Genomic DNA, 56,934 nt, shown 5'->3' on the forward strand with positions numbered 1-56,934 from the left:
TACGCCCCATATCTGATGATTTATGTCAATTCAGAAACCATTCTGAATAATGACCGTTTTTTCTCTCCTTATATGAGGAGAGTTATCCACATCATAGAAAAAAATCATTTAACAATTACCTACTCTTTATTATACATGAATTCTTTGAGAATAAGGTGTCAACTTTATTTATACAACATCAGTTGCCTGGCTGCCGGCAGATATTACATTGATTGATAAAATTAGACAGTATATGAACTAAAATGGAGAAATGAAATGGATCGTTAAAGTGGCGAAATAAGAGTATTCAGATTGACTGATCTATACCGGTATTACCCGGGCCAAGAAGATTCTGGTGATGGTCGGTACGAAGAAGGCTCTTTCTTATGCAGTGAGAAATGTGACAGTCAACAAGAGAAATAACCTTCTGAAGGAGCGACTGGCCGGTGTTATCATCGATCGCTTTGGACATGATGTCTGGTTGATCCCGCAGGGAGAGGATCACTTTAAAACCATAGTTCTGGTATCAGTAAGTCCGAAGTTCTTTGGTTGGGTAACTGGTATCGGATCCGGGATGAAGATTACTGGTCCGGATAATGTGAAGGCTGAATATAAGGCATATTTGCAGGATGTGCTTGAGAATTATTGATTGGTTATAGGTGAGATTATGGTTGAAGTATCAAAACGTGATTGGAAATTGTTCCGTGAGAAACTTCCTGGTTGGCAGGAAAGTTATATGGAACGTTTATGCAAGGAATATGTAGAGCTGCTGACCTGTGATAAGAAGGGTTCTGAACGATTCTGGGCACTGGAAGAACGTATCAAAAAAGATCGCAAAGCTCCTGGCGTTATTTTATCTGCCAGCAAATCCGATATGCTGATCGATCTCGTTCGGTTGGTTCAGGATGAGGTGATTGGTCTTGAGGATCTGTCTGATTTTAGTGAGGACGTGCAGGAGAGAGTGAAATTCATGGTGCAGCGCTGGTAATGTGAATGTGGTAAAATATGCATTTTCGGGTCTTCATATAACCTGGAAATGCATTTCTTCAATTACTAAAAGGTAAGGTTGACACGTTGAATGCTCGGTCGTATACTGATATCATAAGAAAAAGGTAGGCCATCTAAGATACATGAAGGAGGTCCTGATATATGGATGAGTTATATCAGCAGATTATTGATAGTTATAAAGAGACGGGTTCCGTAAAGAAGACAGCGGAGGAGCTTGGTACATATCCGATCAAAGTACGAAGAGTACTGATTACGGAGGGATTGTGGCACAGTAAAACCAGTGAACAGGTAGCAGATTTGCTTGCAAAGGGTAAAAGTGTAGCTGAGATAGCAGAGGAGCTTGTTATATCAGAGAAGAGTGTTCAGTCTTATATGCCTTATTCCCGTGGGCAGTATGGCGGGGAAGACAGAAGCAACGAAGCGATTCGAAGTGAGGAATATAGAGGACGGATGCAGCAGGCAGCAAAAAATCAGGTTACCAATACAGAAGCACGTTCAAAAAAGCAAGAGGATGATATTCAGGAGCAGCGGCGCCTTCTTGAAGAATTAAGAGCTGAAAAAGAGCGATTACTGAAAGAGAAAAAGGAATTCTGGGACATGATCGAAGCAGAGATGAAGCGGATCCCTATGGCGATGCAGCTTCATCTGGAACTGGATCTGAAATATATCGCAGATGAACATAAGGAAGTTCTTAGAAGATACGGAAGAATGAAGGATGGAATTACCAGAGACTTTATTGTTCCGGGTAATATGACACTGCATGGTCTTCATTATGCAATCATGAAAGCCTTTGGATGGCAAAACAGCCACCTTCATAGCTATGTTCCATATGAGGATGAATTCAAAAAAATGACAGATGGGGGATTGGTAAAAGAGTGGACCCGTCAGGTTGGTATGTATTTCCGTTTTCCAAGTGAAGATTATGAAGATATATATTGGGACGATGATTATGAGGAAGGTGAAAGTATTAAGACCTGGCTGAAATTCAAGTATTGTGGTCCATACTCCTACGAAGGCGTGGGAGAGCATTACATCCCGGCACAGATTGAAGTAGACCGCTTCCGAAAGAACTGGCCTGCGATTCAGAAGAAAACGACAGATCAGAGAACGTGGAATCTCTACATGGAAGGTCAGTGTGAGGAAATGCTGGAACGCCTGATGCTTTGGACTGTACTAAAAACACCGGCTGAACAGGGAGATTGGGATTCATGGAAACAGAAGAAAGAGGCCGCCCTGAAACAAGTTGAGAAAAAACGTAAGGGCATTATCAAAAAATACAGACAACTGACAGCCCGTATGGATCAGATCGTTGAAGAGGCAGAAACGCATTTTGACGAAGAAGGAAATCCGACGATCGACATGGTTCCATATTTCCGGGAGATAGAGGAACTGGACCGTGAATTGGAAATGCTGTGTATTGATTATAATCCTGAACCAATTCCGGCATTATCTGCATTGTGTTATCGATATGACTATGGCGATGGGTGGGAGATTAAAATCACCTGCACCAATGCCTGGTACGACAAAACAGTTTATGCCAGGGATGAAGAAGGCGATATGCTTCATGATAAAAATGGATTCGTTCCTGAGAAAGCTTTGTTTGTAGATGCCTTTGGTCAGCAAATAGACGGAGAGTTTCTGGACAAGTTGAGAGAGATTCAGCGTAAGGAAAAACCAATCTGCATTGCCTGGGATGGAATGAGCCTTGTGGATGATGTTGGTGGTGTTGGAGGTTTTTGCGAATTCCTTGAGACGATTAACGGTGATGATCCGGAAGAGAAGAAAAGCTATAAAACATGGGCAAGGAGTCTGGGATGGACCGGACGCATGCCAAAACCGGAAAACATGCTGTAGCTGTCGGGATGATTGCACATTGCTTTATGCTACTGAAATAACTTCGTACCAAGGAGGGACTGACACAGAATCAGCTGGCTTTGCTGGCGGAAACCAGTACGGACACGATTGGAAGAATAATTGTGAAAAGAGTGTGTGAATTATTGACTAGAGCCTCTCCTGATGGTATATTTAGATTACCCAACGGGTAATTTGAAAAGGAGGGCAAACGTGCAGCTACTATACAATAACAGCAAAGTTCAGAAACAATGTACCGATTTAAAAACTGCAAAAAAGTTGTTTGGCGGGAATGCTGCATTAGCAACCAGCTTATTTGCCCGAATAAATGCTATGCATCAGGCGAGTGTAATTAAGGATATAGTAATGATGCCGACGTTTCATTTTCATAAGTTGAGTGGCAATATGGATGGATTTTTTGCTATAGATGTAAAAACGAGAAGAGATCCATGGCGTATTATTATTCAGCCATTAGATGAGAATGAAGAACCTTATGATCCTTGTAATATTGATGAAATTGCTGGTGTGGTTAGAATTGTTGAAGTAAAGGAGGTAAGTAACCATTATGAGTAATTATATTGAATATAATGATAAGATTGCTTTTCATCCTGGATACTATATCAAAGAAATCATTGAAGAAAGTGGACTTTCTCAGAAAGATTTTGCAAAACGATTAGATACCACGCCAAAGAATTTAAGTATTCTGGTACGTGGGGAGCAAAGCTTATCAATCGATATAGCCATGAAATTATCTCGAATGTTAGGGACTAGTGTTGAATACTGGCTGAATCTTCAGAAGAGCTATGACGCTTTGATCGCTGAGTTTGAATCATCCAAGGAATTAGAACAGGAAAGAAGAATTTTCAAGTACTTTCAGTACACATATTTCAGAGAGAATTTTGGACTGCCTGATCTTCCGAGAAAAACAAATGAACAGATTAAGTGCCTACGTGAATTTTTAAATGTTGCATCATTATCTGTTTTCACAAAGCAAAATATGGCAGTTAGTTTCCGAAGTGCATCTGAGGATATGAAAGAGGCTAATATTGCCAGAGCAAATGCAATGGTTCAGATCGCAATTAATCAGGCACTGAAGATAGAAGCACCTAAGTTTGACAAAAAGAAGTTTGAAAAAGCTGTTGATTATGCATTGACATTAACAACACAGCATGGTGATTTTTATCCACTGATCAGGCAGGCTTTTGAAGATGCGGGAGTAATATTCGTAATACTTCCAAATCTTCCGGGTTCAGGAATAAATGGTGCAACCAAGAAGATTGGACAGAATGTAATGCTGATGGTGAATGACAGACGTTTCTATTCAGATACATTTTGGTTTACTCTGTTTCATGAGATTGGCCATATTATTAATGGTGATTATGGAATTACATTTGAAAATGAGCACGCTGGACAGGAGGATGCAGCAGATAAATATGCGGAAGACAAATTGATTCCTCCGGGAGAATATGAGGCTTTCGTTAAAATGAATGAGTTTAGCGAAAATGCTATCCGCAGATTTGCTGAAAGAATTGACAGAGATCCGGGTATTGTCCTTGGTCGCTTGCAAAATGATCAGATTGTTCCATTTACAAATGTTGCACTGTCAAAAGCATTAAAACACACATACAAAGTAATAACATCATAAAGAGGTATATAACGTGAGGTCGTCTACCGTTATCCACGATAGATGGCCTTATTTTTTTATCCATTTGGGGAGAAAGTGCGGATTCGCATTCTACGATTGCCATTTTATCCTGAGATGTGAATAAGACAGGTTAATTCTTTAATATTTATATTTTTTAGAATGTGATAGTCTGGTATTATAATATTTATAAAGAACCTATTATGATGAAGTGAAGAAAGTGGTGAGGTTATGAAACTGTTATTCAAACAGAGATTGTTTTCCTGGTTTGACAGCTATGATATTTATGATGAGTCTGGTAATACCGTTTATGTGGTAAAAGGTCAGTTGTCCTGGGGGCACAAGCTTGTAATCTATGATGCTTATGGAAATGAAGTGGGAATGGTTGTTCAGCAGGTGCTTACTTTCCTTCCAAAGTTCGAGATTTATAAAAACGGCAGTTATATCGGATGCTTAAGCAAAGAATTTTCGTTCCTGACACCGCATTATAATATCGATTACAACGGATGGCATATTGATGGAACGATCATGGAATGGGAATATAGTATTCTTGATCGAAGCAGCAATCAGATTGCAAGTATCAGTAAAGAGTTGTTTCATATGACGGATACTTACGTTATTGATATAAGGAATCCGGAAAATGCATTGGATGCGTTAATGTTTGTGTTGGCAATCGATGCAGAAAAATGTTCTAGAAATTAGAAGGTATTTCATCTTTCTATGGATCGTTAAGGTGGTGAAGTAAGATGACGCAGATTGATATGAAAAAGTTGGAAGTTGCCATGAAATATATTGAACGTATCGCTGATGGCAAGAATCCTGTGAATAACAAACCTGTGGAAGAGGATTCCGTATTAAACAATCCGAATGTGATTCGGTGTATGTATTTTGTAAAAGAGGTTCTTACTGCAGTTAAGGAAAATGATGGTATGGTTGGCGGACGGGCATCTAAACCATCAAAGTCCCCATTTCCGTTTGAATGCCTTTCTGAGTTTGAATATGTAGATGATACTTCGATTGCCTATTTTATGAACAGGCTGAAAGGATTGGCGCTTGATCCGAATGTGCGGGGAATCGGTACAAAACCAGTAACAGACTGGCTGAAACGGAAAGGATATTTAATCGATGTTCAGGACAAGTATACAGGAAAGCTCCATCCAGAAGCAACGGAGTTGGGAATAGACTTTGGGCTTTACATGCAGGAACGAATATCGACAAATGGACAATCATATCAAATTGTTATGTATTCTCAGAAAGCGCAGGAATTCATCGCGGCGCATTTGGAACAGATTGTGAATAACAGTATATAACATATGTATATACTATTATTAGTTGATTTTTTTCGGCTAAAATATATTTGATTTACAGATTAGCCGAAAACAACTTGATTCCGGCTGTGATTTCGGCTATTATATAATTAAACTACAAATCAGCCGAGGAGGTGTTTTCGTGAATTATATTGCAAGAAATTTGGAGAAGGTCGTCCTGCAAGTTTCCGATGAGTATCCGGTTGTTTTAGTTACTGGGCCCAGGCAGGTCGGCAAAACCACAATGCTTCAAAAGTTGATGGAGGGGACGGGACGAAAATATGTTTCTCTTGATGATTTGAACGAGAGAAATATAGCAAAAACGGATCCTGAGCTTTTTCTGCAGCTGCATAAACCACCAGTGCTGATCGACGAAGTTCAGTATGCTCCTGAGCTGTTCACTTATATTAAGATTCATGTGGATAAAACACACAATCCCGGCGATTTCTGGCTTACCGGGTCGCAGGTTTTTAAGCTTATGCGCGGTGTACAGGAGTCTCTTGCAGGCCGCGTTGCTGTGCTTTCATTGACCTCCTTATCCCAGGCAGAGATGTGCGGAGGACAGATGGAACCATTCCTTGTTGATCTGAAAGCTTTATCTGAAAGAAGTGAGCAAAGAATACCTGCTGATGCAGAAAGTATTTTTGAGAGAATCTTCAAAGGCTCCATGCCTGCGCTTATCAGTGGTCAGAATAGCAACAGTCAGATTTTTTACAGCAGCTATCTATCCACCTATATCGAAAGAGATATCAGAGAATTATCCGACTCAATAGATTCGCTGAAGTTCTTGAAGTTTATTACTGCGGTGGCAGCCAGAAGCGGACAGATGCTGAATATGGCCGACATCGCCAGAGATGCGGATATCAACCAGAAACAGGTTAAAGATTGGCTGGGAATCCTGGAAACATTGGGTATCATTTTCTACCTCCATCCATACTCCAACAATATGCTGAAAAGACTGGTGAAGACACCGAAGCTGTATTTCTATGATACTGGTCTGGTCTGCTATTTGACGAAATGGAGCAGTCCGGAAACGTTGGAAAGCGGTGCAATGAACGGGGCAATTCTTGAGAACTATGTCGTTGCCGAAATCAGAAAAACCTATCTGAACTGCGGAAAAGAGCCTTTCATGTATTATTATCGGGATAAGGATGCCAAGGAAATCGATATCGTCTTAGAGCATGATGGTGTACTTAATCCGATTGAAATTAAAAAGTCATCAAATCCCGGATCAGAGCTTACCGGTGTATTTCATCTTCTGGATAACGCCTCAATTCCAAGGTCAAAGGGTGCAATCCTGTGCATGAAGCCGGAGTTGTCTGCCATCGACCGGGAAAACTATATTGTACCAATTTGGATGATATAAAAGATACATACCGACATTCACTTCCATTCGAGAAATGAGTGCCGGTATGTTTTTCGTTTATAAGTGGCAACAGAATGAGAGTAAAATATTTAACAGTTACCCATTTAATCCTGTTATTATCGAATCAATTCCTTCGGAATCTGGTCATAATCAAACATGACCTCAGAATGATTGTCACGAATCAGCTGCTTATCGGTCACCTTTCCGGTTGCCCTGTCAATGACATTTCTATAGATTTTGGATATCCTGTAATACTTATCTCCTTCTTTATGGAAATGATGATCTTCTTCAAAAATCTCATAATACTGCGGGAATTGTCTTTCGCTTCTTAATTCTGCCCAAAGCTTGCCGTCGCTGCACCAGACAAGCAGCTGAACATCCTGATCCGTATTGTTTTTAAACCGGTAATCTATGTAATTATAGCTGACGGAGGTTCCTGAGCTAAACGGCACTCTTTTACCATGATCGGGCGCCAGGCGTCAGAATGGCTGTGAAACTCAACAACCTCGAGAGGACTGTGCAGAATAAGCAGATGGATGATCATTCCATTGATTTTTGACGATGCCAGCTTGATATTAATTGCTTTATTGAACTGAAGCGTCGGATCGATGCCTTTCCCTTTTTTATAAGTACTGAATCATAACTTGAAACAACATTGGGAAGTCTTTTTTTGGTTATTGTTTTTGCAAACTTTTCTTTACTGAGAAAATCCTGTATGTGGCGTTTACACGTTTCCTTCGCCTGGGAAATGGCATATGTCGCAGGACATAGTTCGCAAAAAAGGTTGACCAGAGGCTGTTGAAAACTCCGGTTATTCGTATATAATGTATTTAGTTAAGATTTGGTTTTCACGGAGGTGAACGTTATGCCAAAACCGAAATCGAACCTGAATACCATATATATATCAGAACGGCTGCAGGAGAGTTTGCGGCCTGTCTCCCACAGCACCATGACTGCCATTGTTGCACCCATGGGGTATGGAAAAACAACGGCGGTGAACTGGTATCTGGCCGAGCGTGCCAAAGCAGAAGCGTTACATATCATCCGCATCAGCGTATATTCCGATAACCTTGCAATCTTCTGGAAAAGTACACAGGATGCCTTTGTGCGCACCGGTTATGATTTTCTGCGGGACTATATCTGCCCCACAGACGCATCCGGCGGCGGACTGCTGGTGGATGATCTCTGCCATGAACTGGCGGGAGAAACTCCCTGCTATATCTTCGTGGACGATTTTCATCTCCTGACGGATCAGCGCGTCTCCACGTTCCTTTGTATGCTGGCAAACCGGCTGCCTGCGAATGTGCATCTGATTGTCGCCAGCCGGGATCGTTTTCTGCCGGCCGCGGAGGCGGTACGTCTGGGGAACAGGGTATATCAGATCGGCACGGATCAGCTCCGCCTCAACCACACGGAGCTTAATATTTACGCCCATCGCTGCGGAGCCGACCTTTCCGACGCGCAGGTTGAAGCCCTGCTCTATTCCAGTGAGGGCTGGTTTTCTGCTGTCTATCTGAATCTGCGGACGCTCTCCGAGCGTGGTGCGCTGCCCGACCGCAACTCCGACATCTATTCCACGTTCACTGCTGCCATGATCGATCCACTGTCGGAAAAGCAACAGGAGTTTCTGGCGGTCATGGGGCTTGCCGATGAGTTTACCGTGGAAATGGCGCGCTTTGTCACAGAGGACGCAGATGCAGAAAAGCTGCTTGCCGTATTGACTGAGCAAAATGCATTTGTCAAATGCCTGCCGGACGGTGTGACTTTCCGCTTCCACCACATGATGAAGGAATGCGCCGAGCGCAGATTCCGGATGATGGAAAAGGAAAAACAGTTGTTCTATCTGGAACGCTTCGGATTGTGGTATGAAAACCACAGCCAGTATCTGCACGCCATAGCATCTTACCGGCGGAGCGGAAATTACGATGCCCTGCTGCGCGTCATACAAAAAGACGCGAGTATTCTGCTCTCCTCGCTTGATCCACAGGTTGTACTCTCCGATATGGAAGCGTGCCCTGCTGCCGTGCTGAAAGAGCATCCTCTGTCGATTCTGGTACTGATGCGCAGTATGTTCAACTGGCGAAATATCCCCAAAATGCTGGAATTGAAGGAACTCCTGCTGACCGCCATCCGGGAGAATCCGAATCTGTCCCAGCAGGAGCGGGGTAACCTGCTGGGCGAGTGCGACCTTATCATGAGCTTCCTCTGCTACAACGACATCAGCGCCATGAGCCGTCTGCATCGCAGTGCCAGCAGCCAGATGTCCCGCCTTGCCATCAGCATCCAGAAAAGCGGCGGCTGGACCTTCGGCTCGCCGTCCGTCCTGATGATGTTCTATCGTGCACCCGGCGAGCTGCAAAGCGAGCTTCATGAGATGAACGAATGTATGCCTCATTACTATAAAATCACGGATGGTCACGGACAGGGTGCGGAAACCATCATGCGGGCGGAGGCTGCGTTCATGCAGGGATGTTTCACGGACGCGCATATTGAGCTGGAAAGCGCCTATGCCCAGATCGAGGGGAACGGTCAGATTAACATGGCGCTTTGCTGTGACTTCCTCGCATGGAGGCTTTCCCTGTGTATGGATATAGAGCAACGATATTCTTTTGAGGAGCGCCGTGTGGAGTTGCTGCGTCATCACAATGCCACGTGGATCAATATATGGACCGCCACCAGCGCCTACTACCACGCCCTGCTTGGCGAGACAGAACGAATTCCTGCCGTTTTTGCCGAGCATCAGCTTTCCTCGATCAATTTCCTTGCACCAGGAAAGCCAATGATGGAGATGATTGAAAATCAGGTGTATCTTGCTCAGGGCGCTTATGCCAAAGTAATCGGGCGAAGCACGGGGCAACTGGCCGTGTGCGAGGCAATGCATTATGCGCTGGTCGCGCTGCATATCCGCATTCAGACCGCGGTGTCCTATGAGATGCTTGGGAAATTCGAGGAAGCGCACGCATGGATCTCAAGGGCGCTTTCCGATGCTGCGCCAGACGGCTTCGTCATGCCCTTCGTGGAAAACTATGACCGCTTGCAGCCGATTCTGGAACGGGAAAAAAAGAGTGACCTGATCGTGAAGATTATCGAGCTGGGCGAAGCGGCAAAAGCGCGAAAAGCGGCAAACACCCGCCCGGGCGCGTTCGACGCGCTGACACAGCGGGAATATGAGATCGTGCTTCTGATGGCGGAGCGCCTGACGAACCGCGAGATTGCAGAAAGGCTGTTCCTCTCCGAGGGCAGCGTCAAGCAGTATGTGAGTCAGATCTATTCCAAACTTCATATTGAAGGAGACACCCGAACCAAGAGAAAGCGGCTTGCCGAGCTGTTCACGCAAAAGACCTAACCTTTGGTTAATGTTTATTTTTTAAAATCCACCGTACAATGATTGTACGGTGGATTTGTTGTTTCGAAAGGAGGATTTATGTGAAACGAAGATATATTTCAGCGGTCAAACCGATGGACGGGTTTATCCTGCAAGTTGATTTTGTGTCCGGCAGCCGTTTGTTGCTGGACATGAAGCCGTATCTTGACAAAATGCGTTTCCGGCCGCTTACTGACCCACAGGTGTGGAACAGTGCTGTGACCAACGGTATTTTTGTCCGCTTCGGCAATGTGGAACTGAGCCACGATGAAATATTGTCCATGGCGGAGCAGGAGCAGTGAGTTACAACGTATGAAGAAGGGGGATAACAAATATGAAAAAACGAAGTATTTTTTTAACATTGGCTATACTCATTTGCCTGCTTTCAGCCTGTGGGAGAGCATCTTCTTCCGGAGATTCCGCTTCATCGAAGCAGGCGAAACCGTTGCAGAGCGAAGAAGAGAGTACACAGACGGATATCCTCTATGCCGTTTTCAGTGCGGAAGATGTCAAAGAATACCCCATTGAATACACCGGCAATAAGAAAACCGCTGAGGAGCTGGCTGGGGAGCTGACCGGTCTGACCGGACTGGACTTTTTCATCACCGCCAGCAAGACCGATGACGGCTGGATCGTTGACTGGGCTGCAGATTCTACGCTGATTGCGGGACTTGATGATCGTGAGCAAAAAGAGGAGTTCCATTTCTTCGACCATGATTCGCTGTGCTGGTTCATGATGGACAGCCTTTGGCGCACCCTGACCGAGAATCTGAACGCCGAGAATATCTATTATACCATGGATGGCGGCAGGGAATTGTTCTTTGAGGAACTGTATTCTGTCAACGTGTTCCCCTCTGATATTCCCTATATGGGATCGGAATTCTACTTCGCCCATGCCGATGTGCGGGGTGATGATGAACAGGATGAACAGGTCTGCCAGCCGGACGCTCAGTCGGCATATCAGGGGTTCTGGGAGTACCCAGATGGAACCATTCTTGAGATCAGTAACGCAGGATGGTGGAATACCTATATGGCGGATGAATTTACCCCGTTTGCAGGGGGACCGGTGGAATATGATGAGGAAGCTGTCTATTTGATGAACGACGACGGATCTTCCGGCGGTGGCAGGGCTTATTTTGATGAGAACGGCAACCTGATTGAATCCGGCTATGTCCTGACCTACCTCGGGCTGTATCGGTGATGTTCCGAAGGGCTGATCGACATTCTGCAAAAAAATGGATATTCAAAGGATAAGTGAGGGTATAGTGAAATATGTGTGGTATATGTGGTTTTATTGGAAAAAAAGAGAATAGAGCAGCTGTTTTGGCGGATATGATGGATGCAATTCGACATAGGGGACCGGATTCTGACGGGATTTATCAGAAAGATAATGTTTCTCTGGGATTCTGCAGACTTTCTATTATCGATTTAGAAGGCGGAAATCAGCCGATCTTTAATGAAGATGGTACTATTTGTCTGGTCTTTAACGGTGAGATATATAACTATCGTGAATTAAGAGAGGAACTGAAACAGAAGGGGCATGTTTTTTCGACAGTATCTGATTCGGAAACATTGATACATGGATATGAAGAGTATGGTGAAGGAATACTTCAGAGACTACGGGGAATGTTTGCGTTTTCAATATGGGATTCCAAAAAGAAAAGGTTATTTGCAGCCAGAGATTTTTTTGGCATAAAACCATTTTATTATGCAGAGATTGAAGGATGTTTTGTATTTGCATCTGAGATTAAAAGTATTCTTCGCTTTCCGGGATATCAAAAAAAAGTAAATGAAAAGGCATTGGAACAATATCTGGCTTTTCAATATTCCGCATTGAATGAATCATTCTTTGAAGGAATTTACAGACTCGATCCCGGACATTTTCTTGTCTACGAAAATGCGAATCTGAAGATTCAAAGATATTTCACACCGGATCTGGCACCACAGGATGTGGATATGGATGAGAATGAGATGGTGGAAGAATTGGAGAATGTTCTGGAGCATTCTTTGAAGCGGCATATGATCAGTGATGTGGAAGTCGGGACGTTTCTTTCCGGTGGTATTGACTCAAATTATCTGGCAGCCGGACTGGGAAAGGTAAAGTCATTTACAGTAGGATTTGGAGGGGAAGATAATCGATACAGTGAAATCAAATACGCCGGAGAGCTTAAAGAAATATATCCTTTGGAAAGTTATTCTAAAATAATTACAAAGGAGGAATTCTGGACGGCACTTCCGAAAGTCATGTATCATATGGATGAGCCAAGTGGAGATGCTTCTGCAGTTGCATTGTATTTTGTGGCGAAAGAGGCAGCAAAACAAGTTAAGGTAGTTTTATCAGGTGAGGGCTCAGATGAATTTTTTGGTGGTTATAATATCTATCTTGAGCCGAAGGCTTTAAAGTGGATGAACTGGATTCCGAAAAAGATCAGGCGCAAAGTTGCCCGTGCAGCAGAAAAATTGCCGGATATGAAAGGACGGAATTATTTAATCCGTGCAGGGATACCGATTGAGGAACGTTACATAGGAAATGCACATATTTTCAGTACTCATGAGATACAACAACTTCTGAAACAGGATACAGACGTGACGTCAAGCGAACAGTTTTTAAAAAATCAATATGAAGACACCCTGGAACTGGACACGATGAGCAGGATGCAGCAGATTGATATTAATAACTGGTTACCGGGAGATATCCTGCAAAAAGCTGACAGGATGAGTATGGCTAATTCATTGGAAGTCAGGGTTCCGTACCTGGATTACGATGTTTTTGAACTGGCAAGAAAGTTACCGGAAAATGCAAAAACAAGAAAACATCAGACGAAATATCTGTTCAGACAAGTAGCTGCAAAAAAATTACCTTCCCAGATTGTGAATCGGAAAAAGTTGGGCTTTCCGGTTCCTATCCGGGTGTGGATCAAGGAAGAACCATGGAGAAGTGAGATTGAAAAAGCATTTACCAGTGAGACATCCCGCTATTTCTTCCATGTAAAGAACTTACTTGAGTTACTGGAGAAACATGTAAAGGGGGAACAGGATAATAGCAGAAAAATATGGACCGTGTATATGTTTCTTGTATGGCATCAGGTATATTTTTCTTAAACTGTGCAGTGCAGTATGAATCAGGTCTGATTTGTTTTGGAAGAATGGAAAATATGTAGAAAGGAAGAACGTGTTATGAATCCGAGAATTGTTATTCTGATTGTAGTTTTGGCCATCGTTTATTGGTGTATCAAAACGGTCAATGACATCAAGAAAAAAGAAATTCGTGTGCAGGAGGGACTTTCCGGTGTAGAGGTAGCGTTAACCAAGCGCTACAATGTGCTTACCAAAATGTTGGATACCGCCAGGGGCTATATGACGCATGAAAGCGAGCTGTTCACAAAGGTCATCGAGCTTCGTCGCGGTATGACCATTGCGGAGATGAACGACGCCCAACAGCAGATGGATACCCTGAGCGGAAAGATTTTTGCCGTGGCAGAGAACTATCCGGAGCTTCGCTCCAGCGATGTTTTTGTAGAGCTTCAGCGGGGAATCCGCGACGCGGAAGAGCATTTACAGGCTGCTCGTCGATTGTATAACAGCAACGTTACTGCCTACAATACGGCGATTGCTATGTTCCCGGCTAAGCTTTTAGCAGGCGGACGTCAGCCTGCGGAATTCTTTGTTGCAGATGCAGGCAAGCGCGAAGATGTAAAAATCTCGTTTTAAGAAAGGAATTGATAATTATGGAAGAAAAGCAAATAATGACAAATAAAGAGCTGGAATCCCAGATTCAATCATTACGCAGCAAGGAATTGATTTTCAAGATTCTGACTTACGCTTGTGGCGCGGGGATGATTTTAATGTTCATAACCGGAATGATCCCAATTGCGATTATTATGCTTGTGGCTTCGCTGGCGTGCGGGTATCAGTTATCCTCTGCCACCAGCACGCTTAAAAAGACGCTTAGCGATAATATCATCGGCAGTGTGATTAAAGAGGCGCTGGGTGATGATGTGGAATATAATCCCTGGGGCAAAATAAACCCTGGCAGCATGGTATTTCCGTTCTCTTATAACACCGCGGATGGCAGCGACCACATCAAGGCAGTCTACAATGGGCTGAACATTGAACTTGGTGATATCGAGCTGATCGATGAGCAAGAGTACACCGACGAAGATGGACATACAGAAACGAGTCGTATTTCACAATTTAAGGGGCAGTGGCTTACCTGCGACTTTGGTAAGGAACTTGCCGGCGAAGTATATATCTCAGAGTGGGGTAAAAAAGATCGTAAACGTATGAAAAGCAATGTCACGATGGATAACGAACAATTTAGTAATCGCTTCTGTGTAAGAGCGAATAATCCGCAGGAAGCGTACTACATCCTTACACCAAACATGATGGAATATATTATCAATATGGCCAATAAAAGTGGAGGCACTGTCTATCTGTCATTTTTACGAGACGGAAAGATGCACGTTGCGGTAAAGAGCGGGCGCGACTTCTTTGAACTTGGAAAAAGTAATGCTAATGTGGAAGAACTGCGCCAGAAATTCCTGAATGAGCTGCGTTGGTTTACCGATATTGTCGACACACTGCGTGTGGAAGATACTCTCTATAAAAAGGTGACAAACGAATGACGCTGGGAATGGCTATCTTGTTATTGGCAGTGGCAGTGACAGGCATTGTGCTGATCTTTCGGGATATGCGAGAAAAGCCGCAACTACGCATCATCTGTCTTGTACTGTTGTCTTTGATCACATTGGCTCTTGTCGGATATATCGCTCTGACTTTGATTTTCTTGAATGCGGCCAGACTTGCGTGACAAGACGGATCCAGACGGTTCCAGACAGATGCAAAATCAATACAAATGAATTGAAATAGCAATGATTCCGTATTATAATAATAAAAAAGAGATGGAGGAATAAAGGATGGCTAGTACAATTCAAGTACGTGTTGATGATGAGTTAAAAAGCAAGTCAGATCAGTTGTTTAAAGATCTTGGAACAGATACCACTTCTGCAATCCGGATGTTTTTGACACAGGCTGTTGCAAATAACGGTTTTCCATTTGAAATAAAACGGGTGGAGCATAATCCATATGCTGCTATGTCTGAAGAAATGATGTTGGAGAAACTGGAGAAATCAAGAATATCTGCATCAAAGGGGAATTATAGATCTGCGGATTCGGTTATTGCTGAGATGAGGGAGAAGTATGGAATATAAAGTAGTCGTAACAGCAGATGCCGAAGAAGATCTAAATCAATACATCAGATATTTGCTTATGGATAAAAAAAGTGATCAGGCGGCGAAAAATATTCTTGATGATTTTGAGGCTACCATTCGGAGCCTCAAAATTGTCGCAGGAAGTTTGAAACCGTGTGATAATCCTCGATTAAAAGAACAAGGATATCGAAGGATAAATTTTCTCTCACACCGGTATTTTTTGCTGTATCGAATTGTTGAGAATATTGTATTTGTAGATAATATTTTTCATGAATTACAGGATTATGAGAACAAAATGATTTAATTGAAAAAGGGATTCTTAGGGATGGTCATTTACCGTGAAGACGATAGATGGCCTTTTTCTCTTTATAAGAAATGTTGCGGTGCGGATGGTATAATGAATCAGGAAATATCGTATGATGAAGCTGAGCCGATGCTCTTTGTAACCGAAATAGAGGATTCGGCTATGTATGAAGATCTTTCAGAGAAAAAGTAAGAAGAAGGGGAAAATTATGGCAGAGGACATATTATCATTTCAGAAATGATAATGTGCCTGAACAGTGAAAACTGGTTAAAATGTTCCGTAGAATATGAAAACGAAGAGTATCAGCATCTGGGAAGTGTTGTGACAAACAGAGGATATTCTGACTGGGCAACGACAGAAATCAGCGCAGATATTAAATCCATGTGGTATCGCTTCAGCAGACGTGAGGATGACTATTGCATTGAATGTTCTGAAGATGGAATTCGTTTTAAACAGATGAGAGTCTGCCATATGTGGGAGGGGGCAGATAGAATCAGATTTGGCATGTATGCATGTAGCCCGGAAAATTCATCGTTCAAAGCGATATTTACTGATATAAAATTGATGGAATGTCAAATGTAAAATGATTTGTTGGAATTGATCAGTTGGGATTTGAAAGGACGCGTATATGGCAAACATTATAACAGGTTGTAGAATACTATGTAGCATATTTTTATTATTTGTTCCGGTCCTTTCTCCCATATTTTATTTTTTGTATTTAGTGGCTGGATTTACGGATATGATTGATGGCACTATTGCTATATTGGCCGCCCTACAGGAGGGATATTTGATAAGAAGAGAAAATCATAAGTTAAAAAGTTGATTCTTTTCGGATTTTTTGCGTACTTTAATAAGGCGGCTGTTTTTGTGGGCTGTTATGCAGTTTCTTTCAATGGAAACAGATGACTTCCTGTCCGCTCATTCTGTATTTTTGCATGCAGTTTATTGAGATTATATCCCATACACAGCAGAAGAATCTCCAGTTTTACTTTGGTTTTTCCGCGAAGCAGAAATCTTTGGAATTCATAATCATTTTTTAGGACTCCGAATGCTCCTTCCACCTGGATAGATCGGTTCATTCGATATATTATTCCTTTTTCGCTCAAGATGTTTTCATATGATTCCTGGCGTTTTTCCAAAAAACTTTTGGAGATATAAAGGCGCTTGTTCCCTTTGGCACGGGTGCATTTTTCTTTATGGGGACAACCTGTACAGTCCTCGCATTCATAAACCGTTACTTCTGATTCATATCCACTTTTACTTTTCTGTTTTTTTATGAATAATGACTTTAGCGCCTTTCCGGCATGGCATGCATACGTATCTGTTGTTTCATCATATCCCATATTTTCCCGTTTGCTGATATCCTGCTTAAAACTGCGTTTTTTCCATTTCTCATAGGTCTGCGGTTTGATATACGGTTTTTGTTTCTGCTCCCGCAGGTATGTGTAACCCTCTTCGCTTTCATAACCAGAATCCGCAGTCACACTTGGATAACGAAACCCTAACTTCTCACTCATTGTTTTCAGAAATGGCACCAGCGTCCAAACATCATTCCGATCCTGAAAGATATCCGCTGCAACAATATACTCGCTGTCTACACCTATCTGTACGTTATATCCCGGTTTTAGCTGGGCATTTCTCATGTGATCGTCTTTCATATGCATGAACGTAGCATCCGGATCTGTTTTACAATAATTATTCCTTCCCTGAAAGCTGGCTGTGTGCCAGTCGTAGGTGGTCTGACGTTCCAGAAAACGACGGAACAGTTCCAGATACCGTTGGTTCTGGTCTTTGCGTTTCCCTCTTCCATGTACAAAAACAGTATGCTGTTCTTCGCATATTTGTTCCAGAAACCGGCAGATCTTCTGCAGATCCTGCGCCCTGGTTTCTTCTGATACATGGAAAGACTGTATGTACTCTTGGTTCAGCAGGGTGACCGCTTCCTGTATTTTCCGGAACATCTTTTCTTCCCATTTTCCAACAGATTTTTTCCATACGAATGTGTATTTATTGGCACAGGCTTCCAGTTTGGTTCCATCTATAAATACAGTTTCCTTTGACAATTCACCTGCCTGGGCCAGATGGCGGACCATTTGGTAAAACAGGTCCTCGCAGGCATCTGCTAGAAATCCTGTCCGAAACCGGGCGATCGTACTATGATCAGGAGCTTTCTGTCCGGCAAGCAGCCACATAAAGTTGATATCACGTTTACAGGCTGTTTCAATATTTCTTGATGAATAAATATTCTGTGAATAAGCATAGGTCAGGATCTTGAACATAGTCTTGGGATCCACTGCCGGATTTCTGCCTTTGGCAGAGTAAGCCTGATACAGCAAGCTGTAATCTAAATCCTCCAATTCGTGGCTCAGCAGTCGAACAGAATCATCATCAGGAACCAAACCTTCCAAATTTAATGGCAAAACCAGTTGATAAGGCTCGCCGAATTCGGTATAATTTTTGTGGTATTTTAATTTATTAGGCATATCTTATTATACCATGGATGGCAGGTTCTTCGGAGCCTGCTTTTCTATTTTTAGACATAAAGATGGAGCCATTGCTTCATAGATGATTATTCATCTATTTTGCAACGGCCCCTTTCACTTCTTGAATGACTGCTATTTAGATTATTTCAATTACGGTCGCCCTTTTTTTGAGGCTTGAATGACTGCTATTTAAATTATTCCAATTACAGTCATTTTCCTGCGCTTATTAGTTGACTTTAGTTGACTTTTTCGCTTTTACAGTCAGTTATTTCTGCTTACTTGGGTGCCTGCAATTCAGGTTTTCATGATTACAGTCATTTTTCAATGCATATTTCATTGACCTCAATTCAAGTATTTTTTACCACAGTCAATTTTCTACTTAATGCCATGTGTACACCTTCCCCAAAAACTTGAATTTGGGGAAGCGTTTTAATACGGTATCCGTTACATAATTTTTTAGTGGCGTATTGGATTAAAGTGCTTCTTTATATATTTCTGAAATATCATCAAAATCAAGGATTTTCAAGGAACCTTTGCTGATAAAACAGGACTCTGCAATTGTCTTGAGATCATCATTTTCCGTATATCCGATTTCTCTTAATGTAGTTGGCAGACCAACTTCTTTAATAAAGTCCGCAAGTGCTTCTATTCCTGCAGCTGCCAACGCTTCTTCAGTTTCATAATCAGATGGATTCAGTCCCCATACATTTTTCGCAAATTTGGCGAACTTTGCAGCGCCTGCCTTATAGATATGACGATAATATACCGGATGCAGAACGGCCAGTCCTTCGCCGTGCACACAGTTATTATATGCACTCAGCTGGTGTTCCATGTTGTGGCACTGAAAATCAGTCAGCTTTCCCATCTTGATCAGGCGGCTTCCAATGACAAAATCAACCCACATCAGATTACTGCGTGCATTCCAGTCCATTGGGTTCTGGATCGAGATACGCAGGTCGCGGATTATTTCTTTCATCATTGCCTCTGAAATATCATCAGACAGATTATCCTGCACAGGTTCACTGAAATACGCTTCCATAACGTGACTCAGAATATCAAATGTACCGGCTAAAAGCTGTCTTTTCGGAACTGTAAATGTATAAGTCGGATCCATCAATGCAAATTTTGCATTACTCTCCGGATGGTTTTTATCACATTTTATCTTTGTTTTCGTATTGGTTAAAACGGCACACCCATTCGATTCGCTGCCTGTGGCCGGCATGGTCACAACCATTCCCAACGGAACGGGGTCAAAATCAATAGGAGTATCGCCAATCCAGAAATTGTCCCAGATTTCCAGATCGGTAGCAGCCCCGATAGAAATCGCTTTGGACATATCCATTACACTGCCTGCTCCGACTGCCAGAATAAGGTCTGCGTGAATCTTCTTCGCCAGGGCAATTCCTTCGTATGCCATATCTAAGGTTGGATTGGATGGAATATTGCTGAATTCGGTGACTTTTTTACCGGTATCTTTTAATACAGTCATTACATCATCATATGCCCCATTTTTCTTAACAGAACCTCCGCCATAGCAAAGCAACACATTTTCCCCATACTGAGCGGCCAGCTTTGGCAAATGTTCGGCAACAACATCTTTTCCAAAATAACCGACTGTTCCATGTTCTCCAAAAATAAAGTTATTCTGCATAAAGTACCCCCTTCGATCATCATAGAGATTTGTATCTTAAACATTCGTGTTTGAAATATCTATCACTTATTATATCTTATAAAAACAAATGGGGAAAGACAGGATAAACATTCTTTCGTTTGTTTCGTGAAAACGAAGTGAAGCATTGATGTGTTTCGGTTTGATAAGTATAATATGAACAAAGATGAGAATTATTTGGAGAAAAGAGAGTATTGCTCACATGTGATAAAATGAATGAAGCTTCAAGAAAAACAATAATTACAAATGGTGGAGTACTGGAAAATGAGGTACCTGATGATGTAGGACTTGGCGAGAGTGGTATCATTCAACGATATTGGATAGAACTTTAAATTGGAGATTTCCATGGATTATAAAATAAGAGAATTAAAACAGAACGAAATAAGCATATTAAATACATTTTTGTATGAAGCGATATTTATTCCTGATGGAGCTGATGCTCCGCCGTATGAGATAATAAAACAACCGGAATTACAAGTATATGTAACAGATTTTGGCAGGAAAAAAGGCGATATCTGTTATGTGGCTGAATATAAGGAGAAGATCGTGGGAGCAGTGTGGGTTCGCATTATGGACGATTATGGACATGTTGATGACGAAACTCCGTCATTTGCTATTTCTCTTCTTAAAGAGTATAGGAATTATGGCATTGGAACAGAATTGATGAAAAGAATGCTTTTAGAACTTAAGAAACAAGGATATAAGAAAGCATCATTGTCTGTTCAAAAGAGAAATTATGCCGTTCGTATGTATAAGAAATTGGGTTTTGAAATCATTGATGAAAATGATGAAGAGTACATTATGATCTGTAGATTATAATCAGCAATATTCAAGAGCGTGGGGTCCATTATACCGAGAGCAATTGCGCTTTGCACAGCCGGATTGAGTCATTTTACGATGGCACTTGGCATTGGGAAAATGATTACATCTGTCACAATGACGCTGTTCTATGTATTACTCTATTATGTATGGCATATCCGTTATCAGGCAGAGAATAAAAAAGGACTTACAATCGCGGTATGGGGATTGGCGATTTTACGTATCGTTCTGTGTCTGATGCCACAAAATGCATGGACCAGCGCAGAGGCACCGTTATCATGGGGCATTTTCCGCAATATCCCGTTTACAATTCTCGGTGTAATAATCGTGATTCTGTTCTATCGAAGCGCGAAGGCAGAGCAGGATGAAGCATTCCGTTTTCTGTGGCTTGCAGTAGTCATAAGCTTCGCCTGCTATATCCCGGTCGTCCTGTTTGCAGATCCGGTGCCGCCGGTCGGTATGCTGATGATCCCAAAAACCTGTGCCTATGTATGGGTTGTCTTAATTGGATATCGGGCAATGAAAGGAAGTAATCGGTCCTTGATTTTGTTGCTTTTGGATGGATGTTTTATAAAATGAGCATAAAGCATACAAAACGAATCAAGGGATACAAGGAAGAATTTCGCCCGGTATGGCATTTCTTTGATATCAAGGCATACTGCATTATGGCGGTTATGATGGGCGGAGGAATCTGGCTTCGCAGTTCCGGATTGGTACCGGATGTATTTATTGCAGTGTTTTATACCGGGCTTGGATGTGCGTTAACATTGGCGGGAATCTTGTTCTGGGTAATGTATTTTCGCTTTTGTGATGAAAGGGAATAAATAAATCAATGATAGAGGAAATATTATGATGTCTTCCTGCATACGATCATCTGCAGGAAGAATTATGGCATTATTCAGCAAATGTAGTGGGAACTGGGTAATACTATAAATACAACAGTTTTTAATGTGTACAACACATATGCGCGTTAAAAATATTGATTCCAACACTTTTAAGTGTTAAAATGGCGTTGGAGGTGTTAGAATGTTACCTAAAAAAGAGACATTAACTATCGAATTTAAAAGTGATATAAAGAAATACCCTGATTCAGATATCTTTGATGCTGTTGTCGCATTTGCGAATACAGAAGGTGGCGATTTGTATCTGGGGATTGAAGATTCCGGTGAAGTCACTGGGGTGCATGAGGCACACAAAAATCCTACTACATTAAGTGCATATATTGCTAATAATACCATTCCGCCTGTTTCAATTCGGGCAGAAATAATAGATGATATATATCCGGTATTAAAGATTACGGTTCCAAAATCGTATAGTGGAATTGTTGCAACTATATCGGGAAAGGTTTCTCGTCGAAGAATAAAAGCGGATGGAACACCTGAAAATGTACCAATGTATCCGTCTGAATTTGCGACACGCTTGTCTGATTTACGTATGTTGGATTATTCTGCAATGCCAGTGACAGAGGCTACATTATCAGACTTTGATCCGGTGGAGATAGAGCATTTGCGTAGTTTGATTATGGCTTATAATGGTGATAAATCATTGGTGGATTTATCAGATGAAGAATTATTTAAAGCGTTGGGATTTGTTAGAGAATTGAATGATATGTTAATTCCAACAATTACGGGATTATTGTTTATTGGAAAACGTGTAGCAATAAAAAAGCATATTCCAACACATGCAGCATCATTTCAGGTATTGGTCGGCACAGAAGTCAGAGTCAATGACGATATGTCATTGCCATTATTATCTACAATAGATAAGATAAACACATATATGGAGGCATGGAATCCTGAACAAGAGATTGAAATGGGGCTTTTTCGTGTCCCCGTTCCGGATTTTAACAAAAGAGCATTTCGCGAGGCGATTGTAAATGCATTTAGCCATCGTGACTATACAAAAATGGGACGAGTACGTGTTGCTATCAACGATGAAGGGTTAACGATTGCCAATCCTGGTGGTTTTATCGAAGGTGTTTCTATTCATAATTTGCTTACTGCAGAACCGCATGGACGTAACCCTCAAATCGCTGATGCGCTGAAACGAATTGGCTTAGCTGAAAAGACAGGACGAGGTATTGATAGAATATACGAAGGCTCTTTAATTTATGGAAATCCGCTTCCAGATTATAGCGCATCTACTTCCGTTACAGTTTCTTTGTTTATTCCGAGAAGTAAGCCAGATCCTCAAATTGCAAAGCTTGTGTCAAATGAACAAAATAAACTTGGTCGTCCACTTTCGTTAAACACATTGATGGTTTTAAATGCACTAAAAGACTTGCCGAAATCTACAATCGATCAAATTGCGGCATCGGTAAATTTATCAGAAATTGCAACAAAAAATATTCTTGATTCAGCTATTGAGAGTGGAATTGTAGATATCTATGGAAGTGGTCGCAATAGGACCTATATCTTATCTCCAAAAGTTTATAGTACGAAATCTCAAAAAATAGGCTATGTTCGTCAAGTGGATATAGATGAGACTAGATATCCTGAGCTTATTGTTAATATGGCGAAATCAAATGAGTATATTGCGAGAGCAGATGTTGTACAATTGTTGCATGTAGATGAAAATAAGGCATATCGATTGCTGAAGAGTCTGGTTGATAACGATATTCTGGAACCTATTAATAAAGGTCGATATGCAAAATATCGTTATTGTGGCAATTGAAAGCATTAAAATATGCTTTTAACACTCGTCTAACACTCGCTAACGCATCTCTTTGAGCGTTAGATATATTGGATGCAAACGGAATTGCTATATAGTTAAAATGATATAATAATTATATAATTATAGATATTTGATTATATTACCCGCCGGTCGTATGATAAGGACAGATAAAGAAATTATTTTCTGACAAGGTGGGGAAAAGATATGAAGGAGATTTTAAGAGCAAAAAGAATGGAAATGGTTCACTCTGATATCAGAGGACCGTTATTTGTAGAAGCGATGGACATGCAGGCAAGGGGAATTGATGTCCTGAAGCTGAATACGGGTAATCCGGCAACTTTTGGATTTAAACAGCCGGAAAGTATTGAGCGTGCGTTGGAAACTCATACGGCTGATGGAGTCGGATACTGTGATTTTAAAGGCATGCCAAAAGCGAGAGAAGCGATCTGCGAATATGAGAAGTCGAAAGGAATCAAAGGCATTACACCGGATGATGTATTCATCGGAAATGGTGTCAGTGAAGTCGTGTCTTTTGCTCTTATGCCTCTGTTAAATGATGGAGATGAGGTTCTTGTGCCGACACCAAGTTATTCCATCTGGGGGAATTCCGTATATCTTGCAGGAGGAAAGCCGGTATTCTATGTCTGTGATGAAAAATCAGGCTGGTATCCGGATATTCAGGATATCCGCTCTAAGATCACACCAAAGACGAAGGCGATGGTAATCATCAATCCGAATAATCCTACAGGAGTTCTGTATCCGAAGGAAGTACTGGAAGAGATCGTACAGGTGGCAAGAGAAGCTGGTATTCTTCTGTTTGCAGATGAGATCTACGACAGACTGGTGATGGACGGACTGGAGCATGTATCGCTGGCATCCCTTGCGGAAGACCTTCCGGTGGTAACGATGAACGGTCTTTCCAAGTCACATTGCTTATGTGGTTATCGCTGCGGATGGATGGTCATCAGCGGACCAAGACATCTGACAGAAGACTACAGACAGGGAATCATTCAGCTTACCTCGTTGAGGCTGTGTGCGAATACGCTTGCACAGATCGTTATTCCGGCGGCTCTGGACGATATGGAAACACCGGCATCCATGGTTCGGCCGGGAGGAAGAATCTATGAACAGAGAGAGGCAACGGTAAGAGAGCTGGAAAAGATTCATGGAATTTCATTTGTAAAAAATAACAGCGCCTTTTATATATTCCCGAAACTGGATGTGAAGAAATTCCACATCACAGATGACAGAGTATTTGCCAGAGATCTCCTTCACGCAACCAATATACTTCTGGTTCCGGGAAGCGGATTTGACTGGCAGGATCCGGATCATTTCCGAATCGTAATGCTGCCGGAGGCAGAAGTGCTTGCGGACGCTGTGAAGCGGATGGGTGAATTCCTGGACGGATATAAGCAGGGAGAAGTAAGAGGAATCGGAAGAAAAACTGCATAGTATGGCTTGCAAAATATATGCCCTCCTGCATCTTTGGGATGCAGGAGGTGTTTTTATGGCAGAAGAAAAAAGAAATTTTTTTGCAGTGGGGATTTCCAGGGCCGTTTTTTTCCATGCCAGCCCTTTTTGTCCCAGTATCCGTAATCCGGCTCCGCCGGCGGAAAATGCATGTGTGCAAAACGCATCAGGGTAAACCATTTTTTTGCCCTTCTGTTATATCCGCGTTCTCCTGCGTGGATCTGAACCTGATGTGCGATCCGGTCTGTCTTTTTATGAATTTTCTGAAGGATCTTTTCCGGGATTTCTTCCGGTTTGGTTGCCTGTACTCCGATGCCGAGTTTGTAGATCTTATTGATTCCCCACATCTCAAGGCTGTCAGCCATGTCCTTAACGGTGCTTTTCATGCCGCCTCCGGCAGCAGTACTGATGACGACGGCTTGTTTTTTGCTCATTTCCGGAAGGGGTCTGTGAACGACCCACCAGGTTCCGAAGTGGTCCAGGAAATTCATCATGGAACCGGTGGCATGATAGACATAGACAGGGCTTTCCAGTATCAGCAGATCTGCCTCAAGAAGTGCGTCGATCAAAGGCTTAAGTGCCTGATAATGCGGGCATCTGGATAAATCCGTCTGAAAGCAGGTAAAGCAGCCGAGACATGGCTGGTTAAAATCCCGCGGCAGAAAAAATTCCCGAATGTCTCCGCCTGTTTTTTCTGCAACCTCTCTTGCCACCATGCAGGTGCTGCCTTCATGACTTTGTCCGTGGATGATTACTGTTTTCATAGTATAAATTCCTCTTTTCTAATATTTCTTTACAACGTATATTACACAGGAAAACCGGCCGGAATGCCGGATCGGGTCGTATGTATCTGATGTACCTTTATTATAGACCGAATAATTAGATTCAGATAGGCAGGTATTATAGTGGATTGTGTCTGTTTTATAGGAAAGAACGGAGAGGATCATACATATTTTTTCATGTATGCATTGAAGGGCGGTGCAAATCAGTATAAAATTGTGGAAAGAGAAGCTGTCGGAACGGAGGAATATCACATGGAGCGTCTGCGCTGTGTTGTAGAGAGGATTACTTATCAGAATACAGAAAATGGTTACACGGTACTGAAGTGTGCGGTGAAAAATTATAATGATCTTGTGACGGTTGTCGGGATTATGCCGGATACCCATGTGGGTTCTGTTCTTTTGCTGGAAGGCATGTGGAAAATGGATGCCAGATACGGGAGGCAGTTTGCCGTGGAGAAGTTTGAGGAGACGTTACCTGCTACTGTATATGGTATTGAAAAATATCTTGGTTCCGGACTGATCAAGGGTGTGGGGCCAAAGTTTGCAAAGCGGATCGTGGAGAAATTCGGGAAGGATACACTGGATGTGATTGAAGAGAATCCGGACGAACTGATCAAGGTGGAAGGGATCGGGAAGGTCCGCGTGGAGCGGATCAAGAACAGCTGGCAGGAACAGAAAGAGATCAAGAATATCATGCTGTTTCTTCAGAGCCATGAAGTCAGTACGACTCATGCAACCAGAATCTTTAAGACCTATGGAAGTGAAAGTATCCAGATCGTCAAGGAGAATCCATACCGGCTGGCAGATGATATCTGGGGGATCGGATTCAAAACCGCAGATGCGATTGCTGCTAAGATGGGGCTGGAGAAAGGAAAGTTCATACGTCTGAGAAGCGGAATTCTGTATACATTGAACAAACTGTCTGAAAGTGGGCATTGCTATGCGGTCCGTGAACAGTTGATCCATACAGCGGCGGAGCTGTTAGAAGTAGAGACACCGGAACTGGAGATCACGCTGGATGAGATGCTCCGGTCGGAAGACGTGATAAAAGACGAAGAAGCGATCTATCTGCCGCCATTTTATTTCTCGGAGAGCGGGTGTGCGAAGCGGCTGATCGGGCTTATATCTGCCGCAAGACAGATTAACATGGATCCGGAGATCATTATACAGAAGGTGGTACAAAGTTCTGACATTGTCTATGATGAGATACAGCTGGAAGCAGTACGGACGGCCATTTTTTCCAAAGTCATGATCCTGACCGGCGGACCCGGAACCGGAAAAACGACAACTACGTTGGGGATCATATCGGCTTATCAGCTTGCGGGCTGTAAGATCCTGCTGGCGGCGCCGACCGGCAGAGCAGCGAAACGCATGTCGGAAGCCACGGGAATGGAGGCGAAGACCATTCACCGTCTGCTGGAATATAAGCCGCCGGAAGGCTATCAGAAGAACGAAGAGCATCCATTGGAAGGGGATGTTCTGATTCTGGATGAATGTTCCATGGTGGACATCATGCTGATGTACAATCTGTTGAAAGCGCTTCCGGAACATATGACTCTGATCCTGGTGGGAGATACGGATCAGCTTCCGAGTGTTGGAGCAGGAAATGTATTGAAGGATATGATAGATTCCGGGCGGATTCCGGTGGTGCGCCTGACAAGGATCTTTCGGCAGGCACAGGGAAGCCGCATTATTATGAACGCGCACCGTATCAATAAAGGAGAAGCCATTGATATGCGCGGCGGAAAGGAATCTGACTTTTTCTTCGCGAGTAAAGATACGAATGAGGAAGTGGTAGAGACGCTGGTTCAGTACTGTACAAAGAATCTTCCGAGGTATTATCATGTAGATCCGTTTCGGGATATTCAGGTTCTGACTCCGATGCAGCGGGGAATCTGTGGGGCGGCGAATCTCAACCAGGTGCTGCAGGAAGCCATGAATCCGACCAGTCTGTGTCTTCGCAGAGGAGGCACACAGTACCGGCTGCATGATAAGGTGATGCAGATTCGGAATGATTATGAGAAAGAAGTATTCAATGGTGATATCGGAACGATTATAAAAGTAGATACAGAAGAACGGGAATTGATCGTAAGCTTCGATGGAAGAGACGTCGTCTATGATGTAACAGAGCTGGATGAACTGGTACTTGCGTATGCGGTTACGATTCACAAGTCTCAGGGAAGCGAATATCCGATCGTCGTGATGCCATTTACCATGAGCCATTATGTGATGCTCCAAAGAAATCTGCTCTATACGGGTGTCACCAGGGCAAAAAAGATTCTAGTGCTGATCGGTGAAAGGAAGGCAGTATATTATGCAATAAAAAATGAAACAACTACAGAACGCAACACAAAACTGGCAGACCGTCTGAAGGAGGACAGCCGGGAATCGATGGAGGCCGGGCAGCAGGCGGTACAGAAAAAGGAGAAGATGATCGTCTATAAAGGAAGTCTTCAGCCATCTGTGTTATCGGAGAGCCCGGCGGCATATGAAGGAAATCTGTGGAAACGATTGTCGCAGTCGAGATTTCGCAGCAGTTTTTCTCTGAAATCCAATGACCGATATTATGTATCTGAAAAAGGAATGGATACGATCCGAAGTCATGCAAAGGATTTTGTCGAAAAACGCCTGGCGCCTGCCAGACCGCACAATGACGGAAAGCAGACACCGATGCGCGGGCATCCGGTTTTTATCGCACAGCATGCAACCGGCACCTGCTGTCGCGGATGCCTGGAAAAATGGCATCACATTCCGCAGGGACGGGAAATGACAGAAAGCGAACAGGCGTATGTGGTAGATGTGATCATGGAATGGATTCACCGGCAGATGAAAGGAAAGGTGTAATGATGGAGCAGAAAAAAGAATTGGAGAAGCGTTTACTGGCATTTGAAACCATGCTGGAAGCAGTACAGAAGAATTATGAAGATATGAATCAGAAAATGGGTCGGTTAAAAAAAGAAGGAAAAGAAAAGACAGCAACATACCGCCAGCTCATGGGAAATAAACTGCAGTATCAGAATATGCTTTCCCTGTATCAGATCTATGGGGTGCTGGATGATGAGAAGCATGTAGATTAAAATGAAATATATTTTTCTGAATTGGAGATATTTAGAATTATTTTGGCGGATAGAATATGAAAAAAGGAAGAAGTAATCTGCTGTAAACCAAGAAGAAAAGTGGGGTGAGCAGATAGAAAGAGCGAATTATAAAGATATATCTGCCATAAATCAAGGATAAATGGAATATAGAAGTGGTTTTAGCAGATAGAATGCGAAGAAAGAGGGAAACTATACGCTGTAAATCAAGTTATAGAAGAGAAATAAGCGGATAGGACTGTGATTTGGAAGAAATCTATCTGCTTCGAATCAAATTTAAGGTGTAAAATGAGCGGATAGAAAGAGTAGTTGGAAGGAATCTATCTGCTTTAGAGCAAACTTTCGCGAGTTGGGTAGGCCTGACACACAGAGGGGTGGCATGCAGAGCCTTTCGTTCTGTGTTTTAGTAATAGCAATATAGAAGCAATTGATGCCGGAAACAGGGCTCTGGGATATGTTTGGTGGCGGATTGGTCTCCACTATGCTGAAGAACTATTAAACCCGGTACCGGCGGAGAGCTTCTCTTTTTCGGCATTCAGAAGATCGATGTTGATGTTATTTTCGCTGGCTGTTTTATCAATCCACAGGTTCAGAGAATCAATTGCCAGAGATACTTCATCCAGCTTCCTGCTGATAAATGCAAAGTCACGGATCTCATCATCGGTAATCTTTCCATCCCGGGCAATCTGGATCAGACGGTTGGTAAGAGGATTGATGTCGTTGAGACTGGCAATGGTTTCAAGGATGATATTGGATAATTCTGCAACTTCAACTTCCGGTACATAGCGTGCTCCGATGGCACACCGGTGAGAACAGTAGTAATTACACAGATCCGGACGCTTATAACAGTCTGCCATCTGGATCACATCATAAGGGGTGGGATCCTGCAGATCATATTCGATTTTTTCAATTCTGGAAGCAGAGACGCCGGTCATCTTTTCACTGGCTTTTTCTCGGGTAAGTCCCTGCTCTTCCCGGCATAGCTGATAGATATTTTTATTTTTTCTTGTTGACTGTTTTCCCATAATCGTCTCCTCTTTATTTCTCAAAAAACAGAGAAATACACGGTGTTAACTCTGTTTATCAGGCGTGTATTTATAATATACATGTTATTATACTGGAAGTATGGCGATCCGACAAGCAAAAGCAGGAGGACGGTGGAGATATGGATATTAGAAAAAGAATGCAGCTGATCCGGATGATGGAAAAGATGGAAAAGAATCCGCAGTTCAGCAAAAGAATAGGAATCAGAGATAAGTCATATTTTCGACTGGAAAAGGAAAAATAAAAAATCAGATAGACTGTGCCGGACGAGAATGTCCGGTGGGAAGGAGAAAAGATATGTTAACATTATTATTTGCAATCTGTATGATATGGGTATTTGGAAAATTGTTTTTCTTTGGGATTAAGGCGGCCTGGGGAATATCCAGATTTTTATTAACGATCGTGCTGCTGCCGGTAATTCTGATCGTAATGGTAGTTGGCGGACTGATTTACCTCGCATTTCCGGTCCTGCTTATCGTTGGGATTGTATCACTGTTTATGTCAAGACAGTAAACCTGGTGTCCTTTTTATAAGACACCTGATGGCTTATCCTATTGCTTAGATAAAGGGAAATCACTCAGAATCAGGCAAAGGAGAGGTCGTTAATGAAAGGATATAATACAGAAAACGGTTATATGGGATATGTAGATGGAAGTTATCAGTTATTTGCGTGTGAAGCAGATTACATTGAATGGATGGAAGAATAACAGGAGGAGAAAAGAGTATGAAAGCAGAGCAGAAGATTCTGGGATGTCTGATCGGTGGGGCAGCAGGAGATGCGCTGGGATATGCGGTTGAATTCTGGGGAGAAAAGCAGATATCTAATGTATATGGAGAGGCCGGCATCAGAGAATATAGTCTGATAGACGGAGAAGCAAAGATATCCGATGATACGCAGATGACACTTTTTACTGCAGCGGGAATTCTGCTTGCCGATCATCCGGAAGATTATACATCGTTTATATGCGGACAGTATCAGGCATGTAGAGAATGGCTGATGACGCAGGAAAGAGGCAATATAAAACCAAAGACCTGGCTGTATGAGATTCCGGAAATGCATGCGAGGCGTGCGCCGGGAATTACCTGTCTGAACGCACTTAAAGGGAAAGAGATGGGAGGCATCTATGAACCGGTGAACAACAGTAAAGGATGCGGCGGTGTCATGAGAGTTGCACCGATTGGCTTATTCTATACAACAGAGAGACTTTCGATAGAAGAGATAGACAGTATGGGAGCAGGAGCGGCAGCGATTACCCATGGGCATCCGCTGGGATTTTTGCCAGCTGCGGGGCTGGTTCACATCATTCAGAGAATCTGTCATAACCCGGATATGTCCCTGCTGGAGGCAGTGGAAGATATGATTGATGTCGTTCCGGGGTTATATCCGGACTTTGAAGGCTTTAACCAGGTGTTCGAAACGCTGATGCGAAGAGCGGTTCATCTGTCAAAAACAGAGATGTCTGATCTGGATGCCATTCATGAGCTGGGAGAAGGATGGGTTGGAGAAGAGGCATTGGCGATCGCGGTTTATTGCGCATTAAAGCATGAGCAGGATTTTGATGCGGCAATATGTGCCTCGGTGAATCATAAGGGAGACAGTGATTCGACGGGAGCGATTACCGGAAATATTCTTGGCGCATATCTCGGATATGACGGGATACCGGAAAAATATATACAGGATCTGGAAATGCGTGAAGTCATTGAACGGATGGCTGCTGAATTGTCAGAAAAAGCACCGGAATAGAAAATTCTACTTTGAAGGGGTGTTGTGTGGCGGAAATAGTGCGTATGCTGTACCTGTGAGAGAGGAGGCTGTGTTATGGATCTTATGAAGATTGGAAAATATATCGCATCAAAAAGAAAGTCTCTTGGATTAACGCAGGCACAATTAGCAGAAAAACTGGGAATGAGCGATAAGTCGGTTTCGAAATGGGAGCGAGGAGTTTCCCAAAGTTAAAGATACCACATCAATCCCACGCGGACTTTTGCTCAACCGATACAGCCGGAGGGCTGGATAACAAGAAAAGGCGGTATGCGCCCCGTGGAGGGGTAGCGTACCGCCTTTTCTTGTGGGGGTTTCCAAAGGGGGCAACGCCCCCATTTGGCACACGACTTTGCGAAGCAAAGTGTAGTGTGTTATACGCTCTGCCGGCGTTGCCGTGAAAATGCCGTTGCCGCCGGGGAGGGCAAGGGCATTTGAAGCGGCAGGAAAACAGGGCTGTGCTTGCGTGGCGTGGAGCCGCAAGCGCAGGTCTGGACTCATCAGCAGACAGGGCGTATATGAAAGCCCCAGTTCCTCGTCCTACGCTCCAACTTGTGGACAAAGTGTCCCGAAGTTGTGGCCACACTCCCGGAAAAGTAGCAGGACAACGGGCAACCGTCAAGGCTGAAATGAACGGGTTTACACCCGGCCTTGACCTCCGCCCGCTGTCCCGCTGGATGGGTGGACAAGGCGGCCAATCCCTCAAAGTGCTTGGCCGCTCTCTTTCTGATTTTGAGGTATTCAGTTTTTCAAAATTGAATAATCAAAATAAATTTTTTCGATTGAAAAAATTTTATTTGTTATCATCTTCAATGCCATATTTTTTCTTTTGCCGAATCACATAATTACTGATTTTTTCATCATATAGTGGATACTGGTAATCCAACTGGCATGCCACTTCTGACGAAACCTCCCGGAACAATGCCATACATTGTTCAAAGGATTCCCACATATGGGGATAGGAATCCATATTATAAGTGGACATAAGTCGTTCCCACAATTCCTCTGGGACATATTGCTTCATAAATTTATAGTTTTTTCCCAAACTGAAATGAAATCCCTGTTTGATACCAATCAGCCAGGAAATCATGCGAAGCAATTCTTTTCGTACTATATCATTCATATGGTCAATAGCAAAAAGAATTTCTTTGCGGCATAAGCCCTTTACTACATATGTTGTAGTATTCCAAAATTCATTACAGCAATCGTCAAACATTCTTTGAGTAGGCTTCTGCAAGTGGTAGTCTATATCCGTTGGTATTGGCGGCTTTACGATACGGTTGTCTTTATCCAACAGTAACTTTACCAGTTTATCCCATGTAAAATACTCGTCTATCAGTTCCAGCGGCAGCAAAGTTAAATCTATCTTAACATCATCAGTAAACAGCATTAAATATGAAAATCCCTTTTCTACAGCTGGAAATAATTCCATATCTTCCGGCTTTTGCAGAATCAACCTTTCACCAAATATATCTAGCCATTTATCATCACTTGTGAAGCTGTCCATATCCGTAACAAAAAAAGTAATATCAAAATCCTGAAAATCATCAGGCGGAATATTTGTATTTGTTCTAGATCCTTCCAAAGTAACCATGCGAATGCGTTTGTCTGTTTTTGCAAAATTCAAAACAATATCATAAACTTCCTTTTCTGATCTCATTTTTATCTCCTCCAATTATTGAAATAGGTGTGAAGCCATTTTAGGGCTTTCCCGCCTTGATTACCCTTTAGCAAAGACGGGCGGGACTGTCAACGGCGGCGCATGAAATGCGCCGTTCATCTTGACCGTTGACTGGCTCGGCTGGCTTTGCTATCTTCCTGACAAATGGGAATGTCTAAGATAGTAAAGACGTCCCACATGCAACTCTTTCTTTTATTGCGGAAACCGTATCTTTAATTGTGAATGTAGTTGTGTCTATGACATTTGATTCATATACTCCCAAACCGGAAAATTGCTCCCACATTGTTTCCACTAATTCAATATTTGTTTTTCTATCTAATTTTGAGCGTTCCACAGCTCGCTTCATAGTTTCTTTTTTACTCGCTCTTAATACAATATAGTGTACCTCGTAATCTTCTTGGGCAAGAGCTTTCCATGGCTCCAAAAACCATGGCCCGACAATCCCATCTACAATTACATCATATCCGCCACGAGCATATCGCTTTGCAGCTTCTAAAAAGGCTTCAATGACAACCAGATTTTGCTCGTTGGATTCTGGCAAATGTGGTGGTATTGCGCCTTTGCTTAAGTAATGAAAAAAGTCATCGGTGTGCATATGCACTGATTTATCCATATCTGATTCCTTTGCGACAATTGACGCAGTTGTTGTTTTTCCTGTCCCCGGTGAGCCTGTAATCACAATAATTCTTCCTTGATTCATCTGTATTTTCCCTCACAATTCAAATTTATCACTTTGTTCCTGCCTGCTCAATCATCTTCTTCGCAAACTGCTGGAACATTTCAACAGTTTCTTTATCCATCGGTGTAAGCTGTCCGATCTGTCCAGCTATCATCGCCGTTACATCGTCAATGGAAAGTGGTTTTTGTTTCTGTTCCGCCAGTGCGTCCCGCATGGCTTGGAACATAGCGGCGGTCACAGCTTCTCCCGGCTGTTCCCCGTTGTCAATGTCTTTCTTAATGTCCCGCAGGATAGCCAGGAACACATTTTTGATTTTTTCAATCTCCGCTTCATGTTCCCCTATCTTTTGGGCGTTCAAAAGCTGTAAATCCTGCTTCGCTTCTGCCCGGTGTTCCGGGTGTTCTTTCATCAGGTCGGACAGGGAAGCCGTTGCCATCTCGATAAGCTGGTTTCTTGCTGTTATGCCCTTTGCCGCCGTATCCTGAAAATAAATCCGTATCAAATCTATCAGCTTAGGAAAATTCCTGTGTTCCAACAGGCGGTTGAGGATTTGCACATCAACAGCACCCGTCACAAGCCCCCTCACGGCTCCCTCGGACAAGCCTAATTCAGAAATATCGTAGCTTTTACGAACGCTCACGGTAGACAAGCCCAGTATGTAGTCTGTCGATACCTTAAATTCCTTTGCCACACCTATGAGAATATCACTGCTGACCGTTCTTGTTTCGCCGCTGACAATGCGGCTCAACTGGGAAGCGGAAACGCCTATCTTCTCCGCAAGTTCCTTTTGTGTGATGTGGTTCCCGTTGCATAAATCGGAAATCCGCTGTCCGGGCGTTCCGGGTAAAGCCATAGATACGCACCTCCTCCGCATACTTCCATTATACAGAATGATTGCAAAAATGCAATTTCCAAAGTGTAAACTTCATCAAAATGCAATTCTCGCAATATTCCGGGAATTGCATTTTTTTCGTGTAGACTTAGGGTAGTTCATCGATGGACGGCACCTTGAAAACAGAATGACCGTCCGAAAAGGAATACCCCGGCTGGGGAAGCACCGCAAGGAGTCGGACTTCGGGACAAAATGTCCCGAAGTTGCGAGGAGCGTGCCAACGCCGGAACACGCCGCAGGAATGGGGCAGGAAACCTTTTCGGGGAGAACGGCAACGGAAAGCAAAATGGAGGGAACGCATGAGAGATAACCCCTATAAAGACTTGCCGCCGCTGGAACGCAGGCCGGACGGTTCCCTTTACCGCATGACCCCGGCGCAGAGAAAACAGGCGGCCAGCCTGATACGCCGGGAGTGCTGTTGCTGTGAGGACGGCAACTGCATTGTCCTTGACGATGGGGACACCTGCACCTGTCCGCAGACGATTTCTTTCTCGGTCTGCTGTAAGTGGTTCCGCTGGGCGGTCTTGCCGCTGGACGGGACGCTGGAAGCGGAGATTTTCCGGGATAAGGACTTGAAACGCTGTGAGGTCTGCGGCGGTGTGTTCGTCCCCAAATCCAACCGGGCAAAATACTGCCCCGGCTGTGCCGCCAGAGTTCACAGGCGGCAGAAAACAGAAAGTGAACGGAAAAGGAGGTCTGCTGTGGACAGTTAGGAGCGAAAAAAGCCTTGATTTATCAGGCTTCGCAAGCCCCAAACCGGGGCTGGTGGTATAAAGTATCGCCCGCCCCGGAAAACGGGCTTCTAACCGTCCACAAAACGCACTATGACAAATACCATCTATATCCATCAGCCGGAAAAGGCGTTCAGCTTCACCCGGCTCCCGAATTTCCTCTTTGAAGCCCCCACATTCAAGCCCTTGTCCAACGAGGCAAAGGTTCTGTACGCCTTTATCCTGCGCCGGACAGAGTTATCCCGCAAGAATGGGTGGGCGGATGATTGCGGACGGATTTATCTGTACTATCCCATCTGCGAGGTGGTTGACCTGCTCCACTGTGGGCGGCAGAAAGCGGTAAACACCCTGCGGGAACTGCAATACGCCGGGCTGGTGGAGATCCAGAAGCAGGGCTGTGGAAAACCCAACCGCATTTTCCCAAAATCCTATGAAGCGGTTCCAAACACCGACTTCAAGAAATCCGGTTCTGGTACGCCGGAGGGCTGAAAACCGTACTTATGAAGTGAGGAAATCACTCCCCGGAAGTACGAAAACCGGACGGTATATAGAAATACAAAGATTAAAAAGATTTATTTATATTCTATCCATTCCAATCCTATCCGAGCTAATTTCTGCGGGATTTTCCCTGTGGAAAACCCCGGATAGGAAAGGAATGGGGAAAGGAGCAGAATGGCACAACACGCAATTTTGCGGTTTGAGAAGCACAAGGGCAACCCGGCAAGGCCGCTGGAAGCCCATCACGAAAGACAGAAAGAACAATACGCCAGCAACCCCGACATTGACACAAGCCGGAGCAAGTACAACTTTCATATCGTCAAGCCAGAGGGCAGGTACTATCATTTCATTCAAAACCGCATTGAACAGGCCGGGTGCCGAACCCGCAAGGACAGCACACGGTTTGTCGATACGCTGGTAACTGCCAGCCCGGAGTTTTTCAAGGGGAAATCCCCAAAGGAGATACAGGCGTTTTTCCAGAGGGCGGCGGACTTCCTCATTGGCCGGGTAGGACGGGAAAATATCGTGTCGGCGGTGGTACACATGGACGAGAAAACGCCCCACCTGCATTTGACCTTTGTTCCGCTGACAAAGGACAACCGCCTGTGTGCAAAGGAGATTATCGGCAACCGGGCAAACCTGACGAAGTGGCAGGACGATTTTCACGCCTATATGGTGGAGAAATATCCTGACTTGGAGCGTGGGGAGAGCGCCAGCAGGACAGGCCGGAAGCATATCCCCACCCGGCTTTTCAAACAGGCGGTTTCCCTCTCCCGGCAGGCAAGAGCCATTGAAGCCACACTGGACGGCATTAACCCGCTGAACGCCGGAAAGAAAAAAGAGGAAGCCCTCTCCATGCTGAAAAAGTGGTTCCCGCAGATGGAGAATTTCTCCGGGCAGTTGAAAAAGTACAAGGTCACAATCAATGACCTGCTGGCGGAGAATGAGAAGTTGGAAGCAAGGGCAAAGGCCAGCGAAAAAGGAAAGATGAAAGATACGATGGAACGGGCAAAGCTGAAAAGCGAACTGGACAATTTACAGCGGCTGGTTGACCGTATCCCGCCGGATATACTGGCGGAACTGAAACGTCAGCAGCGGCACACGGTAAAGGAAAGGTGATAGATATAAGCAGAAATTTTCGCCGCCTCTGTGCGGCATTGTACCTTGAAAACTGAATATGGAGGACACTGGATGGCAAAAAGTGAAAGCGATATTTTTACACCCCGAACAGGGCAGGTTATACAAGCAGAGAACGGCACGCAGTATTTTGTATGTGGGAACAACCGTATAAAAATCTCCGAACACTTCGCCGCAGGCGGGAAGCCCCTCGGTGATCTGATTGTAGATGTGGTGCGGCATACCGCAGAAAAAGCCGCTTCAACCTGATAGCCCATCATTGATAACACGCCCACGCTTATGATATAATTGCCATAGAGCAAAAGTATTGTAAGCGTGGGTTGTTTCTTTAGAAGGAGGATTTTTACGGTGAAACAACCTTACAATACTACGATTTACAACACGGCGCTTTATATGAGATTGAGCCGGGACGATGAACTGCAAGGAGAAAGCGGGAGTATTCAGACACAACGCATGATGCTCCGGCAATATGCCGCCGAGCATGGCCTGAATGTCATAGATGAATATATCGACGATGGATGGTCTGGAACGAACTTTGACAGGCCGGATTTTCAGAGAATGATTGATGACATTGAGGACGGGAAAATCAACTGCGTTGTTACGAAGGATTTATCCCGCTTAGGCAGAAACTACATTCTGACCGGCCAGTACACGGAAATCTACTTTCCCAGCAAAGGCGTCCGCTATATCGCTGTCAATGACAATGTGGACACCATCAACGGAGAGAATGAGCTTGCCCCATTCCTCAACATTCTGAATGAAATGCACGCCCGCCAGACCAGCAAAAAGGTAAAGGCGGCCATGCGGACACGGTTCGCAAATGGCGCACACTATGGAGCCTATGCTCCGCTTGGCTATGTCAAAGACCCAGATAAGAAAGGCCATCTTCTGATTGACCCGGAAACAAGGTGGATTATCGAAAAGATTTTTGACCTTGCCGTTCATGGCCGGGGAGCCGCCAGCATTACACGGATTTTGGTCGAAGAAAAAGTACCTACTCCCGGCTGGCTGAATTTCCAGAGATACGGCACTTTCGCAAATATCTATGCCGGAGCGCCGGAGGAAAAAGCCTATGCGTGGACGATAGCGCAGGTGAAAAGTATTCTGAAAGAGGAAACCTATATCGGACACAGCGTCCACAATAAGCAGACCAACATTTCATTCAAAAACAAGAAGAAAGTACGCAAGCCAAAAGAGGAATGGTATCGTGTGGAGAACACCCACGAAGCGATTATTTCCGAAGATGTGTTCCGTCAAGTACAGGAGCAGATTTGCAACAGGCGCAGACGGCAGAAGAACGGCACAACACAGATATTTTCCGGGCTGGTAAAATGTGCGGACTGCGGCTGGTCGCTGGCCTATGGTATGAACAGCCAGAACAAAAATCCCTATGCCCACTACCATTGTAGCAAGTACGGGCAAGGATTGCACCAGTGTTCCATGCACTATATCCGCTATGATGTGCTTTACGCCTATGTCCTTTCCCGTCTGCAATACTGGTCTGTGCTGGCACAGCAGGATGGGGACAAACTTCTGAAACGGCTACTTAACGCCAGCGACAAGGAACGCAATACTGCAAGGAAGCGGCAGACAGCCGAACTGAAAAAGGCGGAAAAGCGCAAAGCAGAAGTAGACACCCTGTTTGCAAAAATGTATGAGGACTGGTCTGCCGGACGCATTACAGAATACAATTTCAATATGCTGTCCGAAAAGTATCAGGGCGAACAGCGAGAATTGGACGTAAAAATTGAACGGCTTCACGAAGCGATGGAGACCGCCGCCCAGACAGCGGTTGACGCTGAAAAGTGGATAGGTCTGATGAAACAGTATGTCAATCCCACAGAATTGACGGCTGAACTTCTGAATACGCTGATTGAAAAAATCCTTGTCCATGAAGCGGTCAAAAGTGAGGACGGAAGCCGGGAACAGGAAGTGGAAATCTTCTACCGCTTTATCGGCAAAATCGAATGACACATCTTGAGATACCCAACAATATCTTTAACTAAGGGAAACGGGGATATGTCTGCCGGATGTTTCGGTGTATATAGAACTATGTGATATTCTCGGAATTTCATTAAATGAGTTCATTGCAGGGGAAGATCTGACGCAGGAAAATGTGATAAGGCAGTCGGAAGAAAACCTGATCCAGATCAGTGCAGATGGAAACGTCAGGAGAAAAAAGCTACAGAGGGTTATTGTGATACTCCTCTGTGTCGTCGTATTTGGAAGTGGTGCATTGTTTTGCGTTTCATATATGAATGGATACTTTAGAAACAATTATATTGCTCCGATAGCGAAAGACAGCACGGAGATGAAAACAGCAGAAGTACTGTCCGGAGTAGATGGTGCATATATGTATCGTTATACGACGGATGGGTCTTACAAGAGTATGACAATGTCCCTTTGTGTGTACGAGAACGGAAGGATTGTCAGTAAGGAAGAAATCCTTAGCACTTCTATAGAAAGCGAAGCACAGCAGGAGGGAATGATAGCGATTGTTCCTGAATTTGATCAGTTTAAAGTAAAGGTAGTTGTTGCAGACGGAGAAGCAAAATATGCTACAAAATTCCGGATATTGGAAGGTGTAAATGAAAGAGAATATTATGGAAGATCTGCTTCAGAGATAGAAAGAAATATTAATATTTCTAAAAACACGAATCAAGGACTTGTTGTGCTGATTTATGATAATGATGAATTACATGTAACTCCTGTTGAGGACATTGAGAATGAGATGGCAGGTACGGAAAATGACTATATGTACTACCTGTCTGTCACATTTAATAGCGACAAAATGTAAACTTCAAAAAGTGAGAGGTTGACAATAGAACAAAGGCATGTTAAATTATTGTCGTGCTAAAATTATTACATAATCAGGAGGAGTAATTATGAGTTCTGTTGAAGCAACCAGAAATAAAACTTACGACATGGTATATATTGCAATCTTTGCGGTGCTTATGGCGATATGTTCATGGATATCCATTCCGATGGCGGTACCATTTACCTTGCAGACATTTGGCGTGTTTATGGCTGTTGGTATACTGGGTGGAAAAAGAGGAACATTTGCGGTATTGATCTATATTATTCTCGGAGCAATCGGAGTGCCTGTTTTCGCCGGATTCAGTGGTGGAATCGGAGTTCTGTTAAGTTCAACCGGAGGATATATCATAGGATTTCTGTTTTCTGCACTGGTTATGTGGGGAATGGAAACATTATGGGGCAAAAAACCGGTAGTTCAGATTCTTTCTATGATTGTCGGGCTGATCGTGTGTTATGCACTGGGAACCATATGGTTCATGATCATATATGCCAGAGATACAGGTGCAGTGGGACTTGGAACCGTTCTTGGATGGTGTGTGATTCCGTTTATCATCCCGGATCTGGTAAAGATTGCACTGGCATATGTTCTTTCCCGGAGGCTTCGGAACTATGTGCCTTTCCAATAATAGTGGAAATAATAATAGAAACAATGATGTGTCGGAAGTCCCGATTCGTCCACATCATGGAATGTGCCTTGCATATTTCATAGGGAAAGGATACAGTGAAGGATTCTCAGCACATATGGAGCATATGCTGCATGTGTTCCAGAACAATATTCCGGTAAGGCTTGTAATACATACGGATGAAATCTGTTCCGCCTGTCCGAATAATGACAACAATCTTTGCAGTTCATCAGATAAGGTTTCTTTATATGATAAGGAAGTGCTGGAACAATGTGGTCTCTCCGAGGGAATGAAAATGGATTTCCTTGAATTTGCAGGAATTATTCAGAAGAAAATCATAGATTCCGGAATGCGGGAACAGATCTGTGGCGACTGTCAATGGAATAAAATATGCAGTGAACATCAAAGTCGCTGGGAAGCATTAGAAATACGATAACGAGTCAAGAGTGAATGCGCGCTCTCTTACCAGACCGGTAGGAGGGCGCATTTTGTATCAGCGACGAGCCAAAGTCCAAGCTTGCTTGAGACCTTGGCGACCGCTTACAATCTCAGAACGTGCCCTTGGGCACTTCTGATGATTTCGAAAGTCAGAGAAAAGTTGCTGCAAAAGATGCTACAATTATGAAATAAGCGTTGGAAAAAGAGAGAACAAGTGGCATACTATATGCATAGAATATCTGATATGAGAAGAGAGAAGAGTATGAAACCAAAATCAAAGAAAAGTCTTGAATTATATGATATTATGGTTCGGCGTGGATATCCGGAGGAATTCTGTGATCTGATCACTCGGAATCTGAATACGGATTTTACCGCGAATCGCATGATCGGTTACCTGTCACATTATAAAAAGCTTCCTATGGAAGAGATTGTGGATGAAATGCTTGCGATATTGAGCGACAGAAATATGATCATGCAGAAAAAAGAAATGGAAAGTACGAACCAGGCATGGAATGAGTTCCTGATGCATGGATTTGAGGAAGAATAAAGAAGATGAAGATCTATGTAGATGCCGATGCGTGCCCGGTGGTACGTATCGTAGAGAGAATGGCGAAAAAATATGATATTCCATGTGTACTTCTGTGCGACACAAACCATATCATGGCCTCTGATTACAGCGAGGTGATCACGGTTGGTGCCGGGGCAGATGCAGTTGACTTTCGGCTGATCGCGCTCCTTGCCGGAGGAGATATCTGTGTGACGCAGGATTATGGGGTGGCGGCGATGGCACTGGGCAATGGATCTGCCTCTGTAATGTAGTAACTGAATTCTATTTACAGTATAAGTAGCGGCAGATTCTGCGTTCCGCGCCCTGGTACAGTCCCATGCCTTCGTATTGCTTCTGAAATCCACAACGTTCCAGTACTTTCATGGAAGCAAAGTTATCTGCAAGACAGATGCCTTTGATTTCAGTGATGTTAAGCTGCTTCATAATGACAGGAAGGAAGGCAGTCACAGCTTCGGTAGCATAGCCCTGCCTGGTATAAGCCGCACCAATGTGGTAGCCGATCTCCCAGGAATCGTCATCAGTCGGCACAGCCTGGATATATCCGATGTTGGTAGCGTCCTGTAGAAGAATTGGGTAGACAAGAGGTCCTTCTCCGGAAGTGTAGCAGCTTATCAGGAAAGCAATGGTCTGAGCTGCCTCTTCAACGGTTTCAAATACTTCATCCGGGACGAAGCGTCGGTTGTCTTCATCGAGAGAATTCAGATGTACACTTCTGGCCATATCCGGATGAAATTCTGTGATAAGCAATCTTTTTGTTTCTATATTCATTTTTTTCGTTCTCCTTTTCTGTTTGGGATAATATTTCACAAATGCAAATAAGAATACGGGTTTTCTGTGATATGATAATAGTATCATATATGTATCAATGATGTTAATAGAAAGAAGAGAAACAAACAACATATGAAGAATTATATAGAGAAAGATATAGAGAAAGATATAGAATATACAATGATTCGTTCTGACAGAAAGACGATTGGACTAGAGGTAAAACCGGACGGGCAGGTGATTGTCCGGGCTCCGAGGAGGCTTTCAGAATCAGAGATCAGAGGATTTGTGCAGAAACACAGAGCATGGATACTAAAACATCAGAAGATGGTGAATGAGAGAGTAGAAAAACGGCGCGAGATCAGAAAGTTGACCAAACAGGAGATTCAGAAGCTGGCAGATCAGGCGGTGGAAGTAATTCCGAAAAGAGTTGCTTATTATGCGCCGAAGGTTGGTGTTACATACGGAAGGATCACAATCCGAAACCAGAAGACCAGATGGGGAAGCTGCAGCAGCAAGGGGAATCTGAATTTTAACTGTCTGCTGATGCTGACGCCTCCGGAAGTGTTAGACAGTGTGGTGGTGCATGAACTGTGCCACAGGAAAGAGATGAATCATTCGAAACAATTTTACGAAGAAGTGCTGCGCGTATATCCGGATTACTGGAAATGGAACCGATGGCTTAAGGAGAACGGAAGTTTCCTGCTTGCTCATTTGTAGGAGTAAGACAGATATTTTCCCGAAAAAGAAGTGTTCAAAGAGAGGAAATGCACACATGAATGAAGAAAAATGGGACAGGCTTTTACAGATAAAGACGATGGGAAGAGATGATTCACATGCGGACCAGTACCGATATCCATATGAACCGACGCCTTATCCGGTCTTGGAACGTCTGGCAAATACCGGATATATCCGAAAAGGAGATACGCTTCTGGATTATGGCTGCGGAAAAGGGCGCGTAGATCTTTTCCTGGCTTATCAGACCAGATGCAGCTCCATTGGAATTGAATATGATGAACGAATCTGGGAAAAAGCAGTTGCTAATCAACGATCCGGAGTATCGGGGAGAAGAGTTGCGTTTGAGCTCGCAAATGCAGAGAACTATGCGGTTCCGGAAACTGTGAATCGAATCTACTTTTTCAATCCATTTTCCCCGGAGATACTGCAGAAGGTAATTCGGCGGATCCTGGAATCGTATTACACAGCACCAAGGGAGATTCAGCTGTTTTTTTATTATCCGTCGGAGGAGTATATTTCCTGTCTTATGACGGTGGATGAATTCCTGTTTTCAGATGAGATTGACTGCAGGGATCTGTTTCCGGGAAATGAGGACAGGGAACGGATTCTGATATTTGAATTGCAGGGAGAAGAGTAAAGGAGCAGTTGGTCAGAGTAAGCAGAGGTTAAATTAGAGCAAGCGGGGTTTTGATCAGAGCAAGTGAAGCTTTGATTAGAGTAAGAAAAGCTTTGATTATCGTAAATTACCATCGAAAATTTCCAAAGGGAATTTATACATGCAAATAATTGAGGTAAAATCCATCATAAAACAAGATATCAAGTTTTTGATTGCAAATTTCAGCGCGATTTACCATCAGAAAATAAAATATCGAATTTGTGATTGAAAATATTTTTTAAAAATACCATCAGAAAATTACATATTGAGTTTATGTAGGAAAATCCAGAGAAAATATACCATCAAGAAGAATATAATCGAGTTTATGCAGGAAAAGCCAGAGAAAATATACCATCAAGAAATAAAAGAACACTTGCACGATGGACAGAAGAATTGCTGAAAGTGGAAAAGAGAAGGACTGAACTGGAAAAAAGATATATGAGGTGATATCACATGAAAATATTCTATGAAAAAGAAGCAGGAACGGCACTGTATCAGTGGAAATATCAGACCCCGGAGCACATGGATGACATGATCATGTGCAGCGACGGGGAGTATCTGACTGGGTTGTGGTTTGAAAGGTCAGAGGATGTTGACACATATGTGATAAACTGCGAGGAAAAGGAACTTCCGGTATTCCTGGAGACAGAGCAATGGCTGGATCAGTATTTTTCCGGCAAGGATCCGGAGAATGTTCCGCCGATCCGGATCCATAATATCACACCATTCCGGCAGGAGGTCATAGAGATCATGAACACTATTCCGTATGGGCAGACCATGACCTATGGGGACATCTCCAGAATAATTGCAAAACACAGAGGATTAAAACGAATGTCCGCACAGGCCGTTGGTGGTGCCGTGGGCTGGAATCCCATCTGCATCATCATTCCCTGCCACCGTGTGATCGGCACCGATGGAAGCCTGACCGGTTACGGTGGAGGGATTCAGAATAAGATTGCGCTTCTGGCCCATGAGGGGAGCTATGTACAGAGAACAATTCAATAACAGCGATGCCATTTTGAATTGACACAGACTATGCTCGCAGATATAATAAAAAAAGATTGTATAAGCCTGTAATCTGGTCAGGCGTTTCTACCAACTACCTTGAATAGTTGTCTATGATCTTGGGATTATCGCAACTGTCCGGGGTATTTTTTTGTTCTGAGGGTAGTTGTTTCCCGGTTTGCAGCATATTTTCTGCAAAGATATACATGATAGAAAGTGAAAGGAAAGGGTGTCAGTATGAAGAAATATGATGTCATAATTGTCGGAGCCGGTCCGGGAGGAATATTCGCAGCTTATGAGCTGATGCAAAAAAAACAGGAGCTTTCAGTCGCTGTGTTTGAGGCGGGACATGGTCTGTCCGGAAGAAAATGTCCCATTGACGGAGAGAAGGTGAAAAGCTGTATTCACTGTAAAACCTGCTCTATTATGAGCGGATTCGGGGGTGCGGGAGCATTTTCTGATGGAAAATATAATATTACCAATGATTTTGGCGGAACCCTGTACAGACATATCGGTAAGAAAAACGCGATTGAACTGATGGAGTATGTGGATAAGATCAATCTGCAGTACGGAGGAGAAGGAACGAAGCTGTATTCGACCGCCGGCTCCGGATTCAAGAAGATCTGCATGCAGAATGGGCTGCACCTTCTGGAGGCCTCTGTGCGCCATCTGGGAACCGATATCAATTATGTGGTACTGGAGAATCTCTACGCAGCTCTGGAAAAACAGGTTGATTTTTACTTTGATACACCGGTGCAGACGTTGGAGAGTCTGGAAGACGGGCGATTTCGGATCTGTACGGAACAGGAGCAGTATGAAGGAGATTACTGCATTGTGTCGGCAGGAAGAAGCGGAAGCAAATGGATGGAGTCCGTGTGCCGGAGTCTGGAGATTCCAACACTGTCGAATCGGGTGGATATCGGAGTCCGTGTGGAGCTTCCGGCAGTGATTTTCTCCGATCTGACGGATGAACTCTATGAAAGTAAGATCGTCTATCGGACCAGACAGTTCGAGGACAATGTACGAACATTCTGTATGAATCCGAGAGGAGTCGTGGTAAATGAAAATACCAACGGTATCGTGACGGTGAACGGACACAGCTATGAAGGAGAAGATAAGAAGACGGACAATACGAACTTTGCACTGCTGGTTGCAAAGCATTTCTCCGAACCGTTTAAAGACAGCAACGGATACGGAGAAAGTATTGCGCGACTGTCCAATATGCTGGGAGGAGGCATCATCGTACAGCGGTTCGGAGATCTGGTACGAGGCAGAAGAAGTACGACATCCAGAATCGAGGAAGGACTGGTAACGCCGACACTGGATGCGACTCCGGGAGACTTGAGCCTGGTTCTTCCGAAACGGATCCTGGACGGTATTATAGAGATGATCTATGCGCTGGATAAGATCGCGCCCGGAACAGCCAATGATGATACGCTCCTGTATGGCGTAGAAGTGAAGTTCTACAACATGGAAGTATCGGTAGATGAGAACCTGGAAAGCAGGTATCCGGGACTTTATTTTATCGGCGACGGAAGTGGTGTGACACATTCCCTCTCTCATGCATCAGCCAGTGGTGTATATGTTGCAAGACATATTGCATGCAAAGAAGACGGAAGTCTGGTATAATGACATCATCTATACAACGATGCAGAAAGAGGGAAAATAAGATGGTACTATACGAAGGCCGTCCGGAGTCATCGGAAGGGCGTCAGGAGAAGGAAATGAAGGTATATGATCTTCTTGATTCGCTGGGAATTGCTTATCAGCGGACGGATCACAGAGCCGTAGCAACGATAGAGGATTGTCTGGAGGTTGACAGGATACTGGGAGTACGTATCTGTAAAAATCTGTTTTTGTGTAATCGACAGAGAACTGCATATTACCTTTTGCTGATTCCCGGAGATAAGATACTGAAGACAAAGGAATTGTCAAAACAGATTCCCACTTCCCGTTTATCGTTTGCTTCGGGAGAAGATATGGAACGCTGTCTGAATGTGTCACCGGGCTCGGCTACCGTTATGGGGCTTTTGTTTGATCCGGAACATAAGGTACAGCTCCTGATCGACGAAGAAGTATTGCAGGAAGAGTACTTTGGCTGTCATCCCTGCGTGAATACTTCCAGCATCCGGTTCCGGACGGAAGATATGCTTCAGAAAGTTCTGAAAGCATTGGATCATGACTATATCACCGTGACACTCAGTGACGGCAGGGAGGAAGGATAATGTTTGAAGGAAAGATTGTTGTTGTGACGGGTGGTGCCCGGGGAATCGGAAAGGCAATCGCAGAGGAATTCCGAAAAAGTGGTGCAGTTGTCTGTATCATAGATAAAGAAGAAAATGATTACTTTACCGGAGACATTGCTTCGAAGGAAATATTGGAAGCATTTGCAGAGAAGGTAATCCATGATTACGGACATGTGGATTATCTGATTCATAATGCACTTCCGATTATGCGGGGGATCGATACCTGTACTTATGAGGAGTTTGAATATGCCCTGCAGGTGGGTGTCACCGCGCCATTTTATCTGACGAAGCTGTTTGTGCCATATTTTGCAAAAGGAGCAGCGATCGTCAATATTTCCTCTTCGAGAGACCGGATGAGTCAGCCACAGACCGAGAGCTATACCGCGGCAAAAGGCGGGATTGCGGCGCTTACGCATGCACTTGCGGTAAGTCTGGCGGGCAGAGTGCGGGTGAATTCGATCTCACCGGGATGGATTGACACAGCCTATACAGAATATACAGGACCGGATGCCGTACAGCAGCCGGTGCACAGAGTCGGCAATCCAATGGATATTGCTAATATGGCGCTGTATTTGTGTTCCGAAAAGGCCGGATTTATCACCGGAGAAAATGTGTGTATAGACGGAGGCATGACGAGACAGATGATTTATCACGATGATCATGGATGGAGCCTGTCGGAATAGAATCACAAGAGGGATTAGAAAGGAGAGCACAAACATGAAACTGATTGTATATGGAACCAATGCCTGTCCGGATTGTGTGGAGGCGATTCAGAAACTGGATGAGAAAAAGGCAGACTATGTTTATCTGGAGTTTTCCAATAACATGCCGAATCTGAAGCGATTTCTCAAACTGCGGGATACGGAAGTAATCTTTGATGCGGTGAAAGAACAGGGGAAGGTTGGAGTTCCGTGCTTTAAGCTGGAGGATGGGACACTGACGCTGAATCTGGAAGAGGTTCTGGACAAGATCGGGTAGACCGGCAGAACAGGAGGCACATATGACTGCAGTATTTTTGACCAGCAGTCCGACGGGACCGCTGGATGGCAGCAGGCCGGTGGAAGGTCTGGATGAAATGAACGGGTTTGTAGTGAACCTGAAGAAGTATTGGAAAGAAAAGTCCAGATGTCTGATGATCACAGCTTCTCCGGAGTGTTATCCGGAGAATGATGAGATGACGTCATTCTTTGCCGGAGCAGTAGAAAGATCAGGACTTACGATCAGTTGTTTTGATCTGTGGGATGAAAGAACGACAGATTTTTCAGAGGCAGTACTTCATTCTTATGATGTGATTTTCCTTGGTGGAGGCCATGTGCCGACGCAGAATGCATTCTTCTGCCGGATCGGTCTGCGGGAAAAGATACAGAATTTTGATGGGATTATTATCGGAATCAGCGCGGGCACGATGAATAGTGCGGACGTTGTGTATGCGCAGCCCGAACTTCCCGGGGAATCGGAAGATCCGGAGTATCAGCGCTGCCTGCGGGGACTTGATCTTACGAAAACCATGATCCTGCCACATTATCAGATGGTAAAGGACAGTATGCTGGATGGTAAAAGACTGTATGAAGATATTACATATCCGGACAGCATGGGCAGAGAGTTTCTGATCCTTCCGGATGGAAGCTATCTGATGTGCATTGATGGAAAGGAAACTGTCTGTGGAGAAGCATGGCTGCTGAAAGATGGAATGCTCAGTTTGTATAAGCAGGAAAGACAGAAGATGTTATAGAAAAAATTTTAAAGAGGTGTAAAGTTCTTAATCATTTAATAAGGCTTTACACCTCCGGTTATATCAAAGTATGAAGTACATCCTGTCAGTGGCAGGGGATACTTCCTATTCTTCTAAAGCTTTTTCGATGCGTTCATTATCCTTTTCAAGATATTCGATTGCTTTTTCGATATCACCACGTCTCAGCGATTCGATAATCAGATCGTTTAAAAACTTATCTTTTCGTAACCCATCTTTATATTGCATATCTGTTGGCATATATTCCATCATCCTTTCGTCCTCCCTTTGCATAGATTACTATCTATTATTATAGGAGGAATTTATTAAGGTGTAAAGTCTTATTAAATAATCAAGGAACAAGAAAAAGGAATCGGATATTAATATGTACAAAAAACGGTAACGAAATAAAGGGTGCTTTTTCGGGATAAAGGAGTATAATAAAGACAACTAATAAGACGAAAAGGTTTCTTCGGAGGTAAAAAAATGAATCTGATATTCGATGTGGATGATACGATGTATGACTTGATGTGGCCGTTTCAGAAAGCTTTTGAGAAGGTTCTGGCAGATAAAACGGATGTGAGCTGTGAAGTTCTTTTTTGCAGGTCAAGAGTGTTTTCGGACATTGTGCTGGAAAAGGAAAAGGAAGGAGAGATTCGTTCGGAGGATGCTTTTTATCAGAGAATGAAGATGACCTGCGAGGATGTGGGATGTGCGATTACCAGGGAAGAAAGTGCGGAGTTTGAGCGGGAATACCGATATTATCAGACCAGGATCGAGCTGTTTGACTTTATGAAGGAGATTCTGGAGGTCTGCAGGGAAAAGAAGATTCCAATTGCACTTCTGACAAATGGGAACCGGAAAAATCAGGGAAGAAAATTGAAGGTTCTTCATCTGGAACAGTGGTTTGAAGAAGACAGAATGTTTATATCCGGAGAGATCGGGCACCATAAGCCGGATGTCCGTGCATTTCTGAAGATTCAGGAACAGCTGGAACTTCAGGCCGAGGAGACATGGTATATCGGGGATTCCTATGAGAATGATGTGGTAGGAGCATATAAAGCCGGATGGCATACGATCTGGCTCAATCACAGGAATCGAGAATGTCCGGATATGAGCAGCCTGGCAGATATAGAATTAAAAAGTGGTTCAGAATTGTTAAAACTGATTCAAAGCTGGACTTCGGAACAGGAAATCTAACGGAGACAGTTATCAGATCAATGAATCATAAAAGGAGCTAAAAGAGTATGAAAAGAAAGAAGATCGAATTGTGGAAAAAAGGAGAATACAGGTATCCTTTTGCGGGTGATTTTCTTCCGAATATGGAGGCGTATCTGCATGAAGATGAAGAGATTCGACCGGCGATGATTGTAGTTCCTGGTGGCGGATATTCGATTGTAAGCCCGACAGAAGGAGAAATTGTAGCAAAAAGGTTTTACGAAGCAGGGTATCAGGCGTTTGTATTGACTTATTCGACGAACACATTTCAGCTTGAGCCGCTTAGGACACTGCCGCTTCGTGATATCTCCAGAGCGGTTCGTCATGTCCGTAAATATGCAGCGGAAATGAATCTGCAAAAAGATCAGATCGTTTGTTGTGGATTCTCGGCAGGGGCACATCTGGTGGGAAGCCTTGCGGTTCATTATGAGGACATGTTGTTAGAAGGAGAACCGGATTCGGATGTTTCCAATCGCCCGGATGCAACACTTCTGTGCTATCCGGTGATTACCAGTGGAAGTAAAGCCCATCTTGGCAGTTTTGACCGCCTGTTCGGAACGGATGCTTCTGAAGAGGAATTGATCTGGGCGAGTCTGGAGAAGCAGGTGAAGCCAGATACACCACCAGCATTTCTGTGGCAGACCATGACGGACGAGACAGTTCCTGTGGAAAACAGTATTTTGTATGCAAAAGCTTGCAGTGATGCGGGAATTCCATGTGAATTACATCTTTTTATGGAAGGAAGACATGGGATGAGCCTTGCAGATGAAGACTGGGCAGCCATTCGTCTTGGAAAAGACAGCATTTATACCATGATGCAGCAGTGGCAGACGTTGAAGACGCTCAATACGCAGGCTCCGGACCGTGTTCCGGAGATGTATCATAGCGCAGCGAAAGCTGAGACGCTCAGAGAGTTTTCATCAGAGTGGACTAAGGCATCCAAGGATGGCTGGACGCAGGAAAAACAGCATGCAGACGCGTCTGCCATGCAGTGGCCGGATCTTGCGCTTGCATGGCTGGATAAGATCCTGGCATAGCTAAGACCGGTACTTATGAATTACTTGTGACTTTTTAGTTCGCCAAGCTCCTTCTTCAAAGCAAGAAGGAGCTTCCTTTGTTCTTCCAGAGTGTTTTGCAGTTTGAGGATCGTTTGGTTTTGAGAGTCAATGGTTTGGCTTTGCGTATCGATGGTGTCCGGTTCATCAATACACAGAAAAGTAAGCCATGATTCAAGTTAGAAGCATGTGTATTTATAAATATAGTATAGTATAATAAATAAAAAGATGTATGTCAATTGTAAAGTGATACAAAATTTTGAATGTATAGACGTCTGCGGTTGTCCGCATCTGAAAGAATATGATAATATGATGCCAGAGTAAATGTTCAGAAGGATCGGAGAGGTACAGTATGTATCATCAGGAATTATACAGGTGTTTTTTGTTTCGTGAGATGAGTCGGGAAAAGATAGATTCGATTCTCGGGCTGTTAAAGGGCCGGATAAAAAGCTACCAGAAAAATGAAATCGTGATATCGGAGGAAAGTGAAGTACGGGATGTAGGGGTCCTGTTATCCGGAGAAATGTGTAAAGTGCGGTATTTTTCGGATGGAACGGAGCAGATGGTTCAGAAGCTTCAGAAGTCCTATATGGTGGGGCTTGAGATTGCCGTGAGTATGAAGAAGACGAGCCCATACAGTATGTACGCATCGCAGCCTTCGGAAGTATTCTGGTTTCCGGTCAGGTGTCTGGAAGAACCGGGAATTCTCGAAGAGACAGACAGGATTCATCTGTACCGGAGAATTGTGTATTTTCTGGCCAATGAGGATATCCGGAAATATCGTAAGATTGAAATCCTCTCTTCCGGAAGTGTTCGGGAGAAGATTGAAAAATATCTGCGTATCCAGAAAATTCGATATCAGAGCAATGAGTTTGATATTGATTTTAACAGAGAGGAGCTTGCAAATTATCTGGGATTGAATCGTAGCGTGTTGTCTCATGAATTGAAGAATATGGAAAAGGACGGTCTTCTGACCGTCCGGAAAAATCACTTTATCTTACATCATATGTAAGACGTAAACAGTAAATTGAAATGACTAATTTTCCAAAACAAACTTTAAATTAATGAATGGAACAGAATAAAGGAATGTTTTCAAAAAGTATGCATGTCGTAGTTCGTGATGGATATATGAAACCTGGTGGTTTTCAGGGGTAACCTGTACCCGTGGTTTGTACTTCAACGGCAGAGATATTGCCGTCGCAGAGTCCTGTAGCAATGATTCCATCACAGTTTTTGCGATTTGGCATCCTGATGGTATATTTTTGATAGCTTTTCATGTATATACTTGATTTTGTTTTTTCTGATGGTAAATATTATTAAGCTTATCCATCACAAATTTCACATTTGTGATCTTGATGGAAAATGACTTTGAAATTTACCATCACAGATTTGCTGTTTGATATCTTGATGGATTTCCGTTCAATTTTTTGCATGTAAAAATTGCTTTTGATGATATTGGATGGTAACCGGCGATGATCGGCTGTAAATTGATGCCTTCATAACAATTCTTCCTCGCAATTCTTTATCACAATTCTTCATAACAACTCTTCCTCACAATTCGCCCTGTTCTAACAAGATGAAAGCACTCCTGTAACAATGATTCCATCACAGCTTTGCGATTTGATATCCTGATGGTATATTTTCGATAGCTATTCATGTATATACTTGATTTTGTTTTTTCTGATGGTAAATTTTATTAAGCTTATCCATCACAAATTTAATATTTGATATCCTGATGGTAAATATTATTAAGCTTATCCATCACAAATTTAACATTTGCGATCTTGATGGAAAAGGACCTTGAAATTTACCATCACAGCTTTGCTGTTTGATATCTTGATGGATTTCCGTTCATTTTTTTGCATGTATAAATTGCTTTTGATGATATTAGATGGTAACCGGCGATGAACGGCTGTAAATTAGATGCCTTTATCACGATTCGCCCCTGCTTTTTATATGATTAAAGCACTCTTCCGCGATATCCAACCTTATGAAAAGTCGGTATAGCTGTCTGATCAGTTGCTCCATGACATGTTTCTATATGAAAAGGCGATTTATAGATATTAGTCATAACCCGGAAGATGTTCTTGTAAAACAGTTCTGGTTCTTCTAAAATAGACAGTATGAAAAGATGAAAATATAGTACAGGGGGAATGTAAAGATGAATCTTTTTTCACCAGCTGAAATAGCCAGAAATTATATCAATGTCGGAAAGGGCAAGGTAAATACGCCGATTCCAAAGATGCTGCTTCTGGCAGTCATGGCAGGTGCATTTATCGCGCTTGGGGGCGTAGGTGCAACGACGGCGGCCGTCGGGGTGCAGCCTGCATCTGTCGGAAAACTGATGGGGGCATGTATCTTTCCGGGAGGTCTTACCATGGTGCTTCTGGCAGGAAGTGAGCTTTTTACCGGCAACTGTCTGCTTACGGTCCCGCTTCTGGAAAAGGAGATTAAGCTGTCTGGAATGCTGAAAAACTGGGTCGTTGTATATGTCGGTAATTTTATCGGGGGAATTCTGGTGGCAGCAGGAGTTGTATATTCGCATCAGATCAGTCTTTTTGACAACGGAATGGCAGTATCTGTGATCTCCGCGGCAGCAGGGAAATGCGCTCTGAGCTTTACGGATGCGCTGATCCGGGGAATCTTCTGCAACTTCCTGGTATGTATCGCGGTCTGGGTGTCCTTTGCGGCAAAAGACGTGGCAGGAAAGATCATAGGTCTGTTCTTTCCGATCATGATATTCGTTGTCTGCGGATTTGAGCACAGCGTAGCCAATATGTATTACATAGGTGCAGGCCTGTTTGCTAAGGGAATTCCGGAATATGCACAGGCGGCCGCAGATGCCGGTGTGAATCTGGATGTACTTACATGGGGAAATTTTCTGGGAACGAATCTGATTCCGGTTACCATCGGGAATATCATTGGAGGCGGTATCTGTGTGGGGTGTGTATACTGGTTCCTTTATCTGAGAAAAAAGGATGAAAAATAAGGGATAGAAAAAGTAAAAAGTTGTCTGGACAACATAAAATGAAGAGCATTTTTGCTATACTGATGTTGGCCGGAAAAGAGATTCAAAAGGGATTGTTATAAATTATGGTATCGTTCTGGATGGCCAATGATGTTATAACAGTTCCTTTTTATATTATTGTTATCAAATGTGATTGTGATAAAAAGCAGAGATCGTTGAAAAGGGAACAAAAAAGGAGAGGAAAGAAAGATGAAGCTGGTAAAAACAGAGGATGCCGTCGGACATGTATTGTGTCACGATATTACACAGATCATAAAAGGAGTGACAAAGGATGCGGTCTTCCGAAAGGGACATGTGGTGACCGAGGAGGACATCCCGGTTCTTCTGTCTGTGGGAAAAGAAAATCTGTATATCTGGGAAAAAGAAGAAGGAATGCTGCATGAAGATGAAGCCGCCGAGATTCTGCGCAGGATCTGTCAGGGCAACGGCATGCATCCGTCAGGGGTCAAGGAAGGAAAGGTTGAACTGATTGCCGATATCGATGGCGTGCTGAAGATCGATGTTGAAAAGCTGAATCGCATCAATTCACTGGGAGAGATGATGATTGCCAGTCGCCATGGCAATTTCCCGGTCAGAAAAGGAGATAAGATTGCAGGTACCAGAGTGATTCCTCTGGTCATTCACGAGGACAAGATGAAGAAGGCAGAAGAGGTTGCAGGAGAGGAGCCGATCTTTCAGATTCTGCCTTACGGGAAGAAAAAAGTCGGGATCGTTACAACAGGAAGCGAAGTATACAAGGGACGGATTCAGGATACATTTACCCCGGTGATTCGGGAGAAGCTTGCAGAGTATGGAATTACAGAGGCCGAGCAGGTGATCTGTGATGATGATCACAGAATGATTACCGGAGCGATTGAAGAGATGCTTGCCAAAGGCTGTGACATGGTCATCTGTACGGGCGGCATGAGTGTGGATCCGGATGACCGCACTCCGCTTGCCATCCGGAACACAGGCGCCGATATCGTGACGTATGGGGCACCGGTGCTTCCGGGAGCGATGTTCTTACTGGCGTATTACCAGGGGGATATTCCTGTCATGGGACTTCCGGGCTGTGTCATGTATGCGAAGAGAACGGTCTTCGATCTGGTCCTTCCGAGAATCCTGAGTGGTGAAAAACTGACAGCAGAGGATCTGAACTGTCTGGGGCAGGGCGGTCTGTGCCTGTCCTGTCCGGTCTGTACATTTCCGAACTGTGGTTTTGGAAAGGGCAGATAGGTGAGTCTGTATGAGAACATTATTTGAAACGATCGAGCAGACCGCTTCGCAGACACGGAGGATGGTTCTTACGGTTCTGAATGAGGAGTTCTCGGGAGAAAAAGTATTGGCCGTAGATGGGAAAATTATCTGGGAGAGCAGGTCGAATGGGTTCTTTCGGGCATATCAGAAGGAGATTGCCGGACTTACCGAAGGGGGAACGATTGATCTTGGAGGACATCCGGTATTCTGCGACGTACTGGGCGAGGAGACGAAGATCGTCATCTGCGGCGGCGGTCATGTATCCATCCCGGTGATCACGCTGGGAGTGATGATGGGATGTGAAGTGACGGTTCTGGAAGACCGGCCGTCATATGCAGACAATGCAAGACGCGCAGGGGCAACGAGAGTCATCTGCGAGCCATTTGAAGAGGGGCTGGAAAAGGTTGCGGGTGATGCGGGTACGTATTTTGTGATCGTGACCAGGGGACATCGTTATGATCAGATCTGTCTGGAGCAGATCGCACAGAAAGAGCACGCATATATCGGAATGATCGGAAGCCGCAGAAGAACTACGATGGTAAAAGAGACACTGAAGGAAAAAGGGATCGATCCGGAGGTGCTAGATCATGTCTATACACCGATCGGGCTGGATATCAAGGCAGAGACGCCGGTGGAGATCGCAGTTTCCATCATGGCGGAGATTATAGAAGTCAAGAATCAGAAGAAACGTTCCGGCGGGTATAGCAAAGAGATCCTGAGGGCGATTCTGGAGCAGGAGAAGGACAGCGGACGAAAAGTGCTTGCGACGATCGTAGACAGAAAGGGCTCCGCACCGCGAACGGTCGGAACGAAGATGTTGATCCTGCGGGACGGCAGGTGTATCGGAACCATCGGCGGCGGCTGTATGGAAGCCAATGTGGTGCAGAAAGCACTTGCCATGGCTGCGCTGGGAGAACCGAAAGCTCGCATCTGTCAGGTAGATATGACGGGAGCGGATGCGGAAGAAGAAGGAATGGTCTGCGGCGGAGTGATCCGTGTGCTGCTGGAATTGATATAGATATTAATATATAGAGAAATATAGATACAGATAGGAAAGGAAAGCTACAGGAATGCTGGACAGGTATGGAAGAAGCATCAATTACATGAGGATCTCGATCACAGACAGATGCAATCTGCGCTGTCGCTACTGTATGCCTGATGGAATCCCCTGGGTTCCGATGGAAGAGATCCTGACTTATGAAGAACTGGAGATGCTGGCAAGAGAAGCAGCCGGGATCGGAATCCGCAGGATCAAAGTGACCGGCGGAGAACCGCTCGTCAGAAGAGGCTGTCCGTCCTTTGTGGGGATGCTGAAACGGGTTCCCGGAATTGAGCAGGTGACGCTTACGACCAATGGTGTATACCTT

At 43.9% G+C, this 56,934-nt stretch carries 62 protein-coding genes, 3 pseudogenes and 1 riboswitch (1 of these 66 only partly in view); of the genes and pseudogenes, 55 read left to right on the plus strand and 10 right to left on the minus strand.

Annotation, left to right across the window (positions count from 1 at the left end):
• The first annotated feature begins 337 nt into the window (after positions 1-337).
• The 8 genes from ABE547_RS11955 (at position 338) to ABE547_RS11990 (ending at position 7,153) form a co-directional block, all read left to right on the plus strand.
• Positions 338-628, plus strand: coding sequence for a hypothetical protein (locus ABE547_RS11955; protein ID WP_347379004.1), 291 nt, complete (start codon positions 338-340; stop codon positions 626-628).
• 87 nt (positions 629-715) lie between these two features.
• Positions 716-967 (plus strand): hypothetical protein, encoded by a 252-nt coding sequence (locus ABE547_RS11960; protein WP_347379005.1) that lies wholly within the window; start codon positions 716-718, stop codon positions 965-967.
• 161 nt (positions 968-1,128) lie between these two features.
• On the plus strand, positions 1,129-2,841 hold the full coding sequence (locus ABE547_RS11965) for a LuxR C-terminal-related transcriptional regulator (protein ID WP_347379006.1): 1,713 nt from the start codon (positions 1,129-1,131) through the stop codon (positions 2,839-2,841).
• A gap of 210 nt (positions 2,842-3,051) precedes the next feature.
• Positions 3,052-3,411 carry a type II toxin-antitoxin system RelE/ParE family toxin gene (locus ABE547_RS11970; RefSeq protein WP_347379007.1) on the plus strand — a complete coding sequence of 120 codons (360 nt, stop codon included), beginning with the start codon at positions 3,052-3,054 and terminating at the stop codon, positions 3,409-3,411.
• Positions 3,404-4,483: a HigA family addiction module antitoxin gene (locus ABE547_RS11975; protein WP_347379008.1), complete on the plus strand. Its 1,080-nt coding sequence runs from the start codon at positions 3,404-3,406 to the stop codon at positions 4,481-4,483. Before ABE547_RS11970 ends, ABE547_RS11975 begins: the two co-directional genes overlap by 8 nt.
• Before the next feature lie 228 nt (positions 4,484-4,711).
• A complete protein-coding gene (locus ABE547_RS11980) occupies positions 4,712-5,182 on the plus strand; it encodes an LURP-one-related family protein (protein WP_347379009.1) in 471 nt (156 codons plus the stop codon).
• A gap of 44 nt (positions 5,183-5,226) precedes the next feature.
• On the plus strand, positions 5,227-5,790 hold the full coding sequence (locus tag ABE547_RS11985) for a hypothetical protein (protein ID WP_347379010.1): 564 nt from the start codon (positions 5,227-5,229) through the stop codon (positions 5,788-5,790).
• Positions 5,791-5,929: 139 nt separating this feature from the next.
• Positions 5,930-7,153 (plus strand): ATP-binding protein, encoded by a 1,224-nt coding sequence (locus ABE547_RS11990; RefSeq protein WP_347379011.1) that lies wholly within the window; start codon positions 5,930-5,932, stop codon positions 7,151-7,153.
• A gap of 116 nt (positions 7,154-7,269) precedes the next feature.
• On the opposite strand, the gene ABE547_RS11995 is transcribed toward ABE547_RS11990, so the two are convergent.
• Positions 7,270-7,605, minus strand: a complete 336-nt coding sequence (locus ABE547_RS11995) for a hypothetical protein (protein WP_347379012.1) — start codon at positions 7,603-7,605, stop codon at positions 7,270-7,272.
• Positions 7,606-8,018: 413 nt separating this feature from the next.
• On the opposite strand from ABE547_RS11995, the gene ABE547_RS12000 reads away from it, so the two are divergent.
• From ABE547_RS12000 to ABE547_RS12045, 10 genes and pseudogenes are all read left to right on the plus strand, one after another.
• Positions 8,019-10,499 carry a LuxR C-terminal-related transcriptional regulator gene (locus tag ABE547_RS12000; RefSeq protein ID WP_347379013.1) on the plus strand — a complete coding sequence of 827 codons (2,481 nt, stop codon included), beginning with the start codon at positions 8,019-8,021 and terminating at the stop codon, positions 10,497-10,499.
• An 80-nt stretch (positions 10,500-10,579) separates the two neighbouring features.
• Positions 10,580-10,819, plus strand: coding sequence for a hypothetical protein (locus ABE547_RS12005; protein WP_347379014.1), 240 nt, complete (start codon positions 10,580-10,582; stop codon positions 10,817-10,819).
• A 32-nt stretch (positions 10,820-10,851) separates the two neighbouring features.
• Positions 10,852-11,718, plus strand: a complete 867-nt coding sequence (locus ABE547_RS12010; protein WP_347379015.1) for a hypothetical protein — start codon at positions 10,852-10,854, stop codon at positions 11,716-11,718.
• 71 nt (positions 11,719-11,789) lie between these two features.
• Positions 11,790-13,619 (plus strand): asparagine synthase (glutamine-hydrolyzing), encoded by a 1,830-nt coding sequence (gene asnB / locus ABE547_RS12015; protein WP_347379016.1) that lies wholly within the window; start codon positions 11,790-11,792, stop codon positions 13,617-13,619.
• 75 nt (positions 13,620-13,694) lie between these two features.
• A complete protein-coding gene (locus ABE547_RS12020) occupies positions 13,695-14,228 on the plus strand; it encodes a LemA family protein (protein ID WP_347379017.1) in 534 nt (177 codons plus the stop codon).
• A gap of 17 nt (positions 14,229-14,245) precedes the next feature.
• On the plus strand, positions 14,246-15,142 hold the full coding sequence (locus tag ABE547_RS12025; RefSeq protein WP_347379018.1) for a DUF3137 domain-containing protein: 897 nt from the start codon (positions 14,246-14,248) through the stop codon (positions 15,140-15,142).
• Positions 15,139-15,327: a hypothetical protein gene (locus tag ABE547_RS12030; RefSeq protein WP_347379019.1), complete on the plus strand. Its 189-nt coding sequence runs from the start codon at positions 15,139-15,141 to the stop codon at positions 15,325-15,327. Before ABE547_RS12025 ends, ABE547_RS12030 begins: the two co-directional genes overlap by 4 nt.
• Positions 15,328-15,433: 106 nt before the next feature.
• On the plus strand, positions 15,434-15,727 hold the full coding sequence (locus tag ABE547_RS12035; protein WP_347379020.1) for a type II toxin-antitoxin system RelB/DinJ family antitoxin: 294 nt from the start codon (positions 15,434-15,436) through the stop codon (positions 15,725-15,727).
• Positions 15,717-16,031: a type II toxin-antitoxin system RelE/ParE family toxin gene (locus ABE547_RS12040; RefSeq protein WP_347379021.1), complete on the plus strand. Its 315-nt coding sequence runs from the start codon at positions 15,717-15,719 to the stop codon at positions 16,029-16,031. Before ABE547_RS12035 ends, ABE547_RS12040 begins: the two co-directional genes overlap by 11 nt.
• A 206-nt stretch (positions 16,032-16,237) precedes the next feature.
• A pseudogene (locus tag ABE547_RS12045) lies at positions 16,238-16,613 on the plus strand (DUF1349 domain-containing protein); the annotation flags it as partial.
• Between the two features lie 293 nt (positions 16,614-16,906).
• On the opposite strand, the gene ABE547_RS12050 reads toward ABE547_RS12045, so the two are convergent.
• Positions 16,907-18,514: an IS1182 family transposase gene (locus ABE547_RS12050; RefSeq protein WP_347379022.1), complete on the minus strand. Its 1,608-nt coding sequence runs from the start codon at positions 18,512-18,514 to the stop codon at positions 16,907-16,909.
• 472 nt (positions 18,515-18,986) lie between these two features.
• Positions 18,987-20,165: an iron-containing alcohol dehydrogenase gene (locus ABE547_RS12055; protein ID WP_347379023.1), complete on the minus strand. Its 1,179-nt coding sequence runs from the start codon at positions 20,163-20,165 to the stop codon at positions 18,987-18,989.
• 363 nt (positions 20,166-20,528) lie between these two features.
• Here ABE547_RS12055 and ABE547_RS12060 point away from each other — a divergent pair, with 363 nt between their 5' ends.
• From ABE547_RS12060 to ABE547_RS12080, 5 genes are all read left to right on the plus strand, one after another.
• The gene (locus ABE547_RS12060) at positions 20,529-21,002 is read left to right on the plus strand and encodes a GNAT family N-acetyltransferase (protein WP_347379024.1); all 474 of its coding nucleotides are present in this window, start codon (positions 20,529-20,531) and stop codon (positions 21,000-21,002) included.
• Between the two features lie 78 nt (positions 21,003-21,080).
• Positions 21,081-21,581: a hypothetical protein gene (locus tag ABE547_RS12065; protein ID WP_347379063.1), complete on the plus strand. Its 501-nt coding sequence runs from the start codon at positions 21,081-21,083 to the stop codon at positions 21,579-21,581.
• Positions 21,578-21,826, plus strand: coding sequence for a hypothetical protein (locus ABE547_RS12070; protein ID WP_347379025.1), 249 nt, complete (start codon positions 21,578-21,580; stop codon positions 21,824-21,826). Before ABE547_RS12065 ends, ABE547_RS12070 begins: the two co-directional genes overlap by 4 nt.
• A gap of 202 nt (positions 21,827-22,028) precedes the next feature.
• On the plus strand, positions 22,029-23,675 hold the full coding sequence (locus ABE547_RS12075; protein ID WP_347379026.1) for an RNA-binding domain-containing protein: 1,647 nt from the start codon (positions 22,029-22,031) through the stop codon (positions 23,673-23,675).
• Between the two features lie 204 nt (positions 23,676-23,879).
• Positions 23,880-25,127, plus strand: a complete 1,248-nt coding sequence (locus tag ABE547_RS12080) for an aminotransferase class I/II-fold pyridoxal phosphate-dependent enzyme (protein ID WP_347379027.1) — start codon at positions 23,880-23,882, stop codon at positions 25,125-25,127.
• Between the two features lie 53 nt (positions 25,128-25,180).
• Here ABE547_RS12080 and ABE547_RS12085 read toward each other — a convergent pair whose 3' ends face one another.
• Positions 25,181-25,909 carry an NAD(P)H-dependent oxidoreductase gene (locus ABE547_RS12085; protein WP_347379028.1) on the minus strand — a complete coding sequence of 243 codons (729 nt, stop codon included), beginning with the start codon at positions 25,907-25,909 and terminating at the stop codon, positions 25,181-25,183.
• A gap of 195 nt (positions 25,910-26,104) precedes the next feature.
• Between ABE547_RS12085 and ABE547_RS12090 the strand changes: the two genes are divergently transcribed.
• Positions 26,105-28,771 carry an ATP-dependent RecD-like DNA helicase gene (locus ABE547_RS12090; RefSeq protein ID WP_347379029.1) on the plus strand — a complete coding sequence of 889 codons (2,667 nt, stop codon included), beginning with the start codon at positions 26,105-26,107 and terminating at the stop codon, positions 28,769-28,771.
• On the plus strand, positions 28,771-29,004 hold the full coding sequence (locus tag ABE547_RS12095; RefSeq protein WP_347379030.1) for a hypothetical protein: 234 nt from the start codon (positions 28,771-28,773) through the stop codon (positions 29,002-29,004). Before ABE547_RS12090 ends, ABE547_RS12095 begins: the two co-directional genes overlap by 1 nt.
• A 497-nt stretch (positions 29,005-29,501) precedes the next feature.
• On the opposite strand, the gene ABE547_RS12100 is transcribed toward ABE547_RS12095, so the two are convergent.
• On the minus strand, positions 29,502-30,047 hold the full coding sequence (locus tag ABE547_RS12100; protein ID WP_347379031.1) for a helix-turn-helix transcriptional regulator: 546 nt from the start codon (positions 30,045-30,047) through the stop codon (positions 29,502-29,504).
• Positions 30,048-30,187: 140 nt separating this feature from the next.
• Here ABE547_RS12100 and ABE547_RS12105 point away from each other — a divergent pair, with 140 nt between their 5' ends.
• From ABE547_RS12105 to ABE547_RS12125, 5 genes and pseudogenes are all read left to right on the plus strand, one after another.
• Complete coding sequence (locus tag ABE547_RS12105) at positions 30,188-30,310, plus strand: hypothetical protein (protein ID WP_347379032.1); 123 nt, start codon at positions 30,188-30,190, stop codon at positions 30,308-30,310.
• Positions 30,311-30,363: 53 nt separating this feature from the next.
• The gene (locus ABE547_RS12110; protein ID WP_347379033.1) at positions 30,364-30,579 is read left to right on the plus strand and encodes a hypothetical protein; all 216 of its coding nucleotides are present in this window, start codon (positions 30,364-30,366) and stop codon (positions 30,577-30,579) included.
• A gap of 211 nt (positions 30,580-30,790) precedes the next feature.
• Positions 30,791-31,810 carry an ADP-ribosylglycohydrolase family protein gene (locus ABE547_RS12115; RefSeq protein WP_347379034.1) on the plus strand — a complete coding sequence of 340 codons (1,020 nt, stop codon included), beginning with the start codon at positions 30,791-30,793 and terminating at the stop codon, positions 31,808-31,810.
• 75 nt (positions 31,811-31,885) lie between these two features.
• Positions 31,886-32,011: pseudogene (locus tag ABE547_RS12120) on the plus strand (helix-turn-helix domain-containing protein); the annotation flags it as partial.
• Between the two features lie 251 nt (positions 32,012-32,262).
• On the plus strand, positions 32,263-32,673 hold the full coding sequence (locus tag ABE547_RS12125) for a hypothetical protein (protein ID WP_002334817.1): 411 nt from the start codon (positions 32,263-32,265) through the stop codon (positions 32,671-32,673).
• On the opposite strand, the gene ABE547_RS12130 is transcribed toward ABE547_RS12125, so the two are convergent.
• The 3 genes from ABE547_RS12130 to ABE547_RS12140 form a co-directional block, all read right to left on the minus strand.
• Entirely contained in the window at positions 32,622-33,488 is an 867-nt protein-coding gene (locus ABE547_RS12130; RefSeq protein ID WP_001255868.1) for an aminoglycoside 6-adenylyltransferase AadE, read from the minus strand. The genes ABE547_RS12125 and ABE547_RS12130 overlap by 52 nt on opposite strands.
• A gap of 175 nt (positions 33,489-33,663) precedes the next feature.
• Positions 33,664-34,209 (minus strand): AAA family ATPase, encoded by a 546-nt coding sequence (locus ABE547_RS12135; RefSeq protein ID WP_001071501.1) that lies wholly within the window; start codon positions 34,207-34,209, stop codon positions 33,664-33,666.
• 28 nt (positions 34,210-34,237) lie between these two features.
• Positions 34,238-35,041, minus strand: coding sequence for a helix-turn-helix transcriptional regulator (locus ABE547_RS12140; protein WP_002334816.1), 804 nt, complete (start codon positions 35,039-35,041; stop codon positions 34,238-34,240).
• 338 nt (positions 35,042-35,379) lie between these two features.
• Between ABE547_RS12140 and ABE547_RS12145 the strand changes: the two genes are divergently transcribed.
• From ABE547_RS12145 to ABE547_RS12190, 10 genes and pseudogenes are all read left to right on the plus strand, one after another.
• Positions 35,380-35,793, plus strand: a complete 414-nt coding sequence (locus tag ABE547_RS12145) for a cysteine-rich VLP domain-containing protein (protein WP_002588751.1) — start codon at positions 35,380-35,382, stop codon at positions 35,791-35,793.
• A gap of 111 nt (positions 35,794-35,904) precedes the next feature.
• Positions 35,905-36,300: a replication initiator protein A gene (locus tag ABE547_RS12150; protein ID WP_002588752.1), complete on the plus strand. Its 396-nt coding sequence runs from the start codon at positions 35,905-35,907 to the stop codon at positions 36,298-36,300.
• Between the two features lie 183 nt (positions 36,301-36,483).
• A complete protein-coding gene (gene mobV / locus ABE547_RS12155; RefSeq protein ID WP_002334814.1) occupies positions 36,484-37,428 on the plus strand; it encodes a MobV family relaxase in 945 nt (314 codons plus the stop codon).
• Positions 37,429-37,500: 72 nt separating this feature from the next.
• On the plus strand, positions 37,501-37,695 hold the full coding sequence (locus ABE547_RS12160; protein ID WP_002334813.1) for a hypothetical protein: 195 nt from the start codon (positions 37,501-37,503) through the stop codon (positions 37,693-37,695).
• 99 nt (positions 37,696-37,794) lie between these two features.
• Positions 37,795-39,417, plus strand: coding sequence for a recombinase family protein (locus tag ABE547_RS12165; protein ID WP_002334812.1), 1,623 nt, complete (start codon positions 37,795-37,797; stop codon positions 39,415-39,417).
• A 67-nt stretch (positions 39,418-39,484) separates the two neighbouring features.
• Entirely contained in the window at positions 39,485-40,243 is a 759-nt protein-coding gene (locus tag ABE547_RS12170; RefSeq protein ID WP_347379035.1) for a transcriptional regulator, read from the plus strand.
• 88 nt (positions 40,244-40,331) lie between these two features.
• The gene (locus ABE547_RS12175) at positions 40,332-40,889 is read left to right on the plus strand and encodes a biotin transporter BioY (protein ID WP_235250588.1); all 558 of its coding nucleotides are present in this window, start codon (positions 40,332-40,334) and stop codon (positions 40,887-40,889) included.
• Positions 40,873-41,322 (plus strand): DUF1284 domain-containing protein, encoded by a 450-nt coding sequence (locus ABE547_RS12180; RefSeq protein WP_347379036.1) that lies wholly within the window; start codon positions 40,873-40,875, stop codon positions 41,320-41,322. The genes ABE547_RS12175 and ABE547_RS12180 overlap by 17 nt, the downstream gene beginning before the upstream one ends.
• Before the next feature lie 264 nt (positions 41,323-41,586).
• A complete protein-coding gene (locus ABE547_RS12185; RefSeq protein ID WP_347379037.1) occupies positions 41,587-41,871 on the plus strand; it encodes a hypothetical protein in 285 nt (94 codons plus the stop codon).
• A gap of 5 nt (positions 41,872-41,876) precedes the next feature.
• Positions 41,877-42,137: pseudogene (locus ABE547_RS12190) on the plus strand (DUF188 domain-containing protein); the annotation flags it as partial.
• Between the two features lie 16 nt (positions 42,138-42,153).
• On the opposite strand, the gene ABE547_RS12195 reads toward ABE547_RS12190, so the two are convergent.
• On the minus strand, positions 42,154-42,660 hold the full coding sequence (locus ABE547_RS12195) for a GNAT family N-acetyltransferase (RefSeq protein ID WP_347379038.1): 507 nt from the start codon (positions 42,658-42,660) through the stop codon (positions 42,154-42,156).
• A 132-nt stretch (positions 42,661-42,792) separates the two neighbouring features.
• On the opposite strand from ABE547_RS12195, the gene ABE547_RS12200 reads away from it, so the two are divergent.
• From ABE547_RS12200 to ABE547_RS12235, 8 genes are all read left to right on the plus strand, one after another.
• Positions 42,793-43,377: a SprT family zinc-dependent metalloprotease gene (locus ABE547_RS12200; RefSeq protein ID WP_347379039.1), complete on the plus strand. Its 585-nt coding sequence runs from the start codon at positions 42,793-42,795 to the stop codon at positions 43,375-43,377.
• Positions 43,378-43,432: 55 nt separating this feature from the next.
• Positions 43,433-44,032: a methyltransferase domain-containing protein gene (locus tag ABE547_RS12205; RefSeq protein WP_347379040.1), complete on the plus strand. Its 600-nt coding sequence runs from the start codon at positions 43,433-43,435 to the stop codon at positions 44,030-44,032.
• Positions 44,033-44,503: 471 nt separating this feature from the next.
• Positions 44,504-45,055 (plus strand): methylated-DNA--[protein]-cysteine S-methyltransferase, encoded by a 552-nt coding sequence (locus tag ABE547_RS12210; protein ID WP_347379041.1) that lies wholly within the window; start codon positions 44,504-44,506, stop codon positions 45,053-45,055.
• 36 nt (positions 45,056-45,091) lie between these two features.
• Positions 45,092-45,189: riboswitch (purine riboswitch) on the plus strand.
• A gap of 103 nt (positions 45,190-45,292) precedes the next feature.
• Positions 45,293-46,684: an NAD(P)/FAD-dependent oxidoreductase gene (locus ABE547_RS12215; RefSeq protein WP_347379042.1), complete on the plus strand. Its 1,392-nt coding sequence runs from the start codon at positions 45,293-45,295 to the stop codon at positions 46,682-46,684.
• A gap of 41 nt (positions 46,685-46,725) precedes the next feature.
• Positions 46,726-47,280, plus strand: a complete 555-nt coding sequence (locus ABE547_RS12220; protein ID WP_347379043.1) for a prolyl-tRNA synthetase associated domain-containing protein — start codon at positions 46,726-46,728, stop codon at positions 47,278-47,280.
• Complete coding sequence (locus ABE547_RS12225; protein ID WP_347379044.1) at positions 47,280-47,984, plus strand: SDR family oxidoreductase; 705 nt, start codon at positions 47,280-47,282, stop codon at positions 47,982-47,984. The genes ABE547_RS12220 and ABE547_RS12225 overlap by 1 nt, the downstream gene beginning before the upstream one ends.
• A gap of 34 nt (positions 47,985-48,018) precedes the next feature.
• Positions 48,019-48,279 (plus strand): glutaredoxin domain-containing protein, encoded by a 261-nt coding sequence (locus tag ABE547_RS12230; protein WP_347379045.1) that lies wholly within the window; start codon positions 48,019-48,021, stop codon positions 48,277-48,279.
• A 22-nt stretch (positions 48,280-48,301) separates the two neighbouring features.
• On the plus strand, positions 48,302-49,033 hold the full coding sequence (locus tag ABE547_RS12235; RefSeq protein ID WP_347379046.1) for a Type 1 glutamine amidotransferase-like domain-containing protein: 732 nt from the start codon (positions 48,302-48,304) through the stop codon (positions 49,031-49,033).
• A gap of 105 nt (positions 49,034-49,138) precedes the next feature.
• On the opposite strand, the gene ABE547_RS12240 is transcribed toward ABE547_RS12235, so the two are convergent.
• Positions 49,139-49,303: a hypothetical protein gene (locus ABE547_RS12240; protein ID WP_347379047.1), complete on the minus strand. Its 165-nt coding sequence runs from the start codon at positions 49,301-49,303 to the stop codon at positions 49,139-49,141.
• A 213-nt stretch (positions 49,304-49,516) separates the two neighbouring features.
• Between ABE547_RS12240 and ABE547_RS12245 the strand changes: the two genes are divergently transcribed.
• The 7 genes from ABE547_RS12245 to moaA all read left to right on the plus strand — a co-directional run.
• The gene (locus ABE547_RS12245; protein ID WP_347379048.1) at positions 49,517-50,230 is read left to right on the plus strand and encodes an HAD family hydrolase; all 714 of its coding nucleotides are present in this window, start codon (positions 49,517-49,519) and stop codon (positions 50,228-50,230) included.
• A gap of 47 nt (positions 50,231-50,277) precedes the next feature.
• Positions 50,278-51,285: an alpha/beta hydrolase gene (locus tag ABE547_RS12250; RefSeq protein ID WP_347379049.1), complete on the plus strand. Its 1,008-nt coding sequence runs from the start codon at positions 50,278-50,280 to the stop codon at positions 51,283-51,285.
• A gap of 370 nt (positions 51,286-51,655) precedes the next feature.
• Complete coding sequence (locus tag ABE547_RS12255; protein WP_347379050.1) at positions 51,656-52,315, plus strand: Crp/Fnr family transcriptional regulator; 660 nt, start codon at positions 51,656-51,658, stop codon at positions 52,313-52,315.
• 1,149 nt (positions 52,316-53,464) lie between these two features.
• Complete coding sequence (locus tag ABE547_RS12260) at positions 53,465-54,292, plus strand: formate/nitrite transporter family protein (RefSeq protein WP_347379051.1); 828 nt, start codon at positions 53,465-53,467, stop codon at positions 54,290-54,292.
• 228 nt (positions 54,293-54,520) lie between these two features.
• Positions 54,521-55,546, plus strand: coding sequence for a molybdopterin-binding protein (locus ABE547_RS12265; protein ID WP_347379052.1), 1,026 nt, complete (start codon positions 54,521-54,523; stop codon positions 55,544-55,546).
• A 10-nt stretch (positions 55,547-55,556) separates the two neighbouring features.
• Positions 55,557-56,585, plus strand: coding sequence for an XdhC/CoxI family protein (locus tag ABE547_RS12270; RefSeq protein WP_347379053.1), 1,029 nt, complete (start codon positions 55,557-55,559; stop codon positions 56,583-56,585).
• Between the two features lie 52 nt (positions 56,586-56,637).
• Positions 56,638-56,934, plus strand: partial view of a GTP 3',8-cyclase MoaA gene (moaA, locus tag ABE547_RS12275; RefSeq protein WP_347379054.1) — the 5' end (the start) only. 669 nt of this gene lie beyond the right edge of the window; 297 of the gene's 966 nt are visible here — the first part of the coding sequence; the start codon lies at positions 56,638-56,640; its stop codon lies beyond the right edge, outside the window.

This window comes from Dorea sp. YH-dor226 (assembly GCF_039832105.1).
GTDB lineage: Bacteria > Bacillota > Clostridia > Lachnospirales > Lachnospiraceae > Dorea_A.

What these genes read in the sequence shown, in the direction of transcription:
- ABE547_RS11955 (WP_347379004.1), top strand. Translation starts at nt 338, where the DNA reads ATGGTCGGTACGAAGAAGGCTCTTTCTTATGCAGTGAGAAATGTGACA.
- ABE547_RS11960 (WP_347379005.1), top strand. Translation starts at nt 716, where the DNA reads ATGGAACGTTTATGCAAGGAATATGTAGAGCTGCTGACCTGTGATAAG.
- ABE547_RS11965 (WP_347379006.1), top strand. Translation starts at nt 1,129, where the DNA reads ATGGATGAGTTATATCAGCAGATTATTGATAGTTATAAAGAGACGGGT.
- ABE547_RS11975 (WP_347379008.1), top strand. Translation starts at nt 3,404, where the DNA reads ATGAGTAATTATATTGAATATAATGATAAGATTGCTTTTCATCCTGGA.
- ABE547_RS11980 (WP_347379009.1), top strand. Translation starts at nt 4,712, where the DNA reads ATGAAACTGTTATTCAAACAGAGATTGTTTTCCTGGTTTGACAGCTAT.
- ABE547_RS11985 (WP_347379010.1), top strand. Translation starts at nt 5,227, where the DNA reads ATGACGCAGATTGATATGAAAAAGTTGGAAGTTGCCATGAAATATATT.
- ABE547_RS12000 (WP_347379013.1), top strand. Translation starts at nt 8,019, where the DNA reads ATGCCAAAACCGAAATCGAACCTGAATACCATATATATATCAGAACGG.
- ABE547_RS12010 (WP_347379015.1), top strand. Translation starts at nt 10,852, where the DNA reads ATGAAAAAACGAAGTATTTTTTTAACATTGGCTATACTCATTTGCCTG.
- asnB (WP_347379016.1), top strand. Translation starts at nt 11,790, where the DNA reads ATGTGTGGTATATGTGGTTTTATTGGAAAAAAAGAGAATAGAGCAGCT.
- ABE547_RS12020 (WP_347379017.1), top strand. Translation starts at nt 13,695, where the DNA reads ATGAATCCGAGAATTGTTATTCTGATTGTAGTTTTGGCCATCGTTTAT.
- ABE547_RS12025 (WP_347379018.1), top strand. Translation starts at nt 14,246, where the DNA reads ATGGAAGAAAAGCAAATAATGACAAATAAAGAGCTGGAATCCCAGATT.
- ABE547_RS12030 (WP_347379019.1), top strand. Translation starts at nt 15,139, where the DNA reads ATGACGCTGGGAATGGCTATCTTGTTATTGGCAGTGGCAGTGACAGGC.
- ABE547_RS12035 (WP_347379020.1), top strand. Translation starts at nt 15,434, where the DNA reads ATGGCTAGTACAATTCAAGTACGTGTTGATGATGAGTTAAAAAGCAAG.
- ABE547_RS12040 (WP_347379021.1), top strand. Translation starts at nt 15,717, where the DNA reads ATGGAATATAAAGTAGTCGTAACAGCAGATGCCGAAGAAGATCTAAAT.
- ABE547_RS12050 (WP_347379022.1), bottom strand. Translation starts at nt 18,514, where the DNA reads ATGCCTAATAAATTAAAATACCACAAAAATTATACCGAATTCGGCGAG.
- ABE547_RS12055 (WP_347379023.1), bottom strand. Translation starts at nt 20,165, where the DNA reads ATGCAGAATAACTTTATTTTTGGAGAACATGGAACAGTCGGTTATTTT.
- ABE547_RS12060 (WP_347379024.1), top strand. Translation starts at nt 20,529, where the DNA reads ATGGATTATAAAATAAGAGAATTAAAACAGAACGAAATAAGCATATTA.
- ABE547_RS12065 (WP_347379063.1), top strand. Translation starts at nt 21,081, where the DNA reads ATGGCACTTGGCATTGGGAAAATGATTACATCTGTCACAATGACGCTG.
- ABE547_RS12070 (WP_347379025.1), top strand. Translation starts at nt 21,578, where the DNA reads ATGAGCATAAAGCATACAAAACGAATCAAGGGATACAAGGAAGAATTT.
- ABE547_RS12075 (WP_347379026.1), top strand. Translation starts at nt 22,029, where the DNA reads ATGTTACCTAAAAAAGAGACATTAACTATCGAATTTAAAAGTGATATA.
- ABE547_RS12080 (WP_347379027.1), top strand. Translation starts at nt 23,880, where the DNA reads ATGAAGGAGATTTTAAGAGCAAAAAGAATGGAAATGGTTCACTCTGAT.
- ABE547_RS12085 (WP_347379028.1), bottom strand. Translation starts at nt 25,909, where the DNA reads ATGAAAACAGTAATCATCCACGGACAAAGTCATGAAGGCAGCACCTGC.
- ABE547_RS12090 (WP_347379029.1), top strand. Translation starts at nt 26,105, where the DNA reads ATGTATGCATTGAAGGGCGGTGCAAATCAGTATAAAATTGTGGAAAGA.
- ABE547_RS12095 (WP_347379030.1), top strand. Translation starts at nt 28,771, where the DNA reads ATGATGGAGCAGAAAAAAGAATTGGAGAAGCGTTTACTGGCATTTGAA.
- ABE547_RS12100 (WP_347379031.1), bottom strand. Translation starts at nt 30,047, where the DNA reads ATGGGAAAACAGTCAACAAGAAAAAATAAAAATATCTATCAGCTATGC.
- ABE547_RS12105 (WP_347379032.1), top strand. Translation starts at nt 30,188, where the DNA reads ATGGATATTAGAAAAAGAATGCAGCTGATCCGGATGATGGAAAAGATG.
- ABE547_RS12110 (WP_347379033.1), top strand. Translation starts at nt 30,364, where the DNA reads ATGTTAACATTATTATTTGCAATCTGTATGATATGGGTATTTGGAAAA.
- ABE547_RS12115 (WP_347379034.1), top strand. Translation starts at nt 30,791, where the DNA reads ATGAAAGCAGAGCAGAAGATTCTGGGATGTCTGATCGGTGGGGCAGCA.
- ABE547_RS12130 (WP_001255868.1), bottom strand. Translation starts at nt 33,488, where the DNA reads ATGAGATCAGAAAAGGAAGTTTATGATATTGTTTTGAATTTTGCAAAA.
- ABE547_RS12135 (WP_001071501.1), bottom strand. Translation starts at nt 34,209, where the DNA reads ATGAATCAAGGAAGAATTATTGTGATTACAGGCTCACCGGGGACAGGA.
- ABE547_RS12140 (WP_002334816.1), bottom strand. Translation starts at nt 35,041, where the DNA reads ATGGCTTTACCCGGAACGCCCGGACAGCGGATTTCCGATTTATGCAAC.
- ABE547_RS12145 (WP_002588751.1), top strand. Translation starts at nt 35,380, where the DNA reads ATGAGAGATAACCCCTATAAAGACTTGCCGCCGCTGGAACGCAGGCCG.
- ABE547_RS12150 (WP_002588752.1), top strand. Translation starts at nt 35,905, where the DNA reads ATGACAAATACCATCTATATCCATCAGCCGGAAAAGGCGTTCAGCTTC.
- mobV (WP_002334814.1), top strand. Translation starts at nt 36,484, where the DNA reads ATGGCACAACACGCAATTTTGCGGTTTGAGAAGCACAAGGGCAACCCG.
- ABE547_RS12160 (WP_002334813.1), top strand. Translation starts at nt 37,501, where the DNA reads ATGGCAAAAAGTGAAAGCGATATTTTTACACCCCGAACAGGGCAGGTT.
- ABE547_RS12175 (WP_235250588.1), top strand. Translation starts at nt 40,332, where the DNA reads ATGAGTTCTGTTGAAGCAACCAGAAATAAAACTTACGACATGGTATAT.
- ABE547_RS12180 (WP_347379036.1), top strand. Translation starts at nt 40,873, where the DNA reads ATGTGCCTTTCCAATAATAGTGGAAATAATAATAGAAACAATGATGTG.
- ABE547_RS12185 (WP_347379037.1), top strand. Translation starts at nt 41,587, where the DNA reads ATGAAACCAAAATCAAAGAAAAGTCTTGAATTATATGATATTATGGTT.
- ABE547_RS12195 (WP_347379038.1), bottom strand. Translation starts at nt 42,660, where the DNA reads ATGAATATAGAAACAAAAAGATTGCTTATCACAGAATTTCATCCGGAT.
- ABE547_RS12200 (WP_347379039.1), top strand. Translation starts at nt 42,793, where the DNA reads ATGAAGAATTATATAGAGAAAGATATAGAGAAAGATATAGAATATACA.
- ABE547_RS12205 (WP_347379040.1), top strand. Translation starts at nt 43,433, where the DNA reads ATGAATGAAGAAAAATGGGACAGGCTTTTACAGATAAAGACGATGGGA.
- ABE547_RS12210 (WP_347379041.1), top strand. Translation starts at nt 44,504, where the DNA reads ATGAAAATATTCTATGAAAAAGAAGCAGGAACGGCACTGTATCAGTGG.
- ABE547_RS12215 (WP_347379042.1), top strand. Translation starts at nt 45,293, where the DNA reads ATGAAGAAATATGATGTCATAATTGTCGGAGCCGGTCCGGGAGGAATA.
- ABE547_RS12220 (WP_347379043.1), top strand. Translation starts at nt 46,726, where the DNA reads ATGGTACTATACGAAGGCCGTCCGGAGTCATCGGAAGGGCGTCAGGAG.
- ABE547_RS12225 (WP_347379044.1), top strand. Translation starts at nt 47,280, where the DNA reads ATGTTTGAAGGAAAGATTGTTGTTGTGACGGGTGGTGCCCGGGGAATC.
- ABE547_RS12230 (WP_347379045.1), top strand. Translation starts at nt 48,019, where the DNA reads ATGAAACTGATTGTATATGGAACCAATGCCTGTCCGGATTGTGTGGAG.
- ABE547_RS12235 (WP_347379046.1), top strand. Translation starts at nt 48,302, where the DNA reads ATGACTGCAGTATTTTTGACCAGCAGTCCGACGGGACCGCTGGATGGC.
- ABE547_RS12240 (WP_347379047.1), bottom strand. Translation starts at nt 49,303, where the DNA reads ATGATGGAATATATGCCAACAGATATGCAATATAAAGATGGGTTACGA.
- ABE547_RS12245 (WP_347379048.1), top strand. Translation starts at nt 49,517, where the DNA reads ATGAATCTGATATTCGATGTGGATGATACGATGTATGACTTGATGTGG.
- ABE547_RS12250 (WP_347379049.1), top strand. Translation starts at nt 50,278, where the DNA reads ATGAAAAGAAAGAAGATCGAATTGTGGAAAAAAGGAGAATACAGGTAT.
- ABE547_RS12255 (WP_347379050.1), top strand. Translation starts at nt 51,656, where the DNA reads ATGTATCATCAGGAATTATACAGGTGTTTTTTGTTTCGTGAGATGAGT.
- ABE547_RS12260 (WP_347379051.1), top strand. Translation starts at nt 53,465, where the DNA reads ATGAATCTTTTTTCACCAGCTGAAATAGCCAGAAATTATATCAATGTC.
- ABE547_RS12265 (WP_347379052.1), top strand. Translation starts at nt 54,521, where the DNA reads ATGAAGCTGGTAAAAACAGAGGATGCCGTCGGACATGTATTGTGTCAC.
- ABE547_RS12270 (WP_347379053.1), top strand. Translation starts at nt 55,557, where the DNA reads ATGAGAACATTATTTGAAACGATCGAGCAGACCGCTTCGCAGACACGG.